Source organism: Legionella busanensis, assembly GCF_900461525.1.
GTDB lineage: Bacteria > Pseudomonadota > Gammaproteobacteria > Legionellales > Legionellaceae > Legionella_C > Legionella_C busanensis.
In genome coordinates, this window is record NZ_UGOD01000001.1 from 342,501 (window position 1) to 399,772 (window position 57,272).

Consider the following 57,272-nt stretch of genomic DNA (forward strand, 5'->3'; position numbering starts at 1 on the left):
GCAGGTACGAAAGTAGGTCTTAGTGATCCGGTGGTTCTGAATGGAAGGGCCATCGCTCAACGGATAAAAGGTACTCCGGGGATAACAGGCTGATACCGCCCAAGAGTTCATATCGACGGCGGTGTTTGGCACCTCGATGTCGGCTCATCACATCCTGGGGCTGAAGCAGGTCCCAAGGGTATGGCTGTTCGCCATTTAAAGTGGTACGCGAGCTGGGTTTAGAACGTCGTGAGACAGTTCGGTCCCTATCTGCCGTGGGCGTAGGAAAATTGAGAGGAGCTGCTCCTAGTACGAGAGGACCGGAGTGGACGAACCTCTGGTGTACCGGTTGTGACGCCAGTTGCATTGCCGGGTAGCTAAGTTCGGACGGGATAACCGCTGAAAGCATCTAAGCGGGAAGCCTCCCTCAAGATGAGTTTTCCCATGAAGCCCGTTGAAGACGACGACGTTGATAGGCAAGGTGTGGAAGTACGGTAACGTATGAAGCTAACTTGTACTAATTGGCTGATTGTCTTGACCATATAACCTGAAGTGCTGTAAACAAGCAACTGACGGCTTAGGTCACACATAAATGCTTGTGACTCGTTAATCTTTACCAGGCTGTTAATCAGCCTTACCGGTTTTCCTGGCGACCATAGCGGTTTGGAACCACCTGACTCCATCTCGAACTCAGTAGTGAAACAGACCAGCGCCAATGATAGTGTGGGGTTTCCCCATGTGAAAGTAGGTCATCGCCAGGGCTTTATTAGTTGTAATTATAGAGAAAAAAGTTATAATACTTCTCTATTAAAAAATATGCTGGCGTAGCTCAGTTGGTAGAGCAACTGACTTGTAATCAGTAGGTCCTGGGTTCGATTCCTAGTGCCAGCACCATATGAAAGTATAAGCGTGCTTTAGTTTATGCACGCTTTTTTTATGGCTTTTGTTTTAGTAGTAAATACTCCAAAGCAATTAAGATCATGAAAAAACTGTAGAATTTGAAAAGCAGTCAGTGATCAGACCACAACTGTCTTTTAGTTTAAGCTAGTCCTCACACTATTGTACTTGACATTAGTCTTTACGTGAAAGAAAATGGCGTTCATTTTGGAGGGGTTCCCGAGCGGTCAAAGGGATCAGACTGTAAATCTGACGGCTCAGCCTTCGAAGGTTCGAATCCTTCCCCCTCCACCAGTTATGAAGAAGTAATAGACAAGCGGGTGTAGTTCAATGGTAGAACTTCAGCCTTCCAAGCTGATAGCGTGGGTTCGATTCCCATCACCCGCTCCAAATTTGTTTGTCAAAACTTCAAACCCAGTCTGATGCTTGCAGGCCCACATAGCTCAGGCGGTAGAGCACTTCCTTGGTAAGGAAGAGGTCACTGGTTCGAGTCCAGTTGTGGGCACCATAATTATGAACTTTCTAAGGGGAGATTTTCCGATGGCGAAGGAAAAGTTTGAACGTAAGAAGCCACACGTGAATGTGGGAACGATTGGTCACGTAGACCATGGTAAGACGACGCTGACAGCAGCGATTACAACGATTATGGCAAAGAAGTTTGGTGGGACAGCAAAAGCCTATGATCAAATTGACGCGGCACCAGAAGAGCGTGAGCGTGGTATTACGATTTCTACTGCGCATGTTGAATATGAATCAGCAAGTCGCCACTATGCACACGTAGATTGTCCAGGGCATGCGGATTATGTAAAGAACATGATTACAGGTGCGGCTCAAATGGACGGTGCAATTTTGGTTGTTTCTGCAGCCGATGGTCCTATGCCACAAACACGCGAGCACATTTTATTATCACGTCAAGTTGGTGTACCTTACATTGTTGTTTTCTTAAACAAAGCAGACATGGTTGATGATGCTGAGTTATTAGAGCTTGTTGAGATGGAAGTTCGTGACTTATTAAGCAGCTATGAGTTTCCTGGTGATGATATTCCAATTGTTGTTGGTTCAGCGTTAAAAGCGCTTGAAGGTGATACCAGTGAGATTGGTGTTGCAGCGATTGAGAAGCTTGTTGATACAATGGATTCTTATATTCCTGAGCCTGTGCGTAACATTGATAAAAGTTTCTTGTTACCCATTGAAGATGTGTTTTCAATTTCAGGACGTGGCACAGTTGTTACCGGTCGAATTGAGAGCGGTATTGTTAAAGTGGGTGAAGAAGTTGAGATTGTTGGTATTCGAGATACCACCAAAACCACTTGTACAGGTGTTGAGATGTTCCGTAAATTACTTGACGAAGGTCGTGCAGGTGATAACGTGGGTATCTTATTACGTGGTACAAAACGTGATGAAGTTGAGCGTGGTCAGGTGTTAGCAAAACCAGGTACTATCAAGCCTCATACTAAGTTTGAAGCTGAAGTATATGTGCTTTCAAAAGATGAAGGTGGTCGTCATACACCATTTTTCAATGGCTACCGCCCACAGTTTTACTTCAGAACTACAGACGTAACAGGTTCTTGTGACCTGCCTGAAGGTGTGGAAATGGTTATGCCAGGTGATAACGTTCAATTGACTGTACATCTGCACTCTCCCATTGCAATGGATGAGGGATTACGCTTCGCAATTCGTGAAGGTGGTCGTACTGTCGGGGCCGGTGTCGTTGCAAAAATTATTGAGTAAGTATGCGGAATGTGAGATAGTAACGTCTCACATTCAATTGTGTTGTTAAGTTAGGCCAGTAGCTCAATTGGCAGAGCGGCGGTCTCCAAAACCGCAGGTTGGGGGTTCGATTCCCTCCTGGCCTGCCAAAAACCATAAAAGTATGAAAAATTCAGCAAATTCTAAAAGTAATTTTAAAGACATTGGTTTGTGGGCAGGAGTAGCAATAGTAACGATTGCTGCATTTCTGTGTACTTATTATTTTAACTTTTCAGCACCTATTAAGGCTATCGTCTGGATCGCCTGGTTTGTATTAGCTGCTCTTCTAGCCTATTTTACTACTATAGGGCATCAAGTTTTTGCTTTCGCTATGGAAGCCAAAGTTGAATTGCTAAAAGTAGTATGGCCTACACGCCAGGAAACTATCCAAACTACATCAATCGTTATGATTATGGTTGCTGTAACAGGTTTTATTCTTTGGGCAATTGATTCTGGTATGATGTGGGCAATTGCTAAAATAACTCATTTAGGTTGATAAACGTGGAAGAGCAGAAATCAAAACAGTGGTATGTAGTTCATGCCTATTCAGGTTACGAAAACTTTGTTATGCGTGAGATAAGAGCGCGTGCCGAGCAGCATGAAATGCAAGATAAAATAGGCGAAGTCGTTGTTCCTTCTGAAGAAGTAGTTGAAATGCGTGCTGGTCAAAAACGTAAAAGTACCCGCAAATTTTATCCTGGCTACGTACTAGTAAATATGATCATGGATGATAAGACATGGCATATGATTCGTAAAATTCCTCGTGTTTTAGGTTTTATTGGTGGGACAGGCCAAACACCAACACCTATATCTGATAAAGAAGCGCGTGCTATACTTCAACGTATTGAAGATGGTGTTACTAAACCTAGACCTAAGATTCTCTTTGAACCAGGCGAAGTTATACGTGTTAAAGAAGGCCCATTTGTTGACTTTAATGGTGTAGTTGAAGAAGTTAACTATGAAAAGAATAGGCTGCGAGTTGCAGTTCTTATTTTTGGCCGTTCAACGCCTGTAGAACTAGAATTTAGTCAAGTAGAAAAAACTTAATTTAATTTCTTAAATTTTTTAAACCTATTTAATTTTACTTAGCTAGCTTACTCAAAAGGTTGGTTAAATAATTTTTGAATAGGTTTAATATATTGTGATATAATACTGCATTTTGTAATCGGGGAGCTTAGGTACTTATTTTAGAGTTACTAAGCGTTAATTAACCCATCAATGGAGTCCTAAATGGCTAAAAAAGTAGAAGCATATATTAAATTGCAGATCCCTGCAGGTAAGGCAAATCCAAGTCCACCAGTTGGTCCCGCTTTAGGTCAGCGTGGTGTTAATATTATGGAATTTTGTAAAGCTTTTAATGCTGCAACTCAAAATTTAGAAGCTGGTTTGCCTACACCTGTTGTAATAACAGTCTATAATGATAGAAGTTTCACCTTTGTAACAAAAACTCCTCCAGCATCTGTTCTAATTAAGAAAGCTGCCGGTATTCAAAGTGGTAGTGGAAACCCAAATACTAAAAAAGTGGGTAAGATTACGCGTGCCCAAGCGGAAGAAATTGCCAAAACAAAAGAACCAGATCTTACAGCAGCGTCATTAGAGGCAGCAGTTCAATGTGTTATCGGAACTGCTAGGAGTATGGGTGTTGAAGTCGAAGGTGTGGAGTAATTTATTATGGCTAAATTAAGCAAAAAGCAGCAAAAAATACGCGAAAAAGTTAAGACAAATTACCTTTATCCTGCTCCTGAAGCGATTGATATTATTAAAGAATTTGCCAGTTCAAAGTTTGAAGAGAGCGTTGATATTAGCGTTAATCTAGGTGTTGATCCTCGTAAATCGGATCAAGTTGTACGTACTTCAACTAACTTGCCAAAAGGTACAGGCAAGAAAGTTAGAGTTGCCGTATTTGCCCAAGGTGATAATGCTAAAAAAGCAAAAGATGCTGGCGCTGATATAGTCGGCTTTGAAGATTTAGCTGATCAGATTAAAGCAGGTGAATTAGATTTCGATGTAGTTATTGCAACACCAGATGCTATGCGTATCGTTGGCCAATTAGGTCAAATTTTAGGGCCAAGAGGCTTGATGCCAAATCCTAAAGTCGGCACTGTAACGATGAACGTTGAAGCTGCGGTTACTGATGCAAAAGCTGGTCAGGTTCGTTATCGTACCGATAAAAATGGTATAATTCATTGTACAGTAGGTAAAGTTCATTTTTCAGCAGAAGATTTAATAGAAAATATTGCTGCCTTAATCGCTGACTTAAAGAAAGCAAAACCTGCTTCGTCAAAAGGCGTTTATCTTAAGAAAATTACACTTTCATCTACCATGGGGCCTGGGTTACCTATTGATCTTGCATCAATACCTGTGTAACATACAACGCCCTTAAATCCGCTTTCACGGCATAGACATGGTTCGATGCCGTCGAAGACCGCAGGTGCTAGTATTTAGCTTAATCTCCTGCGCAGACGGTGAACCGGCTTTGGTATTTACCTTAGACGGCCACCATAACTGTCAAATCATTTTTGATTTGAACAACTAAGGAGGTCATTAACGTGACGATAACTTTAGCTGCAAAAAAGGCCGTTGTTGAAGAGGTAACAGAAGTTGCTTCTAAAGCTGTATCGGCTGTAGTTGCTGATTATCGCGGTTTGACTGTGAATCAAATGACTCAATTACGAACGGAAGCTCGAAAGTCAGGTGTGTATTTACGTGTTGTTCGTAACACGCTTACTCGCCGTGCTTTCGAAAACACTCAGTTCTCTTGCCTAAGCGATAAATTGGTTGGTCCTTTATTTATAGCACTTTCGCTAGAGGCCCCAAGCGATGCGGCACGTTTGCTAAAAGAGTTCGTAAAGACATTTGAAAAGCTTGAAATCAAAGCATTATCTGTAGGTGGGAAAGTCTATGAACCAGCTCAACTTGAAGCGGTCGCTAGCTTACCTACACGTGATGAAGCATTAGCTAAGCTAATGTATGTGATGAAAGCACCAGTAGAGAAATTTGTTCGTACTCTTGCAGAACCTCATGCCAAGTTGGTGAGAACAATCGCTGCAATTAAAGATCAAAAAGAACAAACTGCATAATCTAATATAATTTATTAACTAGGAGCTAGAAATGGCTGTTTCAAAAAATGAGATTCTTGACACTATCTCAAACATGACTGTTATGGAAGTGGTAGAGCTTATCGAAGCAATGGAAGAGAAATTTAATGTTTCTGCAGCTGCTGCAGCTGTTGCTGTCGCTGGTCCTGCTGCTGCTTCTACTGCTGCTGCAGAAGAAAAAACTGAATTTAACGTAGTTATGACAAGCTTTGGTTCTAACAAAGTAGGCGTAATTAAAGTTATTCGTACTATTACAGGTCTTGGCTTAAAAGAAGCTAAAGATTTAGTTGAAGGTGCTCCATCTACTGTTAAAGAAGGGGTATCAAAAGACGAAGCTGCTGATATCAAAAAACAACTCGAAGAAGCTGGCGCTGCTGTCGAAGTTAAGTAATATTGTTATAATTTTTCAAACCCAGCCATGTTTACATGGCTGGGTTTATCTGTTTGATATTATCAATAATTTACAGAGGAATCACCATGGCCACTGCAAAAGCTACCCCTCAATACTATTCCCATGCTGAGCAAAAACGATTTCGCAAAAGCTTTGGTAGGCAGGCTGATAAAATGGCTATTCCCAACCTGCTTGATATTCAGCTGAAATCTTATGCGGATTTTTTAAAGGCTGATTCAAATTCAAATTTATACCAGAATACAGGTCTTCATGCAGCCTTTTTATCAGTTTTCCCTATACACAGCTTTTCAGGTAACGCAAAACTCGAGTACGTAAGTTATAAGTTAGGCGAACCTGCATTTGATGTTCGTGAATGTAAATTACGTGGTTTAACTTATTCAGCACCTTTACGAGTAAAAATTAGACTTGTTGTTTTAGATAAAGATGCTCCAGGTGAGCCAAAACCAATCAAAGATATACGTGAACAAGACGTATTTATGGGTGAAATTCCCTTAATGACTGATGTAGGTACGTTTGTAATTAATGGTACAGAGCGGGTAGTGGTTTCCCAGCTCCATCGATCTCCTGGTGTAATATTTGAGCATGATAGAGGTAAGACTCATTCATCAGGAAAATTATTATATTCAGCAAGGATTATTCCTTATCGTGGTTCATGGCTAGACTTTGAGTTTGATCCTAAAGATTGTGTTTTTGTAAGAATTGATCGCCGACGTAAGTTACCCGTTACTATTTTACTTCGTGCTTTAGGTTACGAAGTTGAAGAAATACTGACAGAATTTTTTGAAACAACAGTTTGTACATTAAAAAATGGTGAATTTCATATTAATTTAATTCCTTCACGTTTACGTGGAGAAATTGCTTCTTTTAACATTAATGTTCCTGATACAAATGAACTAATCGTAGAACAAGGTCGTCGGATTACAGCGCGCCATATTCGATTAATGGAAAAGAGTAGTATGCAAGATCTTGTTGTGCCACATGATTATTTAGTTGGTAAGATACTTGCAAAAAATATTATTAATACTGAGACAGGTGAAATGTTAGCGCAAGCTAATGATGAAGTAACTTCTGAGTTGCTTGATCAGTTAGCAGAACAAGGCATTTTAACCTTCGATATGATTTACACCAATGATTTAGATCATGGTTCTTATATTTCAGATACATTAAAAATTGATCCTACTACGAATCAATTAGAAGCGTTAGTTGAAATTTATCGTATGATGCGTCCTGGTGAGCCACCTACAAAAGAAGCAGCTGAAGCTCTCTTTAAGAATTTGTTCTTCGCTGAAGATCGCTATGATCTTTCTGCCGTAGGTCGTATGAAGTTTAATCGCCGTGTTGGTCGCAAAGACGATACAGGTCCAGGTACCCTTACTAAAGAAGATATCCTTGCTGTTATTAAGACACTTATTGATATTCGTAATGGTATTGGTATGGTGGATGATATTGATCACTTAGGTAATCGCCGAGTAAGAAGTGTAGGCGAGATGGCTGAAAATCAATTTAGAGTTGGATTGGTTCGTGTAGAACGTGCCGTTAAAGAACGCTTAAGTTTGGTAGAATCAGAAAACTTAATGCCACAGGATTTAATTAATGCTAAACCTGTTTCGGCTGCTATTAAAGAATTCTTTGGCTCAAGCCAACTTTCTCAATTTATGGATCAAGTAAATCCTCTTTCTGGGGTAACACATAAACGCCGTGTTTCAGCATTAGGCCCTGGTGGTTTAACGCGTGAGCGTGCAGGTTTTGAAGTGCGTGACGTACATACAACCCACTATGGTCGTGTATGTCCAATTGAAACCCCTGAAGGCCCGAATATCGGTTTGATTAATTCACTATCAGTTTATGCTCGTACTAATGATTATGGCTTTATTGAAACGCCATGTCGTAAAGTGGTTGACGGACGAGTTACTGACGAAATTGAGTATTTATCAGCGATTGAAGAAGTTGATCAGTATATTGCGCAATCAACAGTAGCTGTTGATGAAAAGGGTAATATTACTGCTGATTTAGTACCATGTAGACATCAGAATGAGTTTTCATTAACTACCCCTGATAAAATTAACTATATGGATGTTTCACCTAAGCAGATTGTATCCGTAGCTGCCTCATTAATTCCTTTCCTTGAGCATGATGACGCGAACCGAGCTTTGATGGGTTCAAATATGCAGCGCCAGGCTGTACCGACTTTACGCTCTGAAAAACCGCTAGTTGGGACGGGTATGGAACGCACAGTAGCTTCTGATTCTGGTGTCTCCGTAGTTGCTAAGCGGGGTGGTATTATTGATTTAGTAGATGCCTCAAGAATCGTTGTTCGTGTTAATGATGAAGAGACGAGTGCTGGCGAAACTGGCGTAGACATCTATAATTTAACTAAGTACTTCCGTTCCAATCAGGACACTTGTATTAATCAGCGTCCAATTGTAGCGAAAGGAGATAAGATACGTCGTGGTGATGTATTGGCTGATGGCCCTTGTACAGATATGGGCGAATTGGCCTTAGGTCAAAACCTGCTTGTAGCCTTTATGCCTTGGAATGGTTATAACTTTGAGGATTCCATATTAATTTCAGAAAGAATTGTTCAAGAGGAGCGGTTTACAACTATCCATATCGAAGAGCTAACTTGTATAGCACGTGATACCAAATTAGGTACCGAAGAAATTACCGCGGATATCCCTAATGTTGGTGAATCGGCCTTAGCTAGCCTTGATGAATCTGGTGTTGTTTATATTGGCGCAGAAGTTAATGCCGGTGATATTTTAGTTGGTAAAGTAACACCAAAAGGTGAAACCCAGCTTACGCCAGAAGAAAAACTACTTCGTGCTATTTTCGGTGAAAAAGCGTCTGATGTAAAAGATTCTTCTCTACGAGTTCCTTCTGGTATGAATGGTACAGTAATAGATGTACAGGTATTTACGCGCGATGGTCTCGAAAAAGACGAGCGGGCGAAAAGTATTGAAGAAGAACACTTAGCACGTGTGCGTAAGGACTTAATCGATGAGCGACGTATTCGTGAAGAAGATATCTATCATAGGGTGTTTAATTTATTGCTAAATAAATCTGCCACAGGTGGCCCAAGCAATATTAAAGCAGGCACTAAAATCTCGGAAGATTACCTAAACTCAATTACTAGAGAGAAATGGTTTGATATTCGAGTTGACGATGATGCAATAAGCCAACAACTAGAGCAACTTTCTAAGCAGCTTGAATTGTTGAGCAAAGAAATGGAAAAACGCTTTAATGATAGTCGTAAAAAAATAGTTCAAGGTGATGATTTAGCACCAGGCGTCTTAAAGATTGTTAAAGTTTACCTTGCTGTTAAACGTCGTATTCAGCCAGGTGATAAAATGGCAGGACGGCATGGAAATAAAGGGGTAATTTCAATTGTGGTCCCTGTTGAAGATATGCCTTATATGGAAGATGGTACAGCTGTAGATATTGTATTAAATCCACTTGGCGTACCTTCTCGGATGAATATTGGACAGGTTTTAGAGACTCACTTAGGTCTCGCAGCAAAAGGATTAGGTAATCGAATTGCTAACTTAATTGACGAGGAGCGTCCTCTTAAAGAGATACGCAACTTTTTAGATGAGATTTATAACCATGATGGAATGCAGCGAGTGAATTTAGACTCTTTAAATGAAAGTCAATTAAAATTGCTGGCTGATAATCTAAGAAATGGTGTACCGATGGCAACGCCGGTATTTGATGGTGCTTCAGAAGCTGAAATTAAATCGATGTTAGAACTTGCTGGCCTACCAGCTGATGGTAAAACAACATTAATTGATGGGCGAACTGGTCGTAAATTTGATAACCCAGTAACGGTTGGTTACATGTACATGCTAAAGCTCAACCACTTAGTTGATGACAAAATGCATGCTCGTTCTACTGGATCTTACAGCCTTGTCACCCAGCAACCATTAGGTGGAAAAGCACAATTTGGTGGTCAGCGGTTTGGGGAAATGGAAGTTTGGGCGCTTGAAGCATATGGTGCTGCTTATACGTTACAAGAAATGTTAACAGTTAAATCAGACGATGTCGGAGGACGAACTAAGATCTATAAAAATATAGTTGATGGTGATCATCGTATGGATCCTGGAATGCCCGAATCCTTCAATGTGTTATTAAAAGAGATTCGAGCTCTAGGTATTGATATTGAATTAGACCATGACTAATTACTCAGTGATGTATTCTGACAACTAATTTTTGGAGGCATAGATTTGGCTACTCTAAGCGGTAATCCCATGAGAAAAGCACCGGTAATGAGTGACTTACTAGGTATTCTTAAACAGCAAGGTCAAAGTGAAGAATTTGACGCAATTAAAATTGCACTGGCTTCGCCTGATTTAATACGTTCTTGGTCGTATGGTGAAGTAAAGAAACCAGAAACAATTAATTATCGGACTTTTAAACCAGAGCGAGATGGTTTATTTTGTGCAAAGACATTTGGACCTATTAAAGATTATGAGTGCTTATGTGGAAAATATAAGCGCTTAAAACACCGTGGTGTAATCTGTGAAAAATGTGGTGTTGAGCTTGCATTGGCAAAAGTACGACGTGAGCGTATGGGCCATATTGAATTAGCAAGCCCAGTAGCACATATATGGTTCTTAAAATCATTACCTTCTCGGATTGGTCTACTACTTGATATGACTTTAAGAGACATTGAGCGTGTTCTTTACTTTGAAGCGTTTGTTGTTGTTGATCCTGGCATGACAGAATTAGAACGTAGGCAATTGTTAAATGATGAAGCCTACTTAGAAGCCATGGAAGAGTACGGTGATGAATTTGACGCACGCATGGGTGCTGAAGCAATCCGTGAATTGCTTCGTCAAATTGATTTAGAAGAAGAAATTAAATCATTACGTGAAGAGCTACCATTAACTAATTCTGAAACTAAAGTTAAGAAAATTACTAAACGATTAAAGCTACTTGAGGCTTTTTATGAATCGGGTAATAAACCAGAGTGGATGATTATGGATGTCTTACCGGTTTTACCACCGGATTTACGTCCATTAGTACCGCTCGATGGTGGTCGTTTTGCAACATCTGACTTAAATGATTTATATCGTCGAGTTATTAACCGTAATAATCGTTTAAAACGCTTATTAGACCTTAATGCGCCTGATATCATTGTCCGCAATGAAAAACGTATGTTACAAGAATCTGTAGACGCTCTACTTGATAATGGTCGTCGTGGTCGTGCTATTACTGGTACCAATAAACGACCTTTAAAATCGTTAGCAGATATGATTAAAGGAAAGCAAGGTCGTTTCCGCCAAAATCTGTTAGGTAAGCGTGTTGATTATTCCGGTCGTTCAGTTATCGTTGTTGGACCTACTTTACGTCTACATCAATGCGGTTTGCCAAAGAAAATGGCTTTAGAGCTCTTTAAACCGTTTATTTTTAGTAAGCTCGAATTTAGAGGCTTAGCTACTACCATTAAAGCAGCTAAAAAAATGGTAGAAAGAGAAGAACCTGTTGTTTGGGATATTCTGGAAGACGTTATTCGAGAGCATCCAATCTTATTAAACCGGGCACCAACTTTACACCGCTTAGGTATTCAAGCGTTTGAGCCTGTACTAATTGAAGGAAAAGCTATTCAGCTGCATCCGCTAGTTTGTACAGCTTATAATGCTGACTTCGACGGTGACCAGATGGCTGTGCATATTCCACTTACTCTAGAAGCACAGCTAGAAGCTCGTTCTTTAATGATGTCGACTAACAATATATTATCACCAGCTAGCGGTGAGCCAATTATTGTACCTAGTCAGGACGTTGTTTTAGGTCTCTACTATTTAACTCGCGAGCGTGTTAATGCGAAAGGCGAAGGTAAATTCTTTGCTAGTGCGCAAGAAGCACAGAATTTCTATGAAGCTGGCCTCATTGATTTACATGCAAAAGTTAAAATTCGCATGCCTGTAGAAGTAGAAGAAGAAGGTGGCGATGAGGGTGAGGGCGAAGAAGGAAGTGGTGAACGTCGAGTTAAATATGAACTTATCGAAACAACTGTAGGCCGAGGCATTTTATCAGATATTTTGCCAAAAGGTATGTCATTTGATCAAATTAATCGTCCTATGACCAAAAAGGCAATATCAAAAGTAGTTGATAGTTGTTATCGCAAATTTGGCTTAAAAGAAACAGTTATTTTTGCTGACCAACTGATGTATATGGGCTTTAAATTTGCAACCCGAGCCGGGGCATCTATTGGTATTGAAGATATGGAAATACCAGAAGATAAAGCCAATATTATCGAGCAAGCAGATAATGAAGTACGTGAAATCGAGTCCCAATATCGCTCAGGTTTGGTAACAAACGGGGAGCGTTACAATAAAGTTATCGATATATGGTCGCGTACAAATGAAATGGTTGCCAAATCGATGATGACTCGCATTGCAACAGAAGAAGTAGTTGATGGTGAAGGGAAAACCATAAGACAAGCTTCATTTAATCCAATCTTTATGATGGCTGACTCAGGTGCGCGGGGTTCTGCAGCACAGATTCGACAGCTAGCAGGTATGCGTGGATTAATGGCTGCGCCCGACGGTTCAATCATTGAGACTCCTATTACTGCGAATTTCCGAGAAGGTCTAAATGTCTTCCAATACTTTATTTCGACCCACGGTGCTCGTAAAGGTCTAGCGGATACAGCATTAAAGACTGCGAACTCAGGTTACTTAACTCGGCGCTTAGTTGATGTGGCGCAAGACGTAGTAATTACTGAAGAAGATTGCGGTACAGATCAGGGCATCCTTATGCAGCCGCTAATTGAAGGCGGGGATATTGTTGAGCCTTTACATGAGCGCGTTCTAGGTCGTGTTGTTGCTAAAGATGTTTACATTCCAAATCAAAGTGAGCCTATTGTAACAGCCGGCACTCTTTTAGATGAAGAGTTAGTTGAAAAACTTGAACGTTACAGTGTTGATCAGGTACTTGTTCGCTCACCAATAGAATGTAAAACACGTTTTGGACTTTGTGCTAAATGCTATGGTCGTGATCTAGCTAGAGGACACTTAGTTAATACTGGTGAAGCAGTAGGTATTATTGCGGCACAGTCAATTGGGGAACCTGGTACTCAGTTAACCATGAGAACCTTCCACATTGGGGGAGCGGCCTCAAGAGCAACTGCAGCTAACAATATTCAAATTAAAAATAAAGGTGTTATTCGTTTACATAATATTAAAACTGTAACACATGCTAATGGTAATCTTGTTGCTGTATCTCGCTCAGGTGAAGTGTCTATCGTTGACGATTTTGGCCGAGAGAGAGAGCGCTACAAGCTGCCTTACGGAGCGGTATTGACTGTACAAGATAATACAGCTGTTGAAGCAGGCCAGATTATTGCAAGCTGGGATCCACATACCCACCCTGTTATCTCTGAAGTTAGTGGACGATTGAAATTTATTGACCTTATTGAAGGTATAACAATGAATCGTCAAACTGACGAAATTACAGGATTAAGCAACATCGTAGTAACGGATGCTAAACAACGAAGTGCCTTAGGCCGAGATATGCGTCCAATGGTGAAGTTAGTATCTGATGACGGTGAAGAAATTTTCTTGGCAGGTACGAATGTACCGGCTCAATATTATTTGCCAGTAGATGCAATCATTAACTTTGAGGATGGTAGTGAGGTAGGTGTAGGGGACGTTATTGCCCGTATACCACAAGAACGCTCTAAGACTCGTGATATCACAGGGGGCTTACCTCGAGTAGCTGACTTGTTTGAAGCACGTAAACCTAAAGATGCTGCTGTAATGGCTGAAATTTCAGGAATAGTGAATTTTGGTAAGGAAACAAAAGGTAAGCGTCGCCTAATTATTACTGAGTCAGAGAATAAATCACATGAAGAGCTCATACCTAAGTGGCGTCATATATCAGTATTTGAGGGTGAACATGTTGAGCGTGGTGAGATTATAGCTGAAGGCCCATTAAATCCACATGATATCTTACGACTATTGGGTGTAGGCGCATTAGCAAATTATATTGTTAATGAAGTGCAGGACGTATATCGGTTACAAGGTGTAAAAATTAATGATAAGCATATTGAAACGATCGTTCGACAAATGCTGCGTAAACGTGTAATTACCTACGCTGGTGACTCCAAATTCCTGGTTGGTGAACAGGTAGAAGAAAGTGTGATGTTGCAAGAAAATGATAAACTTGCAGAAGCAAACAAGGAGCTAGCAAGAGGAATACCAATATTGTTAGGTATTACAAAAGCTTCTTTAGCAACAGAATCCTTTATCTCTGCTGCATCCTTCCAAGAAACAACTCGCGTATTAACTGAAGCAGCAGTGAGTGGAAAGGTGGATGATTTACGTGGGTTAAAAGAAAATGTTATGGTTGGTCGTCTAATTCCGGCAGGAACTGGATATACCTATCATCAAAAACGAAAAGCAAAACGTGCAAAAGTGGCAGGAAATGAGCATAATACGCATACAGTGACTGCAAGTGACGTGGAACATGCACTTAGCGAAGCATTGAATGCTGATAATCATGATCATTAATTCGGATTAAACAATAGCAGATTTGCTTGACAAATCTGCTATCCCTATATAGAATCCGGCCTCCTTATGCATTCGAAATATGACCAAAAAAATTCGGAGTTAAGAATAAATGGCTACTATTAACCAGTTAGTAAGAAAGCCTCGGGTACAAGCAAAAAAGAAAAGTAATGTCCCTGCGCTAGAATCATGTCCCCAACGTCGTGGCGTATGCACACGTGTCTATACAACTACACCCAAAAAACCTAACTCAGCGATGCGTAAGGTAACTCGTGTTCGGCTCACAAATGGTTTTGAAGTAACTTCCTATATTGGTGGTGAGGGACACAATTTACAGGAGCACTCTGTAGTGCTAATACGAGGTGGACGTGTTAAAGACTTACCAGGTGTGCGCTATCATACTATTCGTGGAAGTCTAGATACCTCAGGTGTCAATGATCGTAAGCAAGGACGTTCTAAATACGGAACCAAAAAGCCCAAAGATAAGAAATAATTGATAGTAGGAATGTGAAATGCCTAGAAGAAGAGAAGTCCCTAAACGCGAAATTTTGCCTGATCCAAAATATCATAGTGAATTATTGGCGAAATTTATCAATGTATTAATGGTAAGCGGTAAAAAATCAACTGCTGAAAAAATTATATACGGTGCCTTAGCCCAATTAGCTGATCGAGTTAAAAAAGCGAAAAAGCATGATGAAGAAGGCGGTGAAAGTGGCAGTGCTACTGGTACAAACCTCGTCTTACGATATTTTGAGCAAGCACTTGATAATGTTAGGCCTACTGTTGAAGTTCGTTCACGACGAGTAGGTGGCGCAACTTATCAAGTTCCAGTTGAAGTTCGTACCGATCGTAGCATAGCTTTGGGTATGCGTTGGATTGTTCAAGCTGCTCGTTCACGTGGTGAAAAAGGAATGATGCTACGTTTAGCTGGCGAACTTATGGATGCTTATGAAAATAAAGGCTCTGCTGCTAAGAAACGTGAAGATACTCATAAAATGGCTAAAGCTAACCAAGCTTTTGCACATTTTAGATGGAACTAAGAGAGGTAATCCGTGTCTACTCCATTAGAACTTTACAGAAATATAGGAATTGCGGCTCACGTTGATGCTGGTAAAACCACCACAACTGAGCGCGTCTTATTTTATACAGGTATGTCCCATAAAATTGGTGAGGTTCATGATGGCGCTGCAACAATGGACTGGATGGTCCAGGAGCAGGAGCGCGGTATTACTATAACATCTGCGGCTACCACTTGCTATTGGCAAGGCATGGATAAGCAATATCCCAAACACCGTATTAATATTATTGATACCCCCGGGCACGTAGACTTTATGATTGAAGTAGAGCGCTCTCTACGTGTTCTTGATGGTGCAATTGTTGTATTTGATGCTGTATCAGGTGTGGAACCTCAATCAGAAACAGTATGGCGCCAAGCTGATAAATACGGTGTGCCCAGAATTGTATTTGTAAACAAGATGGATCGCATGGGGGCTAATTTCTTACGGGTAGTTAGCCAAATTAAACAACGCCTTGGCTCAAATCCAGTAGTTTTACAACTACCCATTGGTTCAGAAGACGCTTTTGTTGGTGTAATTGATTTGATTAAAATGAAAGCGATTCACTGGGATGAAGAAAGTAAAGGAATGTCGTTTGAATATAAAGATATTCCAGCAGAAATGTTATCTCAGTGCGAAGAGTATAGAGCTAAAATTATTGAAGCTGCAGCTGAAGCTACTGAAGAATTGATGGAAAAATATTTAGAAGGCGAAGAATTTAACGAAAAAGAAATAAAAGATGCTCTTCGTCAACTTACAGTGACTAATAAAATTGTACCTGTTTTTTGTGGTTCAGCTTTTAAAAATAAAGGTGTTCAAGCAGTGTTAGATGGCGTTGTTGACTATCTGCCATCACCAATCGATATCCCTGCAATTAAAGGTCATGATGAAGATGGTGATGAAGTAAATCGTAAAACTTCTTATGATGAACCATTTTCTGCACTTGCGTTTAAGATTGCAACAGATCCTTTTGTGGGTACACTAACTTATTTTCGTGCTTATTCAGGCGTGCTTAAAAGTGGTGATACCATTTATAATTCTGTAAAAGGTAAAAAAGAACGTATCGGCCGTATATTGCAAATGCATGCTAACTCACGTGAGGAAATCAAAGAAGTACGAGCAGGAGACATTGCAGCAGCAGTAGGACTAAAAACAGTAACGACCGGTGATACGCTGTGTGATATTGATAAACCCGTAATACTTGAACGCATGGATTTCCCGGATCCAGTAATTGCAGTGGCTGTAGAGCCAAAAACTAAAGCTGACCAAGAGAAAATGGGAATTGCCTTAGGTAAACTAGCCCAGGAAGATCCATCTTTCCGTGTTCATACCGATGAAGAGTCAGGTCAGACAATTATTGAAGGTATGGGCGAGCTTCATTTAGAAATTATTGTTGATCGCATGAAACGTGAATTTAACGTTGAAGCAAATGTTGGTAAACCACAAGTAGCTTATCGAGAAACAATTAAGCAGTCAGTCGAGCAAGAAGGCAAATTCGTACGTCAATCAGGTGGTCGTGGTCAGTATGGTCATGTTTGGCTTAAAATTGAGCCGCAAGAACAAGGTAAAGGGTATGAGTTCGTTAACGCTATTGTTGGTGGTGTAATACCAAAAGAATATATTCCAGCAGTAGATAAAGGTGTTCAGGAACAATTACAAAATGGTGTTATTGCTGGCTACCCTGTTGTTGATGTAAAAGTAACTCTATTTGATGGTTCATATCATGAAGTGGATTCAAGTGAAATGGCATTTAAAATTGCTGGTTCACAATGCTTCAAGCAAGGAGCTCTTAAAGCAAAACCAGTTCTTCTTGAACCAATAATGAGTGTTGAAGTTGTAACTCCTGAAGATTACATGGGCGATGTGATGGGCGACTTAAATCGCCGAAGGGGTATGGTACAAGGTATGGAAGATTCACCAGCTGGTAAGATAATTCGAGCAGAAGTTCCGTTAGCTGAAATGTTTGGCTATGCAACTGATGTCCGTTCTATAAGCCAGGGTCGTGGAACATTTTCTATGGAATTTGCACGATACGCTGAAGCGCCTTCGAATATTGCTGAAGCGATAATTAAGAAACAATAAGTTACGAGGTATTGAAATGGCGAAGGAAAAGTTTGAACGTAAGAAGCCACACGTGAATGTGGGAACGATTGGTCACGTAGACCATGGTAAGACGACGCTGACAGCAGCGATTACAACGATTATGGCAAAGAAGTTTGGTGGGACAGCAAAAGCCTATGATCAAATTGACGCGGCACCAGAAGAGCGTGAGCGTGGTATTACGATTTCTACTGCGCATGTTGAATATGAATCAGCAAATCGCCACTATGCACACGTAGATTGTCCAGGGCATGCGGATTATGTAAAGAACATGATTACAGGTGCGGCTCAAATGGACGGTGCAATTTTGGTTGTTTCTGCAGCCGATGGTCCTATGCCACAAACACGCGAGCACATTTTATTATCACGTCAAGTTGGTGTACCTTACATTGTTGTTTTCTTAAACAAAGCAGACATGGTTGATGATGCTGAGTTATTAGAGCTTGTTGAGATGGAAGTTCGTGACTTATTAAGCAGCTATGAGTTTCCTGGTGATGATATTCCAATTGTTGTTGGTTCAGCGTTAAAAGCGCTTGAAGGTGATACCAGTGAGATTGGTGTTGCAGCGATTGAGAAGCTTGTTGATACAATGGATTCTTATATTCCTGAGCCTGTGCGTAACATTGATAAAAGTTTCTTGTTACCCATTGAAGATGTGTTTTCAATTTCAGGACGTGGCACAGTTGTTACCGGTCGAATTGAGAGCGGTATTGTTAAAGTGGGTGAAGAAGTTGAGATTGTTGGTATTCGAGATACCACCAAAACCACTTGTACAGGTGTTGAGATGTTCCGTAAATTACTTGACGAAGGTCGTGCAGGTGATAACGTGGGTATCTTATTACGTGGTACAAAACGTGATGAAGTTGAGCGTGGTCAGGTGTTAGCAAAACCAGGTACTATCAAGCCTCATACTAAGTTTGAAGCTGAAGTATATGTGCTTTCAAAAGATGAAGGTGGTCGTCATACACCATTTTTCAATGGCTACCGCCCACAGTTTTACTTCAGAACTACAGACGTAACAGGTTCTTGTGACCTGCCTGAAGGTGTGGAAATGGTTATGCCAGGTGATAACGTTCAATTGACTGTACATCTGCACTCTCCCATTGCAATGGATGAGGGATTACGCTTCGCAATTCGTGAAGGTGGTCGTACTGTCGGGGCCGGTGTCGTTGCAAAAATTATTGAGTGAGTAAGATGAGTAACAATCAAAATATTAAAATTCGCTTAAAGTCATTTGATCATCGTTTAATCGATACATCGACTCGCGAAATTGTTGAAACAGCAAAGCGTACAGGGGCTCAAATTAGGGGCCCTATTCCCCTTCCTATTAAGAAGGAAAAATTCACTGTATTGATTTCGCCACATGTTAATAAAGATGCACGCGATCAATACGAATTACGAACCCACAAACGTCTAGTAGTAATCGTACATCCAACTGAGAAAACAGTGGATGCCTTAATGAAACTAGACCTAGCTGCCGGGGTCGATGTTCAGATAAGCCTAGATGATGAGTAATCATCATAAGGCAATGGATACTAAAGAGGTATTACTATGACGACATTAGGGTTAATTGGCAGAAAGGTAGGAATGACACGTATCTTTACAGATGCTGGTGTTTCTATACCTGTTTCTGTAATAGAGGTACTACCCAACCGGATTTCCCAGTTAAAAACTTTAGAAAATGATGGCTATACTGCTATTCAGCTAACTGCAGGTGAAAAAAAAGCTAGCCGAGTTAGCAAGCCCCTTGCCGGACATTTTGCAAAAGTACAAATTGAGGCAGGAGATGCGGTAGGTGAATTTATTGTACCATCTGTTGATGAATTTCAAGCAGGTCAAGTTATTAATGTTTCTGACATATTTACAAATGGCCAGTTTGTGGATGTGTGCGGAACATCAAAGGGTAAAGGTTTTGCTGGTACTGTAAAGCGTTACAATTTCCGTACCCAAGACGCTACACATGGTAATTCTAGATCACATAGAGTACCGGGATCTATTGGGCAAAATCAGACGCCTGGTAGAGTATTTAAAGGTAAAAAAATGGCTGGTCAAATGGGTAATGTCCGTTGTACCACACAAAATTTAGAATTAGTGCGTGTTGATGCAGAACGTAATTTGCTGCTCATTAAAGGTGCAATTCCTGGTTGTCCAGGTGCTAAAGTGCGCGTAACGCCAGCTGTTAAAAAGAAAGCAAGGGGAGAATAATGGAACTTATTACGAAAGATACCAATACTTCCTTAAAGGTGAACGAGCAAATTTTTGATTACAATTATAATGAAGGTTTAATCCATCAAGCAGTTGTAACTTTCATGAATAATGCCCGTAGTGGTAACAGCGCGCAGAAAACTCGTGCAGAGGTAAGAGGCGGTGGCAAAAAGCCTTGGAATCAAAAAGGAACAGGTAGAGCTCGTGCCGGAACTATTCGTAGTCCATTGTGGCGGAGCGGCGGAGTGACTTTTGCTTCTAAAAAAAGAGATTATAGCCAAAAATTAAATAAAAAAATGTACAAAAGGGCATTACGTAGTATAATCTCTGAACTTTATCGCAATGGTAATCTAATTGTTGTTGATGATTTCCAATGTAACTCACATAAAACTAAAGATTTTATTGCGAAAGTAAGTGAATTTGAACTCACTAATGCATTAATTGTAATGGATGAAATAGGTGAGCAAGAATATTTAGGTTCACGAAATTTAGCTGATTTTGATATTTGTGATGTTATATCTGTAGACCCTGTAAATTTACTACGATTTGAAAAGGTAGTTATGACTAGTGGCGCAGTTAAACGACTTGAGGAGTTATTACAATGAATGCTGAACGCATAATAATGGTTCTGCGTGAGCCCCACACTTCTGAAAAGTCTACAATAATGGCTGAAAAATTTAAGCAATTTACATTTAAAGTATTGCCTACAGCTACTAAGTCAGAGATAAAAAAAGCAGTGGAACAGATGTTTAACGTCAAAGTTAAAAGTGTGTCAGTCATAAATGTTTCTGGCAAGCAGAAACGCTTTAGACAATTACAAGGTAAAAGAAGTGATTGGAAAAAAGCTTATGTTTCTCTGCATGAAAATTATGATATTGACTTTAGCTTGGCAGAATAAGGCAGATTAAGATGGCTCTTTTAAAATCTAAACCCACCTCACCGGGTAAGCGTGGTGAGCTAAAGGTTGTACATCATAATATTCACAAAGGACAACCACATGCCGCTTTAGTTGAAAAATTAAATAAAACTGGCGGACGTAATAATTATGGTCGTATTACCGTTCGTCACATTGGCGGCGGAACTCGATCTAAATATAGAATTATTGATTTTAAACGTAATAAAGATGGTGTTGAAGCTAAAGTTGAACGCTTAGAATACGATCCTAATCGCTCAGCTCTTATTGCTCTTATTGTGTATAATGATGGGGAACGACGTTATATTATTGCTCCCTCTAATTTAGAAGTTGGAGCTGTTGTTGTAAGTGGTGAAGATGCCCCAATTAGTGTAGGTAATTGCCTTCCTCTTCGTAATATCCCTGTGGGTACTACTATTCATTGCGTAGAATTAAAACCTGGAAAAGGTGCACAGCTTTTACGTAGTGCAGGTTGTAGTGGGCAGATTGTTGCTAAAGAAGGTGTTTATGCCACATTGAAATTACGATCTGGTGAAATGCGCAAAGTGTTAACTTCATGTCGAGCAGTCATTGGTGAAGTTAGTAATAGCGAACATAGCTTACGTAGTCTTGGAAAAGCCGGTGCAAAACGTTGGCGTGGTATTAGACCGACTGTGCGCGGGGTAGCTATGAATCCAGTTGATCATCCTCATGGAGGGGGCGAGGGAAGGACTTCAGGCGGCCGTCATCCAGTAACACCTTGGGGTGTTCCTACTAAAGGGTACAAAACTAGGAGCAATAAGCGGACTGATCGCTTTATTGTAAGACGACGCAAAAAGAAATAATTAGTTAAGAGGATATTAAGGTGCCACGTTCCATAAGAAAAGGTCCATTTATAGATCGACACTTATTAAAGAAAATAGAATTGGCGAATCAGACAAAGTCTAAAAAACCGATTAAAACTTGGTCTAGACGTTCGACAATTATTCCTGAAATGATTGAACATACTATTGCTGTTCATAATGGTAAAGTACATGTTCCTGTCTATATTACTGATAATATGGTCGGTCACAAGTTAGGTGAGTTTGCTATGACTCGAACATTTAAAGGGCATTCTGGTGACAGAAAGGCTAAAGGTAAATAAGAGGTCATGATGGAAGTTACAGCTAAATTAAGTAATGCACCTCTATCTGCCCAAAAAGGTAGATTGATTGCGGATCTAATTCGTGGTCTAAGTGTTTCAAAGGCACTCGATGTATTGCGCTTCACTCCAAAAAAGGGTGCAAAGTATATGTTAAAATTATTAGAGTCAGCGATTGCTAATGCTGAAAATAATAATGGTGCTGATATTGACGAGCTAAAAGTTGGAACTGTCTGTGTGGATGAGGCTGCTACTTTTAAAAGAATTAGTCCACGTGCCAAAGGAAGAGCAAATCGCATTTGCAAACGCAATTGCCACATTTTAATTAAAGTATCTGACGGGGTATAGCATAATGGGACAGAAAGTAAACCCAATAGGTATTCGTTTAGGTATTACTAAAGACTGGAACTCTAAATGGTACGCCAGTAAAACGTTTGCCAAATTATTAAACGAAGATATTAACTTAAGAAAAGATCTCAAGAAAAAATTTATGGGCGCTGCCGTCAGCCGTATTCGAATTGAAAGACCAGCTAATAACGCCGTAATTACTATCTATAGTGCTAGACCTGGTGTACTAATTGGTAAAAAAGGTGGTGGTATTGAGGGTCTACGCAGTGAGATCGCAGCTAAGTTAAACGTACCTGTTCATTTGAATATTGAAGAAGTTCGAAAACCTGAACTAGATTCTGTTTTAGTTGCAGAGAGTATTGCTCAACAATTAGAACAGCGAGTGATGTTTAGAAGAGCAATGAAGAGGGCTGTAACTTCGGCTATGAAAGCTGGCGCGAAAGGAATTAAAATTTGCGTTAGTGGCCGTCTTGGCGGAGCTGAAATTGCTCGTAGCGAATGGTATCGTGAAGGACGAGTTCCCTTACATACTTTTCGAGCAGACGTTGATTATGGTACTGCAGAAGCAAAAACAACTTACGGTATTATTGGTGTTAAAGTATGGATCTTTAAAGGTGAAGTACTACCACAAAAAAATCGTAACGTTGAAAGCAGTAAATGAATGAGGATTGTTTATCATGTTACAGCCTAAACGTACTAAATATAGAAAACAAATGAAAGGTCGCAACCGCGGTCTAGCATTGAAAGGTAGTAAAGTCAGTTTTGGTGAATTTGGTTTAAAAGCTTTAGAACGTGGACGTTTAACTGCTCGCCAAATTGAAGCAGCTCGACGTGCCATGACTCGTCACATTAAACGTGGAGGAAAAATATGGATTCGTGTTTTTCCAGATAAACCAATTACGCAAAAACCACTTGAAGTTCGTCAAGGTAAAGGTAAAGGAAGCGTTGAATATTGGGTTGCTCAAATTCAACCAGGAAAGGTTTTGTTTGAAATGGAAGGTGTGACTAGAGAGTTGGCTATGGAAGCTTTTAATCTAGCGAAAGCAAAATTACCTTTCAAAGTTATCTTTGAAGAACGGAAGGTGATGTAATGAAAGACAATAGCGAATTAAGAAAGCTTTCTCAAGAGCAGTTAAATGAAGAGTTACTTGATTTAAGAAAGTTACAGTTTAAATTAAGAATGCAAAAAGCAAATGGTTTATTAGAAAAAACTCATCCTATTAAAGAGACGAGACGAGCCATTGCTAGAGTAAAAACAATTATGACGGAAAAGGTTGGAAAGACTTATGTCGAAAAATAGTGAATCTAGTGCCAGAACGCTGGTTGGAAAAATCGTTAGCGATAAGATGCAAAAAACTATTGTAGTCATGGTCGAGCGTACAGTAAAGCATCCTAAGTACGGCAAAATTATAAAGAAAAGAACTAAATTACATGCCCATGATGAAAATGAGATAGGCAAAATCGGCAATACTGTTAAGATTCGTGAATCTCGACCTCTCTCAAAGACAAAAAGTTGGGTTCTTGTTGAAGTTATTTCTTAATAGGTTGTAACGACTTTTAAAATCCAAAAAGGGCTGATATAATCAGCCACCTTTTTCTGGTCGTATTAAGAACTGGAGTTTATTATGATACAAATGCAGACGGTGCTTGATGTTGCTGATAACAGCGGCGCGCGCAAAGTGATGTGTATCAAAGTGCTAGGGGGATCTCATCGTCGCTATGCACGAGTAGGGGATGTCATTAAAGTTAGTATTAAAGATGCCATTCCTAGAAGTAAAGTAAAAAAGGGTGCAGTCATGAAGGCTGTAGTGGTTAGAACTAGCCAAGGCGTTCGCCGCGATGATGGTTCACTTATTCGCTTTGATGGAAACGCAGCTGTTCTTTTAAATAACCAAAACGAGCCTATTGGTACCCGTATATTTGGTCCAGTAACACGCGAATTAAGAGAGAAATTTATGAAAATTATCTCTTTAGCCGCAGAAGTATTGTAAAAGGATAAAATTATGAAGCGTATCCGTTCTGGCGATACAGTCATTGTTATCACTGGTAAGAGTAAAGGGCATATTGGCAAGGTAAACCGTGTATTTAGCGACTCAGTGGTTGTTGAAGGTGCCAATTTGATTAAGAAACATATTAAGCCTAATCCACAGGTCAATGATAAGGGTGGCATTCGCTCTATTGAAGCACCGCTGCATATTTCTAATGTCGCCTTATATAATCCTGCTTCTAAAAAAGCAGATAAAGTAGGTTTTAGAAACATAGAAAAAGATGGTAAAACATACAAAGTTAGATATTTCAAGTCTAACGATGAAGTAGTTGACTTAATCTAATTACGTAGGTGGCGGGAAATGGCAAGACTTAAAGAATATTATAATAGCGAAGTAGTTGAAATGATGATGAAGAAGTTCGGCTACAAAAGCGTAATGCAAGTCCCAAAAATTGTTAAAATAACATTGAATATGGGTGTTGGTGAAGCAGTAGGTGATAAAAAGGTTATGAATCATGCTGTTGAAGATATGACTTTAATTGCTGGTCAAAAACCAATTATTACTAAAGCTCGAAAATCATTAGCTGGTTTTAAAATTCGTGAAGGCTGGCCTATTGGCTGCAAAGTTACTTTACGAAAAAAACAAATGTATGAATTTTTAGATAGACTTATTAGTATCGCTTTACCACGCGTTCGTGATTTTCGTGGCCTCAGTCCAAAATCTTTTGATGGTACAGGTAACTATAGTATGGGTTTAAGCGAGCAGATCGTTTTTCCTGAAATTGATTTTGATAAAACTGACGGAATTAGAGGCTTAGATATTTGCATAACGACTAGTGCTAAAACGAACGAAGAAGCAAAAGCGTTATTAGAGGCATTTAATCTACCTTTAAAAGACAGAGACAAACATTAAAGAAGGGTATTACCGTGGCTAAAAAATCAATGCTCGAACGAGAAAAAAAGCGTGCAAAGCTGGTTGATAAATATTTTGAAAGACGAGTTGAATTAAAAAATTTAATCAAAACATCAAAAGATTTTGATACAATAATGGATGCACAAGAGCAGTTAGCAAAACTGCCTGTTAATTCTAATCCGGTCCGTCATAGCACTCGATGCCAACAATGTGGCCGGCCTCACGCCGTATATAAAAAGTTTGGGCTTTGCAGAATTTGCTTACGGCAACAATTAATGAATGGTAATGTTACTGGCGGTCGTAAATCTAGCTGGTAATATCAAGACTATTGGAGAAAAAGAGTGAGTATGCATGATCCTGTAGCTGATATGCTGACCCGAATTAGAAATGGACAGCAGGCGAAACACCAAAGCGTTACTCTTCATTCATCAAAATTGAAAGAAGAAATTGCTCGTGTATTAAAAGAGGAAGGTTACATAGTAGATTATAGTATTGAGTCTAGTAAGAATAATATTAAAAGTATTACTATCGATTTAAAATATTATCACGGTAGACCAGTAATAGAGCGGATTGAACGTGTAAGTCGTCCTGGCTTAAGAGTTTATAAACCTTTTAATGAGTTGTCAGCTATACCTGGATTTGGAATTGCTATTGTATCAACCTCTAAGGGTGTTATGACTCATGTGGCAGCTAAATCCCAGCGGGTTGGTGGCGAAGTACTTTGTGAAATAGCTTAAAGTTTGCGAGGAATGATATGTCAAGAGTAGCAAAGGCCCCAATTTCCCTACCTAATAATGTAGGGTTAACTGTAACTAAAGAATTAATGACCGTAAAAGGGCCAAAAGGGGAATTAACTCAAGCCTATAATAAGCTAGTTGATATCTCTACTGACGGTTCAAATGTAGTAACATTCAAGCCTGCTTCAAAAGATCCTAAAGGCTGGGCTCATGCTGGTACTGCTAGAGCGTTACTTAATAACATGGTTAAAGGTGTAACAGAAGGTTTCACTATAACTTTGGAATTAGTTGGTGTAGGTTATAGAGCACAAGCTAGTGGAAAAACTGTTAACTTAAGTTTAGGTTTTTCTCACCCTGTAGAATTTAAATTACCTGAAGGGGTAACTGCTGAAACGCCAAATAACACTACTATTAATTTACGTGGTATTGATAAGCAATTATTAGGTCAAGTAGCTGCTGAAATTCGAGCAATTAGAAAACCTGAACCTTATAAGGGTAAAGGTGTTAAATATGCTGGCGAATATATAGCTCGTAAAGAAGCTAAGAAGAAATAGGGTTTAAAAATGAATAAACGAACTTCTCGTGTTCGACGTGGTATGAAAGCTAAAGCAATACAGCGAAATTGCAATCGTCCGCGTCTTGTTGTTTATCGCAGTGCATGCAATATTTATTCTCAGATCGTCATTGGAAGTGAGAAAGGAGATGTTGTTTTAGTTTCTTGTTCAACACTTGATAATGAATTAAAAAATTCATTAAGTGGTACTAAAGTTGAGCAAGCCCAGCAAGTAGGTAAATTACTTGGGGAAAGAGCTAAAGCTAAAGAAATCCTTAATGTAGCTTTTGATCGTTCTGGCTATAGATATCACGGCCGAGTTAAAGCTTTGGCTGATGGTGCGCGTGCAGCTGGTTTGAATTTTTAAAGGAAAAGTAATGGCATTTGATGATTCTAAAGTAAACGAAGGCTACCAAGAGAAATTAGTTTCCGTTACTCGTACAGCTAAAGTTGTAAAGGGTGGTCGCGTTTTTGGCTTTGCTGTTTTAGTTGTAATTGGTGATGGCAAAGGTAAAGTCGGTTTTGGTCGTGGTAAAGCACGTGAGGTTCCAGTAGCAATTCAAAAGGCTATGGAACAAGCACGAAAGAACATGACTTATATTCCATTAGCCGGAAATACTATTCATCACGAAATTACTTGGAATTATGGTGCTTCAAAAGTATTTATGAAACCTGCTAGTGAAGGTACAGGTATTATTGCTGGCGGTGCTATGCGTGCTGTTTTAGAAGTTTTAGGCGTGCAAAATATTTTAGCTAAAAGTATTGGTTCAACTAATCCTAGTAATATTGTAAGGGCTACTATTGGTGCCTTAACTAATATTGGCACTCCTGACTATGTTGCAGCGAAACGCGGTAAGACAATTGAACAAATAACGGCAGATCAGCATGAGTAAAAATATTAAAATTACTTTAGTTAAAAGTATTATTGGTCGTAAGCCTAAGCATATTCAAATTGTTAAACAACTTGGCTTAGGTAAATTAAATAGTTCTGTTATTCATGCAGATAACCCTTGTATTCGTGGGTTAGTGAATGCAGTTGAGTATTTATTGAAAGTCGAGGAGTGTGCTTAAATGAACTTAAATTCACTTTCTCCTGATTATGGTTCACGTACAGCGAAACGTCGTGTAGGTCGTGGAATTGGATCAGGCTTAGGTAAAACTAGTGGCCGAGGTCATAAAGGCCAGAAAGCAAGAGCAGGTGGCTTTCATAAAATAAACTTTGAAGGCGGTCAAATGCCTATTCAACGTCGTCTACCTAAAATGGGCTTTAAATCCCGAAATAGTAAGCTTGTTGATGAAGTTACTTTATCTGAGCTTGCAAAGTTAGACGCTGATATAATTGACATTAATGCTTTAAGAGAGTTTGGTTTAATTAATAAACTTATTAAAGATGTCAAAGTTATTTTATCTGGCGAGATAACTAAACCTTTAAAGATTAAAGGTCTTCGTGCAACCAAGGGTGCACGTGCAGCAATCGAACAAGCAGGTGGAAGCGTAGAAGATTAATATGAATAGCAAAAAACAATTAACTAGCCAAACAAAAGGTGGATTAGCCGAATTAAAAGCTCGGCTTTTATTTGTAGTCCTTGGTATTCTTGTGTATCGATTAGGGGCACATATTCCTGTTCCAGGATTAGATCCACAAAAACTAGCTAACTTTTTTGGAGAACAGCAGAATACTATTTTTGGCTTATTTAATATGTTTTCGGGTGGTGCATTATCTCGAGTTACGGTTTTTGCTATTGGGATAATGCCTTATATTTCTGCCTCTATTATTATTCAACTTTTTTCTGTTGTATCACCTAAGCTTGAGCAATTGAAAAAAGAAGGGGAGTCCGGACGGCGAAAAATAAATCAATACACTCGTTATTTAACTTTAGTTTTATCTATTTTTCAGTCCTTAGGTATGGCACGTTGGTTAGCTGGACAAAATATTGCCTTACATGCTGATATTTTTTTCTATTTCACAGCTGTCGTTACATTAGCTACAGGTACTATGTTTTTGATGTGGCTTGGAGAACAAATTACTGAAAAGGGTGTAGGTAACGGTATTTCGTTAATTATTTTTTCTGGAATTGTTTCTAGTATGCCTAATGCGCTTGCTTCTATTTTTCAGCAAGTCCGTGAAGGGCAAATGCAAGCTCTTACCTTAATCTTAATTGGTTTAATCGTTGTAGTTGTTACAGGTTTTGTTGTCTTCATGGAAAGAGCCCAACGACGAATTCGGGTAAACTATGCTCAACGTACACACGGTAGAAAAGTTTACGCTGCTCAATCTAGCCATTTACCATTAAAGATAAATATGTCTGGCGTTATTCCACCGATTTTTGCTTCTAGCATTATTTTATTACCTGCTACTTTGGCACAATTTTTTGCTAAAGGTAAAGGTATGGACTGGCTTGCAGATATTGGTATGGCACTATCACCTGGCCAACCTCTTTATTTGATAGTTTATGCTATTGCTATTTTGTTTTTTGCTTTTTTCTATGCTGCTCTTGTTTTTAATCCAAAAGACACAGCAGATAATTTAAAGAAGTCTGGCGCTTATATTCCTGGTATTCGTCCTGGTGAGCAAACAACACGTTATATTGATTCAGTCATGACAAGGCTAACGTTAATCGGCGCTATTTATTTAGTTTTAGTATGCTTGTTACCACAAATTCTAATGTATACCTGGCACGTTCCCTTTTACTTTGGCGGGACTTCACTTTTAATCATTGTTGTCGTAATTATGGATTTTGTTGCGCAAGTGCAAGCCCATTTAATGACTCAACAATATGATTCTTTGATGAAAAAGGCCAATTTTAGAGGCACAAAGTTGCCTGGTCTTTTATAAATAAATTTTTTGGAGTTATCAATGAAAGTTAGAGCATCAGTCAAGCGCCTATGCCGAAATTGTAAAATTATTAAGCGAAATGGAATTATTCGTGTTATTTGTAAGGATGCAAGACATAAACAAAAGCAAGGTTAATTATTGCTTGATTTTGTATCAATAAAATAGTATTCTTCTGTCCCTTTCTGGCAGAGCAAAATAACGTACGGAGAGATTAATGGCTCGTATTGCAGGTGTAAATATACCAGATAATAAACATATTGTTATTGCATTAACGTCAATTTATGGTATTGGTAAAACAACTTCAAAAAAATTATGCCAAGCTGTGGGGGTTGATCCTGCCACTAAAGTTTCTCAAATTCCTGAGGAATTGCTTGAGGCATTTCGTGCTGAAATTGCAAAAATGACAATCGAAGGTGATTTACGCCGTGTTGTTACGATGAATATTAAGCGTCTAATGGACTTAGGTTGTTATAGAGGCTTACGTCACCGTCGAGGCCTGCCTTTACGCGGTCAACGAACTAAAACTAATGCGCGTACTCGTAAAGGTCGTCGCAAAGGCGTAAGTAAATAATTATTTTAGGAAATTGAGATGGCTACAGCTAAAGCAAAGCAACAAAAGACCAGAAAAAAAGTTAAACGTGTCGTTTCTGATGGTATTGTGCATGTACATGCATCTTTTAATAACACTATTGTTACTTTTACAGATCGGCAAGGCAACGCCTTGTGCTGGGCAACTTCTGGCGGATCTGGATTTCGCGGTTCTAGAAAAAGTACCCCTTACGCTGCTCAGGTTGCTACTGAACGCGCCTCTGCAGTTGCTAAAGAATTTGGTATGAAATCTGTGGCTGTATTTGTTCACGGACCTGGTCCTGGCCGCGAATCGACTATTCGTGAGTTAATATCTCAAGATTTCAAAATTGTTGAAATTACCGATGTTACAGGCATACCTCATAATGGTTGCAAGCCCCCTAAAAAACGTCGCGTTTAAAGATTCAGGAGTGATTAATGGCTAGATATCTTGGTCCCAAGTGTAAACAATCTCGTAGAGAGGGGATTGATCTTCTTACAAAAAGTGCAGTGCGAGATTTTAAATCTAAATGTAAAGCGGATAAATTACCAGGTCAACATGGTGGTACTAAACCACGTTTAAGTGATTATGGTCTTCAATTACGTGAAAAGCAGAAATTACGTCGTTATTATGGTGTTTTAGAAAAGCAATTTCGTAATTATTATAAAGCTGCTGCTCGTAAAAAAGGTTCTACTGGTGAGAACTTGATGGTTTTACTTGAAAGTCGTTTGGATAATATAGTATATCGTATGGGATTTGCCAGCACTCGAGCTGAAGCAAGACAACTTGTTAGTCATAAAGCCATTTTAGTTAATGATCAAGTAGTTAATATTCCATCTTATCTTGTTAAGCCTGGTGATGTTATTGCTATTCGTCAACGAGCTAAAGAGCAAGGTCGTATTAAAGCAGCTATTGCTTTATCTGAGCAAAGAGCACCCTGCGATTGGTTAACAGTCGATTCTAATTCGTTAAAAGGTACATTTGCTTCTGCTCCTAGTATCAATGACTTGTCGTCTGATTTTAACGTCAATTTAGTTGTAGAACTTTACTCTAAGTAAGATCTGGAGACATTGTCTAATGTATGAAATTAATGAAATGTTGACACCCACTGTACTTAAGGTACAGGCGAACACTAAACATCATTCTCGTATTGTACTTGAACCTTTAGAGCGTGGATATGGTCATACTTTAGGAAATGCACTACGAAGAATTCTTCTTTCATCTATGCCAGGTTGGGCAATTACTGAAGTGGCAATCGATGGTGTCTTGCATGAGTATAGTACAATAGAAGGCGTTCGTGAGGATGTTGTTGACATACTCTTAAATTTAAAACAAGTTGCAATCAAAATTGCCGCTGGACGTGAGGCAACACTCACTTTAAATAAAGTTGGTCCTTGTGTTGTTACAGCTGGTGATATTGAATTGTCAGCTGATCAAGAAATTGTTAACCCTGATCATGTAATTGCCACTTTAAATGAAAATGGCAAACTTAATATGACAATGAAAGTAGAGCGAGGAATTGGTTTTCACGCAACTGATTATGCTACTTCTATTTTTGAAGAAGAAACTACTCAGAAATCTGTTGGCAAGCTTAAACTTGATAATAGCTTTTCACCTGTGGTTAAAGTTGCTTACTTTGTTGATAGTGCGCGTGTCGAGAATCGAACTGATTTAGATAAATTAACTATTGATTTATTTACTAATGGTACTTTAGATCCTGAAGAAGCTATTAGAATTTCTGCCTCAATTCTTCAGCGACAGCTTCATGCTTTTGTTGATATGCAATTTGAAGAATCTCGTACTGATAACAAAGAACGTAATGATTTTGACCCAATTTTGTTAAGACCAGTTGATGATTTAGAACTTACAGTTCGTTCAGCTAACTGTCTAAAAGCTGAAAATATTTATTATATTGGTGATTTGGTACAGAAAACTGAAAATGAATTGTTAAAGACGCCTAATTTAGGTAAGAAGTCACTTACAGAAATTAAAGACGTGCTTGCTTCTCGCTCATTGTCTTTAGGAATGAAACTTGAAAATTGGCCTCCAGCTAATCTAGGCGATTAATATTAGGAGTTTAAGATGCGTCACCGTAATGCCGGCCGAAATTTTAGCCGAACTAGTAGCCATCGTAAAGCGATGTTTTCGAATATGTGCTGCTCTTTAATTGAACATGAATTAATTAAAACGACACTTCCCAAAGCAAAAGAATTACGTCGCTATTTAGAGCCCTTAATTACTGTTAGCAAAAAAGATTCAGTTGCTTCTAGAAGACATGTTTTTGATAAGTTACGCTCTAAAAGCGCTGTAGGTAAATTATTTACTATCCTCGGTCCTCGTTTTTCTGAAAGACCAGGTGGCTATTTGCGTATTTTAAAATGTGGTTTCCGCCCCGGCGATAATGCGCCTATGGCTGTAGTTGAACTTGTTGATCGTCCTGTACAAACAGAGGATGATGCTGACGAGTAACTCTTTTCTCTTTAAAAGCCCACAATATGTGGGCTTTTTTTCTTAACTTTGTATCTATTTAAGATTTTCTTCTAATTTAAAATTGCCCTTTCAAATTTTGCTTTAATTGTTACTCGTACTTTTCTTTATTAAAAAATAATTATACGATCTGCTTTTCTATTTGTCTTTTTTACTAGAAGTGAAGTTGTCATGTCAGCAAGCTTTAGATGGGCCTTAATTGATATTGAAACTACAGGCTTACACATTACGCATGATAAGATTACTGAAATAGCAGTAATTATTCTGACTGAGAAAGGTGTAGAAGCAACCTGGCATAGTTTAATTAATCCTGAGTGCTCTATCCCTGAGCAAATTATTAAATTAACGGGAATAGATAATAATTTAGTTCAAAATGCACCAACTTTTACATTAATTGCGGAAGAACTTATATTACTTTTGCAAGGTTGTATTCTAGTAGCACATAATGCTCGCTTTGATTATAGTTTTTTAAAAAATGCTTTTAAAGAATGTAACATCACTTTTCAAATTCCTGTTTTATGTTCAATAAAATTATTAAAAAATTTCTATCCTGCTTTTAAGAGTTATAAACTAAGTGCGATAGCACAAGCCTTTTGTTTTGCTAAAGAGGTAATTCATAGAGCGCAAGATGATGTTAATTTATTACGGAAAGTAATTGAGCATTTGTTTCAAGAGTTTTCTTTAATAGAAGTATTGAGAAAAGCAAAAAAAATTTATCAGCAATCCAGTATCCCTTCAACGTTAGTAACTGATTGTAGCACCTTTCCAGATACACCCGGTGTGTATATATTTTACGGAAATGAGAAAACTTTACCCTTATATATAGGTAAAAGTATTTCACTTAGACAAAGAATTTTATCTCACTTTCAAGCTGATCATGCGCACGCAAAAGAGTTTGTTTTATCACAACAAGTGAAATATATCGAAGTTATTCCTACAGCAGGTGAGTTAAGTGCTTTACTTTTGGAGTCAGCGTTAATTAAGGAGAGGATGCCATTGTATAATCGTCGTTTAAGAAAGAAAAAAAGCTTAGTTACAATAAAAGCAACTGAAATGGATGGTTACATAACGTTGACGGCTTTGCGAACCACAATTGATGATGAATTTGAAAGGGTACCAAATAATTTATTTGGTGCTTTTAGAAGTATAAATGCAGCAAAAAAAATAATGTTGTACTGGGTTAAGGAATTTGGGCTTTGCGCTAAGCTATGTAACCTTGAACTAACCAAGCATGCTTGTTTTTCTTATCAGTTAAAAAAATGTCAAGGTGCGTGTATAAAAGCAGAACCATCTGAAGTTTATAATCATCGTGTTAAAGAAGCATTAGGACAATATAAACGCGAAACTTGGCCTTATAAGGGCAGTATTGCTATTAAAGAGCAAGATGAAGGTAATAAATTAACGCAATATTTAGTTTTTGATCAATGGCATTATCTGGGCTCAGTAGATACGGAAGCAGAACTAGCAAATTTAAAAATAAGTAAGAAACATCTAATAGACACTTTTGATGATTACAAAATACTTGTAGCTTTTCTTAAAAGTAAACGCGATCAATTAAACATTTTAGAATTAAGTGATACTTAAAATTTGCTTGAGGTCCCCGTCATTAATAATTTGGTTAAATGGTTTATTAATAAATTTACAATTGGATGATAATTCAAGAAAACGTCTTTGTAGCTCTAAATTTTTTATCGGATTAATGACAATAATTTCTTTTTTTGCTATATCAGACTTTGATAATATTGCTTTAATATGAACATCAGATTCAGGAAGAGAGTAACTAATAAAAACTATCTTTTTCGCAAGCCTTATCTCAGAGCCGGCTTCATTTAACATCTGGCTAATAATAGGATGCATAAGATTTTTATTGTAAGAGGGGGGAATGATTAAACTTTTCAATTCATTTCCATCTAGTGAACAGAAATTTGTATTTGTTTCCTCTAGTAAATCCGTTGTACGAGGGCTACTCGCGAATTCATGCTCTTTTTCCCATGCTCTTAATATTAATTGATTACAACAATTACAGTATTTCCAATTTAAACTTCCATGCAATTTAATATATTTTATTCGTAAAGGGTAACTCGCCGAGGTTGATAAAATAGGCTTTTGTGGGTCTACCCACCAATCAGAAGGATGTATGCTTTCAAAATTATAATTTCCTAAGGGGTAGCAATAATCTAAATAACAATTAAGTGGATATAAAACAGGAAATGCATCTTCAGCTAAGGTATCGTAGTTAACAGTTATAATAGAGATATTTTGCTGAAACATATAAATCTGCTTCCAAAATTCTTTTAAAACGATACTTTTTTTGCGCGCACTCGCTCCAATGATATAATATATTAACTTAATTAAACTTTCCTTTAAGTAAACAATATATTCTAAGGTATATAGTCCACTTAAACTTTCACTTCGCATAATAAAATATTCAATAAAGCCAAAAATTTGTTCTAAAGTCGGAAAGCAATCTTTATCTAAATCGCAAATGAAGTAAGTTTTAATAAAGTCGGTGACAATTTTATAGAGGTTAGATTTTTCATAATGATTATTTCTAAAATTGAACAATAAAGGAATAATATTTTTTTGTAATGGCGCTCCATCAGCAATAGATGCTCCTGCACCTAAAAAAAATACTGTATCGCGTATCGTAGGATACTCGTGATAAACATTACGGTTAAAAGAATTTTTTTTATCAACAATAGAATAAAATTGATGAGAAATATTAAGAGCCTGTTTATATAAGTCAGAGAGTGATTTGCCTTCTTTATTATGCCAGACTACCCAGCCATTGATTGGACGAGCATCACCTATGCTAAGTAAGTACTGAATAGCAGCAAAGCTCGGATTTAAATAGGCAGTCCCTACTAACAAACCTTTAGATGTCACCTTGGCTTCGAATCTATAATTTTTATTATTTCTAGCTAAATAATCGAAGAATAAAGTTTCATGTAAATGGATTAACTTTTTTTTCAGTAATAATTGGTAAATAGAGAACGCTTCTGATTTTTTCGCCCGCATAAGAACAATCATTATTTAAATTATATGATTTAGTTTAACAAACTTTATAAGTTAATTCTGCTTAAAAGATGTTTAACAGTATTGCTAATACTTGCCTCATATGGTTAAGGATTGTGCTAACGATTTAAGTTTTGATTAAGCTAATAATCACCTATAAATCTAGTGAGTTTTAGTAGCGCAGAATAATTTTTGCATAAGCTCATAAGGTAGTAGGTCGTGCCAATATTTAATTCGGCATGGGAAATTTAAAGCTATAAAGTTACCCAGCAGCCGACCTAAACCCTCTAATAAATATATTCTTGATTAAGCAAACCTAAAATATTGCCTGAAGTTTGATAATGACACTCTATTAAACTTCAGTTAATTTAAAATGGAATATCATCATCTAATTCTGCAAAAGCATCTTCTGCTGGATTTTTACGATTAGTTGATGCCGATGATTGATACGAAGGTTGCTGATGTTGAGGAGGCGCTGATTGTGTATCATCAAACCCAGCTGAGCCACCTACCTTGCTATCAAGCATTTGTACATCTGTAGCAACAATTTCAGTTGTATAACGGTCTTGTCCTTGTTGATCTTGCCATTTGCGAGTACGAAGACTACCTTCAATATATAATTTAGAACCTTTACGCACATATTCGCCGGCAATTTCTCCTAAACGATTAAAGCAAACAACACGATGCCACTCAGTTCGCTCCTGCTTATCGCCAGTTTGTTTATCCTTCCAAGTTTCACTGGTAGCTATTGATAGGGTAGCAACAGCATTGCCATTAGGCATGTACCTAACTTCGGGATCACTCCCAACGTTACCTATTAAGATAACTTTATTAATTCCACGAGCCATTAGTTTCTCCTGCTTGCGAGATAGTTAGAGCAAATATTATAGCTAATGTAAGCTGATTTTCGAAGGTTTATAAATAATAATCTACCCCCTAAAATTTGCATGATAAATAAATGAATAAGCTATTTAAAGTATACTCATTTATTGATAATGAGTTAGTATTTTTTCAGCACTACCGGCCTTATAGACTGTTTTATTCGCCTTTAGGTAAACGGTATTTTCTTCATTTGCAATAGTCACATTAATAATACCGGGTAAAGATTGTAATGTATTAATTAATTTTTCTTCCCCATGTTTATCCATGTTAGGTTTAGTGAGAATGATATTAATTTGCTGCGCATGAATCGTCATTGGCAAAGCAATAATAAACCATATTAATCCTAATAATGCATTTGTAATAAAAATAGCGTGAATACCTAGGTACTGGTATAAAACACCAGCGCTAAAACCGCCAATAAAAATCCCCAAAAACTGACAACTGGAATAGACCCCCATAGCAGTTCCTTTATTATTTACACTTGCTTGTTTAGATATTAATGAAGGTAAGCTTGCTTCAAGAATATTAAAAGCAGTGAAATAAAAGAGCATAACAAAGCAAAAAAAGATCCACTCGTTATGTAAAAATATAAGGACAAACTGAGTAGCTGCAGTGGCTATTACAGCAGATAAAAAAATAGGTTTCATAAATTGCTTTTTTTCAGCAAGAAAAATAAGCGGTACCATTAATACAAAAGAGAGAAGCATTAATGGTAGATAAAAGTGCCACTGGTGGGTTAACTGGCCTAGTTTCAACTGTTGTTGTAATAATAAAGGAATAGCAAAGAATGTAGCTGTTAAAATAAAATGTTGTAGAAAAATACCAAGATCTAAACGTTGCAAGTCTCTATTAATAAGTGTCGTTTTTAACAGTGATACTTTCGCTCCACTATCTGTATGAAAACTTTGTTTTTGCGGATTAGGAATGACACCATAAAGCATGGCTAAACCTAGAAGCGCTAATAAAGTGGTTAGATAAAAAATACCGGCTAAGCCATAATAGTGGGCAATTGCAGGACTAAGTACCATTGCTAGACTAAAAGAAATACCGATAGTCATCCCGATAACAGCCATTGCTCGGGTTCGCTCTTCATCAACAGTTAAATCAGCTAGTAAGGCAATTAACACACTGCCGATAGCGCCCATACCCTGTAAAATGCGGGCAATAATCATTCCATAGATAGAATGGGTTAAAGCGCCTACCAAACTACCAATAGCAAATAAAATTAAACCAATGGCTATCATTTTTTTTCTGCCATAGTAATCGGATAAAATGCCGAAAGGCATTTGTAATAAACCTTGGCTTAAGCCATAACTGCCTAAAGCAATACCAATTAAAGTAGGGGTAGCATGATTCAATTGACTAGCAAGGACTGTAAACACAGGGATTAGCATAAACAGGCCTAGCATGCGAAACGAGAAAATAGCTGCAATTGGAAAAGCGCTTTTTGACCAAGAATATTTCATGTAAATCTAAATGACTATGTTGAACATGAAATAGTACAAAGTTGAGCTGTTATGTACAAGTTGTTTTTCCGTTAAAATAGTCAAACATGTTTTTTTAGAAGGACTTCCACTGCTTGGGCTGTTAGTGGCTCACTTAATAAGAAGCCTTGAACTTCATCGCAATAACGTTCTTTAAGAAAGTTAATTTGTCTCTGATTTTCAACGCCTTCGGCTACAACTTTAAAGTTTAGGCTTTGAGCCATAGCAATAATGGCTTGAATAATAACCTCATCGCTTCGTGATTTACTAATATTTTTTATAAATGACTGATCTATTTTTAAACGATCAAATTGTATTCTTTTTAAATAATTTAAGCTTGAGTTTCCGGTGCCAAAATCATCAAGAACAATTTTAACACCCAGATTTTTTAATTCTTGCAGCGTACTTTGTACTTCAGGATTGACAATAATAACGTTTTCTATGATTTCAAGTTCTAAATATTGCGGTTCAATTTTGTATTTTTGTAAGATTGCTTCTAAACGCTTAGCAAAATTTCGTTGCCTTAGTTGTTGGGAGCCAATATTTATAGCCACTCTGATTCGAGGTAACCCTTGTGACTGCCAAATACTCATTTGTTGACAGACTTCATTAATGATTAAATCGCCAAGAGGAATAATTAACCCTGATTCTTCAGCTAGAGGAATAAATTCATTCGGTGATAATAGCCCTTTTTTTGGATGTTGCCAGCGAACAAGTGCCTCCACAGCTAATAAATCTTGATTCTGCACATTAAATTGTGGTTGATAAAGCATGAAAAATTCATGATTTTTAATAGCTGTTCTAAGTTCTGCTTCCTTTTGTAATTGTTTACTTAAATAGGGGTTAGCTCTGCGGGTATAAAATTTAAATTGATTTCCTCCCTTTTGCTTTGCTTGATACATAGCAACATCGGCATTTTTAAGCAAGGTATTAGCTGTTTTACCATGATAAGGATAAATACTAATACCGATACTGGGAGGCATAATTATTTCTTGATTACCAACTGATAAGGGTTTATTTAATGCAGTTATAATTTTTTGCGCAACATTAGCTGCTCCTTTTCCTTGTTCTAAGCCTGTTAAAATAATGACGAATTCATCACCGCCAAGGCGAGCTAATGTATCTTGAGAGCGTATAAGAGGAGCTATTCGTTTCGCAACTGCTTTTAATAATTTATCGCCTAAGTGATGCCCCCAACTGTCATTAACTAATTTGAATCGATCTAAGTCTATAAACAACACAGCGCAGTGACTTTCTTGCTGTGCACAAAATCTTATAGTATTAATAAGTTTTTCGTGAATAAGTGTTCTATTAGGCAATCCGGTTAATGGATCATGTGTTGCTTGGAATTGTAGTTTTTTCTCTAAGGAGGCTTTTTCAGTAATATCTCTAAAACTATAAATTCGCCCTACTATACTTGTATCAATGCAATGTGGTTGAGAATAATATTCGAAAGCTTTATTGTTTTTTCCTTCAATTATTTGCAAGTTACTTTCACTTATATTCTCTGCTAAGCAATTTACTTGGTTAGCAAAATCTTCTGGGTAGAGCAGTTGTTCTAAAATTGATTGTAAAATTAACGCAAAATTTCTGGCTTGTAAGAGTGGTCTAGAGAGATTCCACATATGAACGAATTGCTGATTATAATCTACTATCTTTCCAGTAAGATCAGTTACTAGAATGCCGTCAGTACTAGAATCTATTGTTGCTCTTAATAAGGATACTGATTGATTAAGAGATTGAGTACGCTCTGCGACAATTTGGCGTAAGGATTCTGTATGCAAGTTAGCTTCTTTAGTCAACAGCCATTTTCTAGTAAGTGCACTAGCAAGCTGTCGAACAGCAACTGTATCAAATGGCTTTTTTAAAATTAACAGGTTATCTGATAAACCTAACTGTTGTACTGTATCTTCCCAAGAATAATCTGAGTAAGCAGTACAAATAACTACTTGAACATTAGGATCTATTTCCCAAATATGTTTAATGGTTTCTAATCCGTCCCAGCCTGGTGGCATACGGATATCAACAAAAGCCAAGGCAAATGGCTTGCCTTCTTTAATTGCTAATTTTATCTTTTCTACCCCTTCTTGGCCTTGTTCTGCTGTTTCTATTTCGAATAAGGGTATGGGATTTTGTTGTATGTTATTTGTAGAAGTATTCCCAAATAATTCTTTATCTAATTCAAGCAACTTTGTTTTATTAATTGAAGTGGCTAGTACCTTGATAAAATCTTGATGAATTGCTGGATTATCATCAATAATAATTATTCGAAATTCAATTGATTGCTTACTCATTGCTGCACCTTTTTATAAGAAAATTTTTCATAAAGCAGTGCTAGAAAAGGATTAAAATAATAGTTTTTTTGGAATCTTAAGCCTACATATTTTTTTATTTTACAATCAGTTAGAGGGTTTCTTTGTCGTTTTTTAACATCCATTTATACGGCCCTCCTTCCTATATAATTATTTGCATAAAACATCCTGTTTAATATTAAACACCTATGAGCTTAATTATATCAATCATTTGTCTAAATATAGCACGAATACAGGATAAAAGTTGTAGTAATAGGGCTAACTCATGGTAGGAATACTTTGGCAAAATGGTGAAAATAACTTAACATTTGACAGTTACCAATATTGACGTTAGCTTTAGCCCTTTATTTAGATTTGGACGATAATATGAGTCTCATTTTTAATAACAAAGTAGCATTAATTACAGGCGGTGCTCGTGGTATTGGCCGTGCCACCGCATTAAAGTTAGCTAAAGCAGGTAGCAATATTGCTATTGTTTACTACAATAGCTCTGATGAAGCGCATCAATTAGTAGACGAAATCCAAGCACTTGGCCGCGAAGCAATTGCCATACAAGCAAATGTGGCAGATCAGCAATCAATTAAAGAGATGTTTATAGAGTTTCGCAAGTCATTTAATGAACTTCATTTTTTAATTAGCAACGCGGCTAGCGGTGTGCTTAAATCGGCTTTAAAAATGTCAACAAAGCATTGGCGATGGTGTCTAGAAACAAATGCATTGGCTTTAAATCATTTGGTACAAGAAGGAAAAGATTTAATGCCTAAGGGTAGTGCTGTAATTGCTCTGTCTAGTTTGGGGGCGCATCGTGCAATTCCTAATTATGCTTTTATTGGTGCATCAAAAGCAGCATTAGAAGCCTTAGTTCGTTCTCTTAGCCTTGAGTTGGCACCGTTTGATATTCGTGTTAATACTGTTTCTGCTGGTGTAGTTGATACTGACGCATTAAAATATTTTCCTAATCGTGAGCAATTACTTGATGAATCACAATCTCGTTCACTGGCTTCTCGGCCTTTAACCCCGGAAGATGTAGCTAATACTATCTATCTATTATGCTTACCTGAAGCTCAAATGATTAATGCCCACACCTTAGTGGTTGATGCTGGCTATAGCCAAGTGGGGTAGTTGTTTTACTCGATAATAATGAAGATTAAAAATAGCCAATAATCCTTCTATAGAACGCATAGCTCGGTATTAAAACTTTGTGATATACTCCTTAAATTTACAATTTAGCAGAATTCGAGGATATAAAATGAATGTAGAAAGCGTTTACCCAAAGGTAAGGGAAATTATCGCTGATGTTCTGGTTATTGATGAAGATGAAATAAAATTGGACAGTAGACTTATTACCGATTTAGGTGCTGAATCAATTGACTTCCTGGATTTAGTTTTTCAATTAGAAAAAGAATTTGGTATTAAAATTCCCCGCGGGCAATTAGAAAAAAATGCGCGTGGTGCACTTGCTGAAGATGAGTTTGAAAAAGGTGGTGTGTTAACTGAAGAGGGGATGCAAGCATTAAAGGATTATTTAACCGAAGTTCCAGAAGCATACTTTAAACCGAATTTAAAAGTAAATGAAATTCCAATGCTTTTTACAGTTGAAACGTTTTGTAAACTCGTCATTAATGCTGTAAATACTAATAAGTCTTGCGAAACTGTTGCCTGATGCGCTTTTTATTTGTTGATCAAATTCTAGAGCTCATTCCAGGCGCATTAATTCGGGGTATTAAACATATTACACCTGATGATAGTTACATTCATAAGAATGAAGAGGGGCAATATTATTTTGCCTCTTCTTTAATCGGTGAAACTTTAGGGCAGCTTGCGGCGTGGAATGTTATGTATACTAATAATTTCACTAAGCGCCCTGTAGCAGGCATTGTTGCTTCGGCGCATTTGTACCGACAGGCTTATATTGGTGAGACGCTTTTATTAGAATCAACAATTGATTCCTTAGATGAGCAGGCTGTCCAATATCATAGTGTTGCACGTATTGGTAATGAAGTAGTCTTTACAGTGGATGGCGCTTTAGGGCCTTTATTACCTATGGAAAATTTTATTAGTCAGGAAGAGATTCGTTGCCAGTTTAATGAAATTTATCGTCCGGGTGAGTGGTCGCGCTATCAAGAATTATTTGCAATAGATGGAGATGCTATTGCTCATTTAGGAGCGTTAAATCCTTTTAAAATATCTTTTGATAAAATCATTGAATATAAACCAGGCGAGTCAATGACAGCTGTCAAACGGATTAGCCGTAGTGCTCCTTATTTTCCAGATCATTTCCCTAATAAACCTGTTTTACCGATGACAATATTATTAGAATGTAAGTTACATTTAGCGCATTTATTTTTACAAAAAGCAGCCTTAATTGATCGTTATCAGGTTGCAGAATTACGTAAGATTAAAATGAGTGAGTTTGTTTATCCAGGCGATGTATTGTATTGTTATGTGTCTTTTGTACAGCAGAATGAACAGCAGTTGATCTTGAGATTTCGTAGTGAAGTTAATAGTAAAAGAGTATGTATTTTAGATGTCGTTATGACTGCAAAGGGTATTTAAATGAATAAACGAAGGGTTGCAGTAACTGGTTTAGGTGTTGTTTCACCTTTGGGGCATAATATCGATTCTACATGGCAAAATTTATTAGCAGGTCAATCAGGTATTGCGCCCATACAGCAATTTGACGCATCAGCTTTTCCTACTTATATTGCCGCTGAGGTAAAGCCTTTTCAACCTACTTATCAGAAAAGTAAACATAATCGTTTTGCCATGCATTTCACGCATTTTGCACTCGAGGCAGCAGAGCAAGCCTTTCTTGATGCAGGTATTAAACCTAACATGGCTGATGCTGAACGTTGGGGTGTTGTCACTGGTAGTGGCATGATGACAGCGGAATTTAATTATTTACATCGATTTCAACAGACGTGTGCTTTAGATGGTGACGTTGATTGGAAATTATTACAACAACAGGCAGATGAATTTTATCAATTAACAGATTTTGGTAAGACAACATCAAATTCAGGATTATCGCTACTTATTCAGCAATTTAATATTCGTGGTTATGCAGGCTCTGTGCATACGGCCTGTGCCTCGGGTGGGCAGGCTTTAGGGTTAGCAATGCAGGTAATCCAACGTGGCGAAGCGGATTTTATATTAGCTGGCGGTTTTGATTCTATGATTAATCCACTAGGCCTGTCTAGCTTCTGTCTATTAGGCGCTTTATCTACTTATAATACTACACCGGCTTCAGCAAGTCGGCCTTTTGATAAGACGCGTAATGGTTTTGTGTTAGGAGAGGGCGCTGCTTTCTTAATTTTAGAGGAATGGGGAAAAGCAAAAGCACGTGGTGCAAAAATATATGCTGAGTTGGCTGGTGAAGGTAATTCGCTTAGCTCTTATCGTATTACTGATTCGCATCCCAATGGTGATGGCGCTATTCAAGCAATAGAGCGGGCCTTATATGATGCAGGAGTAGATGCAGCCGAAGTTGACTATATTAATGCCCATGGTACCTCTACTAAAATGAATGACTTAAGTGAAACAAATGCTATTAAAGCTGTGTTTGGTGAACATGCCTATGGATTACCTGTAAGTTCGACTAAAAGTCAAACTGGCCATTTGATCGCTGCCGCCGGGGCTTTAGAAGCAGTTTTATCGGTCTTATCTATAAAACATCAACAAATTCTGCCCACTTGCAATTTAACAACACCTGATCCTGAATGTGATTTAGATTATGTCACTGATGGACCTCGCGAGAAATCGTTAGGTGTTGTACTATCTAATTCATTTGGGTTTGGCGGCTCAAATAGCTGTTTGCTGTTTAAGCACCCTGAATTGAGAGGATGACTTAAATGAGCAATGAATGTAACAATCGTGTTTTTATTACAGGTTTAAGTGCTTTAACTGCTTGCGGTGATACGGCTGAATCAACATGGGATGCTGTTTTAGCAGGACAGAGTGGATTAGACCAAATTAATTACTGGGATATTTCTTCTTGGCCTAGCTCAATAGGCGGTGAATTAAAAAATTTTAATCCCGCTCGCATGTTACCTGATCGAAAGTTAATTAAAGTTATTTCACGTCAGGATGTGATGGGAATTCATGCAGCAATTAAGGCAGTTGAAGATAGTCAATTCTTAACATATAGAGAAAATTTACCAAACCAAGATATTTTTAACGAAAATACAGCGATTTATGTTGGCTCACCTGGTAATAAATATTTTCAACAATATGATTTCTTACCGCTTTTAGCTAAAACGAATGGCAATATGTCTGAGTTTGCCAAACATTTATTTGATGAAGTACACCCTATGTGGTTACTGCGTATTTTACCTAATAATGTTCTAGCTTATACAGGTATTACTTATAATTTTAAAGGCCCTAATCACAATATAACAAATCATGCTGTCGGTGGAACCCAAGCTATCCTTGAAGCGTTTCATGCTATTAAAAGTGGACAAGCTGAACGAGCTATTGTTGTTGCATATGATATGGGTGTTGAACCACAAGCGCTATTTTATTATGACAAGTTAGGTGTTATTAGTAAAAAGCATTTAAAACCTTTTGATAAAGAGCATGATGGTACACTGCTTGCTGAAGGCGCTGCTGCTATTGTTTTGGAAAGCCAAGCAAGTGTACAGGCGCGTGATGCATTTTGTTATGCTGAAGTATTAGGTGGTATGGCTGCAACAGAGGGCGCTGGTTTGTTTTCTTTAACTAATGACGGTAGTCCCTTAGCTGATTTACTTGTTAAAACGTTAGAATCTTTAAACCTTGCCCCAGCAGAGATTGATTTGATTGTTGCGCATGGTAATGGCAATACAAAATCAGATGATACTGAAGCGCAAGCGATTAAATCTGTGTTTGATAAATACGAAGTGCCGGTTACCGCTTTTAAATGGGCCATGGGACATACGTTATGTGCTTCAGGCTTAATTGATGCTGTTTTAACAACTTATTCACTAAAAAATCGTTGCATACCAGGCATCGCTAATTTTTCTGAGCTGGCAGCAAATTGTAGCAGTTTAAATATAAGTAAAGAGCATCGTTTATTACAAGAGCAAAGCCCAATTGCTGTTATGATAAATCGCGGTTTTGCAAGTATGAATGCTTGTTTGGTTATTAAAGCGCATGGATAACTGGGCTGAAAAAATTTCTAAGTTACCCGTTACTTTAATAGGGCGTCTAATTTATAAATTTCTGCCTTATCGGCGTTCTGTAATCCTTAATAATATTAATCAGGTATTTGGCGATCAATTAAACGAGTCTCAAAAAAAACATTTAACCAAAGCTTTTTACTCTCATCTGGCTATTTCTATTAAAGAAACAATTTTATTGCGGTTTATGCGAGAGAAGACGCTTAAGGAACGTGTGGAAGTACGTGGTCATGAGCGTATGTTAGATATTGTTGCTAAAGGGCGCGGTGTTCTTGTATTAACAGGACATTTTGGTAATTGGGAGTTTGCACCACTTGGGGGTATTTTAAATTTTAAGCAATTCCAAGGACAATTTCATTTTATAAGACGTACATTAGGTAATAAAACAATAGAGCGTATCCTCTTTCGTCGTTATTATAAAGCAGGCTTAAATGTTATTCCAAAGAAAAACTCTTTGCAACAAGTATGCGACGCTTTAGATCAAAATCACGCCGTCATTTTTGTTTTAGATCAGCACGCATCTTTAAAAAACAGAGATGGAATTGCAGTAGAATTTTTTGGCAAGAAAGCAGGAACTTATCGCAGTTTAGCAAGCTTTGCTCGTCATACTGGCGTTCCTGTAGTTCCAGCAGCCGGTTATCGTTTACCTAATGGGCGACACGTACTTGAATTTCATGAGCCAATTTTGTGGCAAGAATACGCTAATACTCAAGAAGCAATCTACCATAATACTCTACGATATAATCAAGCGTTAGAACGCATTATTTTAGAGCATCCAGCGCAATGGATGTGGTTACATAAGCGCTGGAAGTTAAAAGATACGTAATTTTATTTAATACGTCCATGTAAGCAGCTTTAGTAGATTGAACTACTAGTTTGTATCTTTTGATCAACAGTTTTTTTAGGATTTCCTTTGGGGGCTTTGAGGTCTAGATCTTGCTATATTGGCATTAGGCCCATTATTAATTTGAACATCTGCAACTGCCTTATTAAAAAATTGCGGCGCATAAGTGTTATTATTGCCTGAATAGATAGCGACGGTATTAGTCTCACCTTGATCTTTAAAAGGTCTCACATCATCTTCAGCATCTTTGGGATTTGATACTGCTGGTTGAATGTTTAATTCTTTCTGGATCATTGATTCTCTAATAATATGCAGAGGAGGCTTTAAATTAAAAATTAACTCGATAACTGTTTTTAAAATAGTTTGTTGACGCAATTCGCCTTTTTCATAGCAAATAACATCATAGCCAACTGTATCACGTAATGGATCACCATGTTCAATATAATTACGTAAGGTACGAATAGCCTCATAATCTTCATTTAAATAGCTGCAAAATTGAGCCTCTGAAAAATGTTTAATTCTATCTAAATGCTGTAAGAGGTGCCCCGCGTTATATTCAATGGCATCATTAAGCTGGCGATTGAGCTCTAGTTGGTGAGCAAGTTGCTTACGTCCCTTCAAAGTATGATAACGATCCCAATCTTTAAGTGTTTGATAGGGATGCCCTTTAATTAAATAGCCTTCTTCTAATAGAAATTCTTCAATATTTTCTAGTGCCTCAATGGCTAAGGAGATACGTTTAAGTGGATTTAACAGGTGCTCTGTTATAGGATCTTGCTTAAATAATTTAGCTAACTCTCTTAGGGTAGGGAAAAATATAAATCGACTTTCCTTTTCTAATTCCCGCTTTTTTGCTTCTGCTTCTAATGCTTGGCGTTTGAGGTTTCTTTCTTTTTCTGTTGTCTGAACTGCATCGGTTTTAGGAAAGATAGCTGTAAGCTTTTTATAGCGCTCTTTATTGTCTGAACGCGGCGGTAGATAACGAAAGATTTCTCCTTGTATTTTTTTATTGGGAATGGGTGCTATGCCCGCAAAAATATTACGGCATTCATCAATAATTTCTTTTGGCGCCATTTTCTCAATAAGCGCATCTATAAATAGTTTCTCGTCCACTTCTGACACACGCCGCGTTACTGCTTGTGCCTCTTCTGGCTCATCATTTGCGTGAGAACTTATTTTACTTGTATAACGTTGTAGAATTTGCAACCATCTCTTTTGGGAGTCATGCTCATACTTACCAATTTGACTTTCACGCATTTTAAGAAGCTGTGGGATTTTTTTCCAAAACTCACTAAATTCATCACCAACAATTCTTTCTAAACGTGATATATCAGACAGTAATAAATCAATTTTATATTTGTTATCTCGCTCATCGGGATGACAGAGACCATCTCTTACTGTAACAAACGCTCCCCAATCGATAGTATCGTCTAAATCGGTAATTTCCCTAGAAAGTTTTTTACCCGTACACAGTTCGCCTATAGCTTGTAAACGGCGTAGGGCTGCATGTTGGCCAGATTTCTTAGATAAATCAAAGCGCTGTTGATAGGACTTATTATTTTCTGATAAGGGATTAATTAGAAAAGTTTGCTCGTAAGTTAACTGATTTTTTTCATATAACTTAGATTCTTCATGCTCAGAATAATTAAACAAATTAAGTAAATTATAAAGCGTTAGAGTATCTCCGATATGGCTCGTGAAAGCTTTAATTGCAATTAAAGATATAGGTGGTATAGGTATATCTTGTAATCGGTTTTGGCTATTTAAAATCAGTTCGAAAAAATCATGTAGAATTGGCAGATCCATACTAACTATAGAAGGAACAGCATCTTCAACAACTTCTTCTAAATCTCGACATTCATCATAAAGTCTTAAAAAAACATCAGGAAAGCTTTGCTGCAGATTGCTTAACTGTAACTGCATAGGTAATAAAATATAGCGCTCGTTATTTTTAATTCGTACTAAACCACCTAGCTGTTCAAAGGTATGCCAAGTGAAGGGGGCAGGGCCAAAAAGCTTTTTATACCGTTCACGGAATTCACCTGATAAATTACGGATAGTTATCGAAATTCGCTCTAAATTGTTTCTTGCTTGCTCCAAGGTCACATCTGAAATAACTTTTATTTCGAATTCATCTGCATTAAAGGTTACAAGAATTCGTTTACCTGCAGCTAGATCATAATAATGTGAAATATGATTAATAGTTTGTAGAATAAACTCTAGCCTTTGTAAGTCATATTGAGCATTATCTCGATCTCTTTGAAAGCTCTCTTTTGAAGGTAGGTCATTAAATAATTTGTCAATTCGATCGCGTTGCTGCTTGTAAGTTAATTCAAGATTACTTAGTATTTTTTGTTTAATATTGTAACGATGAGCATCAAGTAAGGTATAATTTCCAGCTAACTGTTGATTAACATCTACTCCAGCATCTTTTAACAGATTAAATAAACCAATACTGGGATTTTCTACAGCGTAAAAGATTGGACTTTTACCCAACTTGTCTTTTTTATTAAGATGTATTTGAATCCTATCTTTATAATTTAAAAGTGTTGCAATTAATTGCAGGCGAGTGTTGTCATCATTTTTACACTTCTGGCAAAGAATTAATAAAGCTTTAGTGTAGTTCTTCTTACTTACATATTTAAAAAAACGATCAAATGATTTGGTTGTTGTTATTTTTTTTAGATCAGACAGTAAATTTTGATGGGCTTGTTGGGTTGGCATTCATTTAACTCCAGAAAACTCTGTTAAACTTGATAGTTAGTACTTAATAGTCCAAACAAATAAATAATAATTAAACAAATTTAATTTATTTGAAACAACAAAGTTGCTTTTATATCATTTTGATTATTTTTTGTCTACATGAAGTTGTAAATTCAAGCGATATTTGTTCAAATTGTCTATTTTATACGCAAAAAAAGTTAAGTAATCCTACAAGGATTTAATGACAAATTATATAGAAACCTAGAGTAAATGCGGCATTTTCAAAATTTGTAATAACTAGAATAATTATTTTTCCCAAAAATGACGCGAAAAAAGAATAAGCAAGGAAAATATTTCCAATCGTCCCGCTATCATAGCAAAAATGAGCACCCATTTGCTTGGTAAATTTAAAGCAGCAAAATTAGAGCTAATTGTACCGATGCCTGCTCCAGCATTGGCTAAGCTTGCGATAACAGCCGAAAAAGCCGTTATAAAGTCATTATTGAAAGCCATTAGAAGGAGTACTAAAGTCCAAAATAAGGCGATAAAGACAGAAATAAAACTCCACATGGACTGTAAAACAGATTCTGATAAGGCATGCTTACCAAACTTAATATTAAAAACGGCGTTGGGATGGATTAATCGAGCCATTTCCCGCTTACTTTGTTTAAATAACAGTAAAGCACGAATAACTTTAATGCCGCCACTTGTAGAAGCAGCACATCCCCCAACTAAGGCAAGTAATATAATGAGTAAAGGTACAAAGGTTGGCCAATAACCAAAAGGTTGGGACAGAAAGCCTGTTGTGGTCGCAAGTGAGATAATATTAAATAAGCTTTTAATTAGGGTATGGTGACTTGCATTAAAAAAACCATACAACACTAAACTAAAGGTGACAATTAAGGTTGCTATTAGCAAAAAAGCTAGATAAGAACGAAATTCTTCATCTTGCCAATAATGAGAGAGGGTTCTTTTTCTAAAAGCGGTGAAGTGGAGCGCAAAATTAGTACCTCCTAATAACATAAAAAAGCAGGCAACTAACTCAATACCTTCATTATGGTAGTAAGCAAAACTAGCATCATGCATAGAAAAGCCGCCTGTAGAGACCGTAGCAAAACTCTCACCTAAGGCATCAAACCAATCCATACCTGCTGCCCAATAACATAACATACAAAGCAAAGTTAACAGTACATAAATGGACCATAAAGCTTTAGCCGTTTGGGCAATGCGGGGCGTAAGTTTACTGTCTTTAAGGGGACCTGGTGTTTCGGCTTTATAAAGTTGCATACCGCCAACACCTAGCATAGGTAAAATCGCTACGGCCAAAACCACAATTCCCATTCCTCCTAAAAATTGTAATTGTTGTCTATAAAATAAAAGTGCATTGGGTAAGCCATCTAAATGCGTAATAATACTGGCGCCTGTGGTTGTAAAGCCTGATACAGATTCAAAAACGGCATCTGTAATATGATGCCCATTAAGCGCAATGACAAAAGGAAGTGAGGCAAAAAAGCATAATACAAACCAAAATAATACGACAATTAAAAAGCCATCACGTATTTTTAATTCATGATTCTCATGTCTAAATAACAAAGCAAAAAAGGCTCCGATACTAAACGTGCAAGTAAAGGCTGCAATAAAGGGAAACCAGAAATGCTCATGGAAAATAAAATTAAATACTAAAGGCGTTAGCATACTGATGCTAAACATCATTAAAAGCAAACCTAGTAAACGCAAGATGGTTTTAATCTGCATGATAAAATTTGATACAGTAAAATATTAATTGTGGCTGCTACATTATAGTGACTTATTTTTAATAAAAAAGTTAATTAATTAATTCATAAAGGTTAATGTCACCTGAAATAACGTTTCCAATTGACGTATATATCGTCTTTTAAGTAAAAGTAAAATGATGTGATCATTTGACTCAACTATTAATTCAGGGGATGCTAAAATAGGCTTGTTATCACGAATAATGGCTGCAATAATACAGCTTGGTGGTACCTCAATTTCATCTAATCTTCGGCCTACCACATGTGATGTATAATGATCACCATGGGTAATCAGTTCGATTGCTTCAGCTTCCCCGTTTTGTAGTCTATGTACCTTAACCATATGACCACCACGTAATTTTGCTAATATACAGCCTATTGTAATGAGCTGCGGTGAAATGGCTTGATCAATAGCACTGTCTTTAATTAATTCTACATAAGCATGACGATTTACAAGTGCCATGGATTGCCGCACACCCAAACGCTTAGCTTGTAAGCAAGACATAATATTGGCTTCATCATCATCAGTCACTGCACAAAAAACATCAGTAAATTCGATATTTTCGTTAATTAGTAAATCACAGTCAGCAATATCACCTTGTAAAACTGTTCCTCTATTTAATTGCGAAGCTAAATCCATTGTACGATCGATATTATGATCAATAACCTTAATACGGTAACTTGACTCTAATGTTTGCGCAAGCTGCGAACCTATATGACCACCGCCTGCTATGATGATACGTCGATTAGGAGGCGCATAGCATCCTAAAACAATCATGATATGTTGAATAGCTTGAGGCGGCGCAATAAATAAAATTAAATCATCTATTTGTAATTTTGTGTCCAAACTATGATCAATAGCAGTATTGTTACGAAAAATGGTGATAATACGAAAATCAATGTGAGTAAGCTTTTGCTGCAGGGTGGAAAGCTTTTGATCTACCATCGCACTGTCTGCGGCAAGCTTAATCGTTACCATTAATAATAAACCCTCTCCAAACTCAAAAACTTGAGTAGCGCCTGGGTAGTCAATAAGATTCTGAATATGCTCGGTAATCAATTTCTCAGGACTAATACATACATCAACTGGTACATGATCTTTATGGAAAAGCTCAGGATAATTATAATAATGCTGGGAGCGAATACGCGCTATTTTCATGGGCGTGCGAAATAAACTATAGGCTATTTGACAGCCTATCATATTAATTTCATCACTATTGGTTACAGCAATTAGCATATCTGCTTGTTCTATGCCTGCTTCTATGAGAACACTTGGATGAGAGCCAGAACCATGCACTGTTTGAATATCTAAACGATGACCTAAATCACGTAGTTTACTTTCATCTAGATCAATTAGGGTAATATCGTTTTCTTCCCGAGCAAGATTACGTGCTAGAGTGCCGCCCACTTGGCCGGCTCCAAGAATTACAATTCGCATAATCTTCCCTCGTAAACAAAGGTTGCGGGCCCTGTTAAAAAAGCAGAGGTTGATAAGCCTGACCAGTCGACACGTAGCTTTCCTCCTAGAAGAACAACGTCAATTGGACTTTTTAAATGGTGAAATAATTGGGCTGCTATGGCTGCTGCAAGTGCGCCACTGCCACAAGCTTGCGTTTCACCACAACCTCTTTCATAAACACGCAACGCAATTTGATGTTCATTTATAATTTTCATAAACCCGGCGTTTGTTTGTTCTGGAAAAAGGGGATGCTCACTAATTTCTTTACCTAACTCTATAACTGGCGTATGAATTAAATCATCAACAACTGTAATAGCATGTGGATTTCCTACGCTTAAAGCATGTACCTGATGACTTTTGCCATTTTTTAAGGGTAGCGAATAAAGAGGCATCTGCTTTAAAATTTTCAATGGAATACGGTTGGGTTCAAAAATAGGCTGGCCGACATCAACTGTTACAGTATTATCAGGGTTTATTTGTAAAGACATATTCGTTGTTTTGGTAGCAATGCGAATTTGGGTTTTTGCTGTTAACCCATAATATTTTACAAAGCGTGCTAAACAACGAGCGCCATTGCCACATTGGCCAACTTCCTGTCCATCGGCATTAAAGATTCGATAGAAGAAATCAATGTTATCATCTTGGCTGGCTTCAACTATTAAGCACTGATCAAAACCAATGCCCGTATGACGATTGGCTAAGCTAGGTATGTTTAATTGGCTTAAATCAATTTTTTGTCTTACAGCATCAATAACAATAAAATCATTACCTAAGCCATGCATTTTAGTAAAGTGAAGAGGCATAATATTTTCAATCAAAATGACTAGGATACAGGTTTTTGTTGATTAGGAGGAGGGGGAAGGTATAAAGGTCCCTTTTGGCCACAAGCAGAAAGATTAATGGTGGTGAGTAAAATAAATAATACTGTGATAAATTTCATGATAATAAAGAATAAGTAATTTGGTAGTGATTATAAGAAAAGGAGTAATAAATCGCTATTGGATTTTATAAGGGTTATTAATTTGAGTTTGATTATCTTTTGGGAGATGGAGACGAACTTTCTAAATAGTCTTCATCAACTCCTTCAGCCCCAATAGTTTCAGGACTAATTAAAAAATTCTCTATATCTTCGCTGGTGAGTGCGTCACATTCTTTACTGGTTGCTGGTCGATAAGAGCAAGGATTAATGATAATTGTTTTTGTCTTATAGTTTGTTTCTGTGTCACTGATCTTTTCTTCCCAATCAAGTTCAAAGTTTAAAACTTCAGGAATAAGAGATTCAGAGTCTTCACTATAAATGGGTGTAACTTTTACCGTAATACTCTGGATACAATTTGAATTTTCTCTTTTTTTAGTTAATTTCTCAATAATGGGTTTCTCAACTAAATTTAGAGTGTTGTAATTTGCGGCAGCGGTGATTGGCATTAAATGAGCTGCTGTATGTTGTCCACCAAGACAGAGGCCTCTTAAATGTCCCCAATGGTATTTACTCCCTTTTACCAGCACCACAGTTTCTACTCCATGTGCTTCAAACACTTCACGGCAAGATGCTCCTGTTAGTTGCTTTTGGCCAATTCGGCGCTTATTGCCTTTTGCCTTTTTAATAGTTTCTAAGGTTATTTCAAATTCTGAAGGTTCCAGCCGGTTAGAAACTAGTTGTGGTTTGTCTTCACGAAGCTCTTTTTTCTTGACATTTGGGATGATAACTCTACCTTTTTGATGATCATTTTTGATGGGCGTCTCTTTTCCAAAAAACTTTACTCTGCTAACTTTTCTTGTTTTACTTTCTACTTTTACTTCACCGATTTTACGCAGCTTATTAGTTCCCTGAGGTGTATACATTGTTTCTACGCTACGATAACCCTTAAAAGGAGAAGCTTCACCAGTATACTGCGTGACCTGAATTCCACGTTTTTCTAACTCTTGAATTAACTTAGCGTCGGTGGCTCCTTCTATCGTAGCCACAATTTTTTGATTAGAAGCGACTATTTCTTTTTTTATCTTTTTTTCAGAGCGTAGTGGGGCTGGTGCCTTTTCCTCTTGGCCACGTTGCCTTTTTTTCGCTTCTCTAGCTGGATTCTTCTTCTGTAAAGCAGCAGTAACCTCTGTAGAATCCGCTTTGAATTCGCAACTTAATAAATAAATTATAAATTGAGAAGTTACCTTTCTTTGCTCTTGCCCAGGCCTCACGGGCGCTTTTTGATATTCCTGATAAAGATTTTCCCATTGTTTATCACTTAATGCCTCATCACGCCACGTAAAAGTTTCTAAAGCCGGTATACGTTCAATGCAAAGATTTTTAAAATTTTCAGCAGCTTGTGATAGCATTTAATAATTCCTGTACCAACTTTATTAAATTGATCAATTACAATAATATCTAATTATAAATGATTTCTATTGTTAAAAAAAGGTGCAGTTTGATTTTATTTAATCCAAAAAGACTAAGTGATTGTGTTTTAAAGATATTTTGAATAATTATTAATTAACCTATCTTCTATAGAACCTATATGCAGCAGTAAGTAATAATACTATGCAGATGATTTAATCACTCAGATAGCTTAAACTACGTCATAAATTGGATTCATATTTAAAACATAATTAAGATATGTTTAATAATTTAATGTGGAGTTTAAGTGAGTAATTTTAATTCTGAAGATATTAAACGCTCTCAAGGCTGTGTAATTTGGATGCATGGCCTTGGTGCCGATGGTTCTGATATGGCAGGTTTAGCCGCTGAATATCCTATTGTTGAATTAGCTTTAGAACATCTTTGTTTAGATGCCCCTATTCGACCTGTTACGTTAAATGCTGGCATGCCTATGCGTGCTTGGTATGATATTGTTGGCTTAAATTTAACTGATAGAGAAGATAGAGCAGGCATTTTACATTCTTTTAATTATATTAAAGAAGTGATTGAGCAACAGATAAGTGTTGGTTATGAGCCTTCGCAAATTGTCCTTGCTGGCTTTTCCCAAGGTGGGGCAATGGCCTTATACAGTGCTCTTCATTGTGATTTTCCCTTAGCAGGCGTTATTGCTTTATCTGCTTATTTGCCGCTTGCACTTGAATCTAAACCTATCTTAGCTAAAAATACCCCCATTTTTTTAGCGTCGGGGCTATATGATCCAATTGTCTTACCTGATTGGTCAAAGCATACGAAAGACTGGTTGATAGCGAATGAGTTTAATAATATTACTTGGCGACAGTATCCTATGGAGCATGCCATTTGTCCGACAGAAATTACTGATATTGCCAGTTGGTTATCGACGCAATTTAAGGGAGCTTAACTGGTTATGACAAGTGTTAAAAAATTGCGGGTTGTACCTTTTTCGTGTGAGCAAATGTTTAACTTAGTTAATGATGTTGAGCGTTATCATGAATTTCTTCCTTATTGTTCTGCAAGTAACGTGAATTATCGGGATGAGGATGAAATTCAAGCAACCTTAGTTATTACTGCAGCTGGTATAAGTAAATCATTTACGACTAGAAACCTCCAACAGCTCAATAAGATGATTGAAATTCGTTTAGTTGACGGTCCGTTTAAACATCTGGAAGGTTTTTGGCGCTTTGATGAAGTACCAGGAGGGGGTTGTCAAATTGGTTTTGATTTAGAATTTGAATTTGCAGGTAGAATGTTTGCGTTTCTATTAGGATCTGTATTTGAGCAGGTCACTGATAAAATGGTTGATGCCTTTTGTGAACGCGCTGAGTTTATTTATGGTCGAAGTTGAAGTCATTTATATTGACTATGAGCAAGTAATTACTCATTTACATTGTACGTTACCTGAAGGGGCAACTGTAGAAGATGCACTTAATGAGTCTGGAATAGTTACTCTTTTTCCAGACGTACAAGAATTAGCTATTGGTATTTTTTCAAAACGTGTAGATCGCACAACAGCTTTAAAAACAGGCGATCGAATTGAAATTTATCGCCCATTAATTAATGATCCTAAAGAGAAACGGCGCTTACGCGCTAAGAAAATTTAATAGTAATATTACTATTTAAGGCATATGGTCAATTCGAGTTAACCTATCGTGCCTAAAATACAATACAATATTACGAATCTCTCTTATACTATTACCACGTTGCCAAGTGTAAGCATAGTCCCAACGATCATTATTAAAAGTAGGGCTTAAAAGGCTGGTACCCATTAAAATAGCTACATCTTCTTTACTCATGCCAACGTGTAAGCGTGCAATTTTATCTTGAGGTAATAAGTTACCTTGTTGAACGACACGTCTGGCAAAGTCATAAGACATACATTGTGTTAATGTTAATACTAAAGCAATCAGTAAGATACGTGGTGTAAATCTCATTTTTTTGCCCACAATTAAAAATTTCGCCATAATATCATGCTATCTTTAGAAATAACACCAGCTTTAGGCATCATTACTGTTTTAGGAGTTTTTGTGGAAGAAAGTCAGCAATTGAAAGACGCCGGTTTAAAAATTACTATACCGAGATTGAAAGTATTACAGATTTTAGAGCAATCTACCGATCATCATCTAAGCGCTGAAGCTGTTTATAAAAAGCTCTTAGATATGGGAGAAGATGTAGGCTTAGCAACTGTGTATCGGGTTTTAACTCAATTTGAAGCAGCTGGTTTAGTTTCGCGTCATAATTTTGAGGGCGGTTATTCAGTTTTTGAATTATCTCAAGGTGAACATCATGATCATCTTGTTTGTGTTAAATGTGGTAAGGTTGAAGAGTTTATTGATGAGGTTATTGAGCAAAGGCAACAATTAATTGCTGAGAAAGCTCAATTTAAGATGACAGATCATGCTTTAAATATTTATGGCCTATGTCCTGATTGTCAATAATCCCTTAAAGTTTATATTCTATTATATAAATAACCTATTTTGTTTAATTGTTTGCACAAGGTTGTATGTTAGGTATGAAAATGAGTTAAAAATATTGCTGACGAGTATCTACTTTGGTTTAACTTAGGTAAATTAGAGGCAACAGGAATAACTTTACTTTTAATGTATAAATTCCTTCTTTTGCCAGAGAAAAAGTATATTATAGTTTGAAATATATTGCTTAAAATAATAAATGAATAAGCCATCCATATCTGAACTAGCAGCGCCTTATCAAGCTCATCCCGTTTTTTCTTTTAGCTTAGGTAATATTTTAATTGATAATAAAATTTTGCCTAATGCCTCAGTCAATCTTCTTGTTAAAAA

The 57,272-nt window shown here is 37.5% G+C and carries 64 protein-coding genes, 5 tRNA genes and 2 rRNA genes (2 of these 71 cut by a window edge); 60 read left to right on the forward strand and 11 right to left on the reverse strand.

Features of this window, described 5'->3' with window-relative positions:
• The 49 genes from DYH30_RS01560 to DYH30_RS01800 all read left to right on the forward strand — a co-directional run.
• A 23S ribosomal RNA gene (locus tag DYH30_RS01560) occupies positions 1-521 on the forward strand; it begins 2,382 nt to the left of the window's first position.
• 103 nt (positions 522-624) lie between these two features.
• A 5S ribosomal RNA gene (gene rrf / locus DYH30_RS01565) occupies positions 625-740 on the forward strand.
• 57 nt (positions 741-797) lie between these two features.
• A tRNA-Thr gene (locus DYH30_RS01570) sits at positions 798-873 on the forward strand.
• A gap of 212 nt (positions 874-1,085) precedes the next feature.
• Positions 1,086-1,170: transfer RNA gene (locus DYH30_RS01575), tRNA-Tyr, on the forward strand.
• A gap of 22 nt (positions 1,171-1,192) precedes the next feature.
• Positions 1,193-1,266, forward strand: a tRNA-Gly gene (locus tag DYH30_RS01580).
• 42 nt (positions 1,267-1,308) lie between these two features.
• Positions 1,309-1,384, forward strand: a tRNA-Thr gene (locus DYH30_RS01585).
• Positions 1,385-1,416: 32 nt separating this feature from the next.
• Entirely contained in the window at positions 1,417-2,607 is a 1,191-nt protein-coding gene (gene tuf, locus DYH30_RS01590) for an elongation factor Tu (protein ID WP_160116135.1), read from the forward strand.
• Positions 2,608-2,659: 52 nt separating this feature from the next.
• Positions 2,660-2,735: transfer RNA gene (locus tag DYH30_RS01595), tRNA-Trp, on the forward strand.
• 14 nt (positions 2,736-2,749) lie between these two features.
• The gene (gene secE, locus DYH30_RS01600) at positions 2,750-3,121 is read left to right on the forward strand and encodes a preprotein translocase subunit SecE (protein WP_115329888.1); all 372 of its coding nucleotides are present in this window, start codon (positions 2,750-2,752) and stop codon (positions 3,119-3,121) included.
• 5 nt (positions 3,122-3,126) lie between these two features.
• Positions 3,127-3,672 (forward strand): transcription termination/antitermination protein NusG, encoded by a 546-nt coding sequence (gene nusG, locus DYH30_RS01605; RefSeq protein ID WP_165482196.1) that lies wholly within the window; start codon positions 3,127-3,129, stop codon positions 3,670-3,672.
• 183 nt (positions 3,673-3,855) lie between these two features.
• Positions 3,856-4,290, forward strand: coding sequence for a 50S ribosomal protein L11 (gene rplK, locus DYH30_RS01610; RefSeq protein ID WP_115329892.1), 435 nt, complete (start codon positions 3,856-3,858; stop codon positions 4,288-4,290).
• A 6-nt stretch (positions 4,291-4,296) separates the two neighbouring features.
• Positions 4,297-4,992: a 50S ribosomal protein L1 gene (gene rplA, locus DYH30_RS01615; protein ID WP_115329894.1), complete on the forward strand. Its 696-nt coding sequence runs from the start codon at positions 4,297-4,299 to the stop codon at positions 4,990-4,992.
• A 182-nt stretch (positions 4,993-5,174) separates the two neighbouring features.
• Positions 5,175-5,705, forward strand: coding sequence for a 50S ribosomal protein L10 (gene rplJ, locus DYH30_RS01620; RefSeq protein WP_115329896.1), 531 nt, complete (start codon positions 5,175-5,177; stop codon positions 5,703-5,705).
• A 31-nt stretch (positions 5,706-5,736) separates the two neighbouring features.
• Positions 5,737-6,114, forward strand: a complete 378-nt coding sequence (gene rplL / locus DYH30_RS01625; RefSeq protein WP_115329898.1) for a 50S ribosomal protein L7/L12 — start codon at positions 5,737-5,739, stop codon at positions 6,112-6,114.
• A gap of 86 nt (positions 6,115-6,200) precedes the next feature.
• Complete coding sequence (gene rpoB, locus DYH30_RS01630; protein ID WP_115329900.1) at positions 6,201-10,310, forward strand: DNA-directed RNA polymerase subunit beta; 4,110 nt, start codon at positions 6,201-6,203, stop codon at positions 10,308-10,310.
• Positions 10,311-10,397: 87 nt separating this feature from the next.
• Entirely contained in the window at positions 10,398-14,645 is a 4,248-nt protein-coding gene (gene rpoC / locus DYH30_RS01635; protein ID WP_165482197.1) for a DNA-directed RNA polymerase subunit beta', read from the forward strand.
• 109 nt (positions 14,646-14,754) lie between these two features.
• Entirely contained in the window at positions 14,755-15,135 is a 381-nt protein-coding gene (gene rpsL / locus DYH30_RS01640) for a 30S ribosomal protein S12 (protein ID WP_115329904.1), read from the forward strand.
• A 19-nt stretch (positions 15,136-15,154) separates the two neighbouring features.
• Positions 15,155-15,682, forward strand: coding sequence for a 30S ribosomal protein S7 (rpsG, locus tag DYH30_RS01645; protein WP_115329906.1), 528 nt, complete (start codon positions 15,155-15,157; stop codon positions 15,680-15,682).
• A 12-nt stretch (positions 15,683-15,694) separates the two neighbouring features.
• Positions 15,695-17,779, forward strand: coding sequence for an elongation factor G (gene fusA / locus DYH30_RS01650; protein WP_115329908.1), 2,085 nt, complete (start codon positions 15,695-15,697; stop codon positions 17,777-17,779).
• A 16-nt stretch (positions 17,780-17,795) separates the two neighbouring features.
• The gene (gene tuf / locus DYH30_RS01655; protein ID WP_115329910.1) at positions 17,796-18,986 is read left to right on the forward strand and encodes an elongation factor Tu; all 1,191 of its coding nucleotides are present in this window, start codon (positions 17,796-17,798) and stop codon (positions 18,984-18,986) included.
• A 5-nt stretch (positions 18,987-18,991) separates the two neighbouring features.
• Positions 18,992-19,312, forward strand: a complete 321-nt coding sequence (gene rpsJ / locus DYH30_RS01660; RefSeq protein WP_115329912.1) for a 30S ribosomal protein S10 — start codon at positions 18,992-18,994, stop codon at positions 19,310-19,312.
• A 36-nt stretch (positions 19,313-19,348) separates the two neighbouring features.
• Positions 19,349-20,002, forward strand: a complete 654-nt coding sequence (gene rplC, locus DYH30_RS01665) for a 50S ribosomal protein L3 (protein WP_115329914.1) — start codon at positions 19,349-19,351, stop codon at positions 20,000-20,002.
• Positions 20,002-20,607 (forward strand): 50S ribosomal protein L4, encoded by a 606-nt coding sequence (gene rplD, locus DYH30_RS01670; RefSeq protein ID WP_115329916.1) that lies wholly within the window; start codon positions 20,002-20,004, stop codon positions 20,605-20,607. Before rplC ends, rplD begins: the two co-directional genes overlap by 1 nt.
• On the forward strand, positions 20,604-20,900 hold the full coding sequence (gene rplW, locus DYH30_RS01675) for a 50S ribosomal protein L23 (RefSeq protein WP_115329918.1): 297 nt from the start codon (positions 20,604-20,606) through the stop codon (positions 20,898-20,900). The genes rplD and rplW overlap by 4 nt, the downstream gene beginning before the upstream one ends.
• Positions 20,901-20,911: 11 nt before the next feature.
• A complete protein-coding gene (gene rplB, locus DYH30_RS01680) occupies positions 20,912-21,739 on the forward strand; it encodes a 50S ribosomal protein L2 (RefSeq protein WP_115329921.1) in 828 nt (275 codons plus the stop codon).
• Between the two features lie 20 nt (positions 21,740-21,759).
• On the forward strand, positions 21,760-22,038 hold the full coding sequence (gene rpsS, locus DYH30_RS01685) for a 30S ribosomal protein S19 (protein ID WP_115329923.1): 279 nt from the start codon (positions 21,760-21,762) through the stop codon (positions 22,036-22,038).
• A 9-nt stretch (positions 22,039-22,047) separates the two neighbouring features.
• Entirely contained in the window at positions 22,048-22,383 is a 336-nt protein-coding gene (gene rplV / locus DYH30_RS01690) for a 50S ribosomal protein L22 (RefSeq protein WP_115329925.1), read from the forward strand.
• A 4-nt stretch (positions 22,384-22,387) separates the two neighbouring features.
• Positions 22,388-23,044, forward strand: coding sequence for a 30S ribosomal protein S3 (rpsC, locus tag DYH30_RS01695; RefSeq protein WP_115329927.1), 657 nt, complete (start codon positions 22,388-22,390; stop codon positions 23,042-23,044).
• Positions 23,045-23,060: 16 nt separating this feature from the next.
• A complete protein-coding gene (gene rplP / locus DYH30_RS01700; RefSeq protein ID WP_115329929.1) occupies positions 23,061-23,474 on the forward strand; it encodes a 50S ribosomal protein L16 in 414 nt (137 codons plus the stop codon).
• Entirely contained in the window at positions 23,474-23,683 is a 210-nt protein-coding gene (gene rpmC, locus DYH30_RS01705) for a 50S ribosomal protein L29 (protein WP_115329931.1), read from the forward strand. Before rplP ends, rpmC begins: the two co-directional genes overlap by 1 nt.
• Entirely contained in the window at positions 23,670-23,924 is a 255-nt protein-coding gene (gene rpsQ / locus DYH30_RS01710; protein WP_115329933.1) for a 30S ribosomal protein S17, read from the forward strand. The genes rpmC and rpsQ overlap by 14 nt, the downstream gene beginning before the upstream one ends.
• 84 nt (positions 23,925-24,008) lie before the next feature.
• Entirely contained in the window at positions 24,009-24,374 is a 366-nt protein-coding gene (gene rplN, locus DYH30_RS01715) for a 50S ribosomal protein L14 (protein ID WP_115329935.1), read from the forward strand.
• Positions 24,375-24,386: 12 nt separating this feature from the next.
• Positions 24,387-24,713, forward strand: coding sequence for a 50S ribosomal protein L24 (gene rplX, locus DYH30_RS01720; RefSeq protein ID WP_115329937.1), 327 nt, complete (start codon positions 24,387-24,389; stop codon positions 24,711-24,713).
• A gap of 18 nt (positions 24,714-24,731) precedes the next feature.
• Entirely contained in the window at positions 24,732-25,283 is a 552-nt protein-coding gene (gene rplE, locus DYH30_RS01725) for a 50S ribosomal protein L5 (RefSeq protein WP_115329939.1), read from the forward strand.
• A gap of 14 nt (positions 25,284-25,297) precedes the next feature.
• Positions 25,298-25,600 carry a 30S ribosomal protein S14 gene (gene rpsN, locus DYH30_RS01730; RefSeq protein ID WP_115329941.1) on the forward strand — a complete coding sequence of 101 codons (303 nt, stop codon included), beginning with the start codon at positions 25,298-25,300 and terminating at the stop codon, positions 25,598-25,600.
• A gap of 30 nt (positions 25,601-25,630) precedes the next feature.
• Entirely contained in the window at positions 25,631-26,020 is a 390-nt protein-coding gene (rpsH, locus tag DYH30_RS01735; RefSeq protein WP_207385804.1) for a 30S ribosomal protein S8, read from the forward strand.
• Positions 26,021-26,037: 17 nt separating this feature from the next.
• Positions 26,038-26,574: a 50S ribosomal protein L6 gene (gene rplF, locus DYH30_RS01740; protein ID WP_115329945.1), complete on the forward strand. Its 537-nt coding sequence runs from the start codon at positions 26,038-26,040 to the stop codon at positions 26,572-26,574.
• 9 nt (positions 26,575-26,583) lie between these two features.
• A complete protein-coding gene (rplR, locus tag DYH30_RS01745; RefSeq protein WP_115329947.1) occupies positions 26,584-26,940 on the forward strand; it encodes a 50S ribosomal protein L18 in 357 nt (118 codons plus the stop codon).
• 10 nt (positions 26,941-26,950) lie between these two features.
• Positions 26,951-27,466, forward strand: coding sequence for a 30S ribosomal protein S5 (gene rpsE, locus DYH30_RS01750; protein WP_115329949.1), 516 nt, complete (start codon positions 26,951-26,953; stop codon positions 27,464-27,466).
• Positions 27,459-27,644 (forward strand): 50S ribosomal protein L30, encoded by a 186-nt coding sequence (rpmD, locus tag DYH30_RS01755; protein ID WP_115329951.1) that lies wholly within the window; start codon positions 27,459-27,461, stop codon positions 27,642-27,644. The genes rpsE and rpmD overlap by 8 nt, the downstream gene beginning before the upstream one ends.
• Positions 27,645-28,079 carry a 50S ribosomal protein L15 gene (rplO, locus tag DYH30_RS01760; protein WP_115329953.1) on the forward strand — a complete coding sequence of 145 codons (435 nt, stop codon included), beginning with the start codon at positions 27,645-27,647 and terminating at the stop codon, positions 28,077-28,079.
• A 1-nt stretch (position 28,080) separates the two neighbouring features.
• Positions 28,081-29,409 carry a preprotein translocase subunit SecY gene (secY, locus tag DYH30_RS01765; RefSeq protein ID WP_165482187.1) on the forward strand — a complete coding sequence of 443 codons (1,329 nt, stop codon included), beginning with the start codon at positions 28,081-28,083 and terminating at the stop codon, positions 29,407-29,409.
• 21 nt (positions 29,410-29,430) lie between these two features.
• Complete coding sequence (gene rpmJ, locus DYH30_RS01770; protein WP_115329957.1) at positions 29,431-29,544, forward strand: 50S ribosomal protein L36; 114 nt, start codon at positions 29,431-29,433, stop codon at positions 29,542-29,544.
• A gap of 79 nt (positions 29,545-29,623) precedes the next feature.
• Positions 29,624-29,980 (forward strand): 30S ribosomal protein S13, encoded by a 357-nt coding sequence (gene rpsM, locus DYH30_RS01775; protein ID WP_115329959.1) that lies wholly within the window; start codon positions 29,624-29,626, stop codon positions 29,978-29,980.
• An 18-nt stretch (positions 29,981-29,998) separates the two neighbouring features.
• On the forward strand, positions 29,999-30,397 hold the full coding sequence (rpsK, locus tag DYH30_RS01780) for a 30S ribosomal protein S11 (protein ID WP_115329961.1): 399 nt from the start codon (positions 29,999-30,001) through the stop codon (positions 30,395-30,397).
• A gap of 17 nt (positions 30,398-30,414) precedes the next feature.
• Entirely contained in the window at positions 30,415-31,035 is a 621-nt protein-coding gene (gene rpsD, locus DYH30_RS01785) for a 30S ribosomal protein S4 (RefSeq protein ID WP_115329963.1), read from the forward strand.
• A gap of 19 nt (positions 31,036-31,054) precedes the next feature.
• A complete protein-coding gene (locus DYH30_RS01790) occupies positions 31,055-32,044 on the forward strand; it encodes a DNA-directed RNA polymerase subunit alpha (RefSeq protein WP_115329965.1) in 990 nt (329 codons plus the stop codon).
• A 15-nt stretch (positions 32,045-32,059) separates the two neighbouring features.
• Positions 32,060-32,446, forward strand: coding sequence for a 50S ribosomal protein L17 (rplQ, locus tag DYH30_RS01795; protein ID WP_115329967.1), 387 nt, complete (start codon positions 32,060-32,062; stop codon positions 32,444-32,446).
• A 189-nt stretch (positions 32,447-32,635) separates the two neighbouring features.
• Positions 32,636-34,048 carry a 3'-5' exonuclease family protein gene (locus DYH30_RS01800; protein ID WP_115329969.1) on the forward strand — a complete coding sequence of 471 codons (1,413 nt, stop codon included), beginning with the start codon at positions 32,636-32,638 and terminating at the stop codon, positions 34,046-34,048.
• On the opposite strand, the gene DYH30_RS01805 is transcribed toward DYH30_RS01800, so the two are convergent.
• The 4 genes from DYH30_RS01805 to DYH30_RS01820 form a co-directional block, all read right to left on the reverse strand.
• The gene (locus DYH30_RS01805) at positions 34,034-35,482 is read right to left on the reverse strand and encodes an SIR2 family protein (protein WP_160116136.1); all 1,449 of its coding nucleotides are present in this window, start codon (positions 35,480-35,482) and stop codon (positions 34,034-34,036) included. The two genes, DYH30_RS01800 and DYH30_RS01805, sit on opposite strands and share 15 nt — an antisense overlap.
• Before the next feature lie 365 nt (positions 35,483-35,847).
• Positions 35,848-36,327: a single-stranded DNA-binding protein gene (gene ssb, locus DYH30_RS01810; RefSeq protein ID WP_115329973.1), complete on the reverse strand. Its 480-nt coding sequence runs from the start codon at positions 36,325-36,327 to the stop codon at positions 35,848-35,850.
• Between the two features lie 138 nt (positions 36,328-36,465).
• On the reverse strand, positions 36,466-37,827 hold the full coding sequence (locus DYH30_RS01815; protein ID WP_115329975.1) for an MFS transporter: 1,362 nt from the start codon (positions 37,825-37,827) through the stop codon (positions 36,466-36,468).
• Positions 37,828-37,907: 80 nt separating this feature from the next.
• Positions 37,908-40,139: an EAL domain-containing protein gene (locus DYH30_RS01820; RefSeq protein WP_115329977.1), complete on the reverse strand. Its 2,232-nt coding sequence runs from the start codon at positions 40,137-40,139 to the stop codon at positions 37,908-37,910.
• 384 nt (positions 40,140-40,523) lie between these two features.
• Here DYH30_RS01820 and fabL point away from each other — a divergent pair, with 384 nt between their 5' ends.
• The 6 genes from fabL to DYH30_RS01850 all read left to right on the forward strand — a co-directional run bounded on the left by fabL (position 40,524) and on the right by DYH30_RS01850 (position 46,136).
• A complete protein-coding gene (gene fabL / locus DYH30_RS01825; protein ID WP_115332465.1) occupies positions 40,524-41,279 on the forward strand; it encodes an enoyl-[acyl-carrier-protein] reductase FabL in 756 nt (251 codons plus the stop codon).
• A gap of 127 nt (positions 41,280-41,406) precedes the next feature.
• Entirely contained in the window at positions 41,407-41,820 is a 414-nt protein-coding gene (locus tag DYH30_RS01830) for an acyl carrier protein (RefSeq protein WP_115329979.1), read from the forward strand.
• On the forward strand, positions 41,820-42,713 hold the full coding sequence (locus DYH30_RS01835; protein WP_115329981.1) for an ApeI family dehydratase: 894 nt from the start codon (positions 41,820-41,822) through the stop codon (positions 42,711-42,713). Before DYH30_RS01830 ends, DYH30_RS01835 begins: the two co-directional genes overlap by 1 nt.
• Positions 42,714-44,000: a beta-ketoacyl-[acyl-carrier-protein] synthase family protein gene (locus tag DYH30_RS01840; protein WP_115329983.1), complete on the forward strand. Its 1,287-nt coding sequence runs from the start codon at positions 42,714-42,716 to the stop codon at positions 43,998-44,000.
• Between the two features lie 5 nt (positions 44,001-44,005).
• Positions 44,006-45,292, forward strand: a complete 1,287-nt coding sequence (locus DYH30_RS01845) for a beta-ketoacyl-[acyl-carrier-protein] synthase family protein (RefSeq protein ID WP_115329985.1) — start codon at positions 44,006-44,008, stop codon at positions 45,290-45,292.
• Positions 45,261-46,136, forward strand: a complete 876-nt coding sequence (locus DYH30_RS01850) for a lysophospholipid acyltransferase family protein (RefSeq protein ID WP_423202845.1) — start codon at positions 45,261-45,263, stop codon at positions 46,134-46,136. Before DYH30_RS01845 ends, DYH30_RS01850 begins: the two co-directional genes overlap by 32 nt.
• A 75-nt stretch (positions 46,137-46,211) precedes the next feature.
• Here DYH30_RS01850 and DYH30_RS01855 read toward each other — a convergent pair whose 3' ends face one another.
• The 6 genes from DYH30_RS01855 to DYH30_RS01880 all read right to left on the reverse strand — a co-directional run bounded on the left by DYH30_RS01855 (position 46,212) and on the right by DYH30_RS01880 (position 54,416).
• Positions 46,212-48,878 (reverse strand): ankyrin repeat domain-containing protein, encoded by a 2,667-nt coding sequence (locus DYH30_RS01855; protein WP_115329987.1) that lies wholly within the window; start codon positions 48,876-48,878, stop codon positions 46,212-46,214.
• 285 nt (positions 48,879-49,163) lie between these two features.
• Positions 49,164-50,570, reverse strand: coding sequence for a TrkH family potassium uptake protein (locus DYH30_RS01860; protein ID WP_242604774.1), 1,407 nt, complete (start codon positions 50,568-50,570; stop codon positions 49,164-49,166).
• 120 nt (positions 50,571-50,690) lie between these two features.
• Complete coding sequence (trkA, locus tag DYH30_RS01865) at positions 50,691-52,067, reverse strand: Trk system potassium transporter TrkA (protein WP_115329991.1); 1,377 nt, start codon at positions 52,065-52,067, stop codon at positions 50,691-50,693.
• Complete coding sequence (dapF, locus tag DYH30_RS01870; RefSeq protein ID WP_115329993.1) at positions 52,055-52,891, reverse strand: diaminopimelate epimerase; 837 nt, start codon at positions 52,889-52,891, stop codon at positions 52,055-52,057. The genes trkA and dapF overlap by 13 nt, the downstream gene beginning before the upstream one ends.
• Before the next feature lie 20 nt (positions 52,892-52,911).
• On the reverse strand, positions 52,912-53,028 hold the full coding sequence (gene lptM, locus DYH30_RS01875) for an LPS translocon maturation chaperone LptM (RefSeq protein ID WP_165482185.1): 117 nt from the start codon (positions 53,026-53,028) through the stop codon (positions 52,912-52,914).
• Between the two features lie 92 nt (positions 53,029-53,120).
• Positions 53,121-54,416 carry a DNA/RNA non-specific endonuclease gene (locus DYH30_RS01880; protein ID WP_115329997.1) on the reverse strand — a complete coding sequence of 432 codons (1,296 nt, stop codon included), beginning with the start codon at positions 54,414-54,416 and terminating at the stop codon, positions 53,121-53,123.
• Positions 54,417-54,721: 305 nt separating this feature from the next.
• Here DYH30_RS01880 and DYH30_RS01885 point away from each other — a divergent pair, with 305 nt between their 5' ends.
• Genes DYH30_RS01885 through DYH30_RS01895 form a run of 3 tightly spaced genes read left to right on the forward strand, consistent with a single transcriptional unit; the run spans position 54,722 to position 56,075 of the window.
• Positions 54,722-55,375, forward strand: coding sequence for an alpha/beta hydrolase (locus DYH30_RS01885; RefSeq protein WP_115329999.1), 654 nt, complete (start codon positions 54,722-54,724; stop codon positions 55,373-55,375).
• A gap of 6 nt (positions 55,376-55,381) precedes the next feature.
• On the forward strand, positions 55,382-55,819 hold the full coding sequence (locus tag DYH30_RS01890) for a type II toxin-antitoxin system RatA family toxin (protein WP_115330001.1): 438 nt from the start codon (positions 55,382-55,384) through the stop codon (positions 55,817-55,819).
• Positions 55,806-56,075, forward strand: coding sequence for an RnfH family protein (locus tag DYH30_RS01895; protein ID WP_115330004.1), 270 nt, complete (start codon positions 55,806-55,808; stop codon positions 56,073-56,075). Before DYH30_RS01890 ends, DYH30_RS01895 begins: the two co-directional genes overlap by 14 nt.
• A gap of 15 nt (positions 56,076-56,090) precedes the next feature.
• Here the strand turns inward: DYH30_RS01895 and DYH30_RS01900 are convergent, their stop codons facing one another.
• The gene (locus DYH30_RS01900; RefSeq protein WP_115330006.1) at positions 56,091-56,435 is read right to left on the reverse strand and encodes an outer membrane protein assembly factor BamE; all 345 of its coding nucleotides are present in this window, start codon (positions 56,433-56,435) and stop codon (positions 56,091-56,093) included.
• 63 nt (positions 56,436-56,498) lie between these two features.
• Here DYH30_RS01900 and fur point away from each other — a divergent pair, with 63 nt between their 5' ends.
• Positions 56,499-56,909: a ferric iron uptake transcriptional regulator gene (gene fur, locus DYH30_RS01905; RefSeq protein ID WP_115330008.1), complete on the forward strand. Its 411-nt coding sequence runs from the start codon at positions 56,499-56,501 to the stop codon at positions 56,907-56,909.
• 232 nt (positions 56,910-57,141) lie between these two features.
• Positions 57,142-57,272, forward strand: partial view of a helicase HerA-like domain-containing protein gene (locus DYH30_RS01910; RefSeq protein ID WP_115330009.1) — the 5' portion only. Its footprint extends 1,378 nt past the window's final position; the window shows 131 of its 1,509 coding nt (coding positions 1-131); it begins with the start codon at positions 57,142-57,144; its stop codon lies off the right edge, out of view.

Bases quoted from the DNA above. Each gene is read 5' to 3' on its own strand.
- rpsE (WP_115329949.1), top strand. From the start codon at position 26,951: ATGGCATTTGATGATTCTAAAGTAAACGAAGGCTACCAAGAGAAATTA.
- DYH30_RS01820 (WP_115329977.1), bottom strand. From the start codon at position 40,139: ATGAGTAAGCAATCAATTGAATTTCGAATAATTATTATTGATGATAAT.
- DYH30_RS01835 (WP_115329981.1), top strand. From the start codon at position 41,820: ATGCGCTTTTTATTTGTTGATCAAATTCTAGAGCTCATTCCAGGCGCA.
- secY (WP_165482187.1), top strand. From the start codon at position 28,081: ATGAATAGCAAAAAACAATTAACTAGCCAAACAAAAGGTGGATTAGCC.
- DYH30_RS01890 (WP_115330001.1), top strand. From the start codon at position 55,382: ATGACAAGTGTTAAAAAATTGCGGGTTGTACCTTTTTCGTGTGAGCAA.
- DYH30_RS01845 (WP_115329985.1), top strand. From the start codon at position 44,006: ATGAGCAATGAATGTAACAATCGTGTTTTTATTACAGGTTTAAGTGCT.
- trkA (WP_115329991.1), bottom strand. From the start codon at position 52,067: ATGCGAATTGTAATTCTTGGAGCCGGCCAAGTGGGCGGCACTCTAGCA.
- rplV (WP_115329925.1), top strand. From the start codon at position 22,048: ATGGAAGTTACAGCTAAATTAAGTAATGCACCTCTATCTGCCCAAAAA.
- DYH30_RS01900 (WP_115330006.1), bottom strand. From the start codon at position 56,435: ATGGCGAAATTTTTAATTGTGGGCAAAAAAATGAGATTTACACCACGT.
- rpsG (WP_115329906.1), top strand. From the start codon at position 15,155: ATGCCTAGAAGAAGAGAAGTCCCTAAACGCGAAATTTTGCCTGATCCA.
- rplA (WP_115329894.1), top strand. From the start codon at position 4,297: ATGGCTAAATTAAGCAAAAAGCAGCAAAAAATACGCGAAAAAGTTAAG.
- DYH30_RS01850 (WP_423202845.1), top strand. From the start codon at position 45,261: ATGCTTGTTTGGTTATTAAAGCGCATGGATAACTGGGCTGAAAAAATT.
- lptM (WP_165482185.1), bottom strand. From the start codon at position 53,028: ATGAAATTTATCACAGTATTATTTATTTTACTCACCACCATTAATCTT.
- rplP (WP_115329929.1), top strand. From the start codon at position 23,061: ATGTTACAGCCTAAACGTACTAAATATAGAAAACAAATGAAAGGTCGC.
- rplB (WP_115329921.1), top strand. From the start codon at position 20,912: ATGGCTCTTTTAAAATCTAAACCCACCTCACCGGGTAAGCGTGGTGAG.
- rplL (WP_115329898.1), top strand. From the start codon at position 5,737: ATGGCTGTTTCAAAAAATGAGATTCTTGACACTATCTCAAACATGACT.
- rplK (WP_115329892.1), top strand. From the start codon at position 3,856: ATGGCTAAAAAAGTAGAAGCATATATTAAATTGCAGATCCCTGCAGGT.
- ssb (WP_115329973.1), bottom strand. From the start codon at position 36,327: ATGGCTCGTGGAATTAATAAAGTTATCTTAATAGGTAACGTTGGGAGT.
- DYH30_RS01860 (WP_242604774.1), bottom strand. From the start codon at position 50,570: ATGATGTTTAGCATCAGTATGCTAACGCCTTTAGTATTTAATTTTATT.
- DYH30_RS01880 (WP_115329997.1), bottom strand. From the start codon at position 54,416: ATGCTATCACAAGCTGCTGAAAATTTTAAAAATCTTTGCATTGAACGT.
- tuf (WP_160116135.1), top strand. From the start codon at position 1,417: ATGGCGAAGGAAAAGTTTGAACGTAAGAAGCCACACGTGAATGTGGGA.
- DYH30_RS01815 (WP_115329975.1), bottom strand. From the start codon at position 37,827: ATGAAATATTCTTGGTCAAAAAGCGCTTTTCCAATTGCAGCTATTTTC.
- tuf (WP_115329910.1), top strand. From the start codon at position 17,796: ATGGCGAAGGAAAAGTTTGAACGTAAGAAGCCACACGTGAATGTGGGA.
- rplO (WP_115329953.1), top strand. From the start codon at position 27,645: ATGAACTTAAATTCACTTTCTCCTGATTATGGTTCACGTACAGCGAAA.
- rplX (WP_115329937.1), top strand. From the start codon at position 24,387: ATGAAGCGTATCCGTTCTGGCGATACAGTCATTGTTATCACTGGTAAG.
- rpmD (WP_115329951.1), top strand. From the start codon at position 27,459: ATGAGTAAAAATATTAAAATTACTTTAGTTAAAAGTATTATTGGTCGT.
- DYH30_RS01830 (WP_115329979.1), top strand. From the start codon at position 41,407: ATGAATGTAGAAAGCGTTTACCCAAAGGTAAGGGAAATTATCGCTGAT.
- rpmC (WP_115329931.1), top strand. From the start codon at position 23,474: ATGAAAGACAATAGCGAATTAAGAAAGCTTTCTCAAGAGCAGTTAAAT.
- rpsL (WP_115329904.1), top strand. From the start codon at position 14,755: ATGGCTACTATTAACCAGTTAGTAAGAAAGCCTCGGGTACAAGCAAAA.
- rplF (WP_115329945.1), top strand. From the start codon at position 26,038: ATGTCAAGAGTAGCAAAGGCCCCAATTTCCCTACCTAATAATGTAGGG.
- DYH30_RS01855 (WP_115329987.1), bottom strand. From the start codon at position 48,878: ATGCCAACCCAACAAGCCCATCAAAATTTACTGTCTGATCTAAAAAAA.
- rpsQ (WP_115329933.1), top strand. From the start codon at position 23,670: ATGTCGAAAAATAGTGAATCTAGTGCCAGAACGCTGGTTGGAAAAATC.
- rpsH (WP_207385804.1), top strand. From the start codon at position 25,631: ATGCATGATCCTGTAGCTGATATGCTGACCCGAATTAGAAATGGACAG.
- rpsK (WP_115329961.1), top strand. From the start codon at position 29,999: ATGGCTACAGCTAAAGCAAAGCAACAAAAGACCAGAAAAAAAGTTAAA.
- rpoB (WP_115329900.1), top strand. From the start codon at position 6,201: ATGGCCACTGCAAAAGCTACCCCTCAATACTATTCCCATGCTGAGCAA.
- rplQ (WP_115329967.1), top strand. From the start codon at position 32,060: ATGCGTCACCGTAATGCCGGCCGAAATTTTAGCCGAACTAGTAGCCAT.
- secE (WP_115329888.1), top strand. From the start codon at position 2,750: ATGAAAAATTCAGCAAATTCTAAAAGTAATTTTAAAGACATTGGTTTG.
- rplD (WP_115329916.1), top strand. From the start codon at position 20,002: ATGGAACTTATTACGAAAGATACCAATACTTCCTTAAAGGTGAACGAG.
- rpoC (WP_165482197.1), top strand. From the start codon at position 10,398: ATGAGTGACTTACTAGGTATTCTTAAACAGCAAGGTCAAAGTGAAGAA.
- rplR (WP_115329947.1), top strand. From the start codon at position 26,584: ATGAATAAACGAACTTCTCGTGTTCGACGTGGTATGAAAGCTAAAGCA.
- rpsM (WP_115329959.1), top strand. From the start codon at position 29,624: ATGGCTCGTATTGCAGGTGTAAATATACCAGATAATAAACATATTGTT.
- rpsC (WP_115329927.1), top strand. From the start codon at position 22,388: ATGGGACAGAAAGTAAACCCAATAGGTATTCGTTTAGGTATTACTAAA.
- rplC (WP_115329914.1), top strand. From the start codon at position 19,349: ATGACGACATTAGGGTTAATTGGCAGAAAGGTAGGAATGACACGTATC.
- dapF (WP_115329993.1), bottom strand. From the start codon at position 52,891: ATGCCTCTTCACTTTACTAAAATGCATGGCTTAGGTAATGATTTTATT.
- rpsD (WP_115329963.1), top strand. From the start codon at position 30,415: ATGGCTAGATATCTTGGTCCCAAGTGTAAACAATCTCGTAGAGAGGGG.
- DYH30_RS01840 (WP_115329983.1), top strand. From the start codon at position 42,714: ATGAATAAACGAAGGGTTGCAGTAACTGGTTTAGGTGTTGTTTCACCT.
- rplN (WP_115329935.1), top strand. From the start codon at position 24,009: ATGATACAAATGCAGACGGTGCTTGATGTTGCTGATAACAGCGGCGCG.
- DYH30_RS01895 (WP_115330004.1), top strand. From the start codon at position 55,806: ATGGTCGAAGTTGAAGTCATTTATATTGACTATGAGCAAGTAATTACT.
- rpsJ (WP_115329912.1), top strand. From the start codon at position 18,992: ATGAGTAACAATCAAAATATTAAAATTCGCTTAAAGTCATTTGATCAT.
- fabL (WP_115332465.1), top strand. From the start codon at position 40,524: ATGAGTCTCATTTTTAATAACAAAGTAGCATTAATTACAGGCGGTGCT.
- DYH30_RS01805 (WP_160116136.1), bottom strand. From the start codon at position 35,482: ATGCGGGCGAAAAAATCAGAAGCGTTCTCTATTTACCAATTATTACTG.
- rplW (WP_115329918.1), top strand. From the start codon at position 20,604: ATGAATGCTGAACGCATAATAATGGTTCTGCGTGAGCCCCACACTTCT.
- rpmJ (WP_115329957.1), top strand. From the start codon at position 29,431: ATGAAAGTTAGAGCATCAGTCAAGCGCCTATGCCGAAATTGTAAAATT.
- rplE (WP_115329939.1), top strand. From the start codon at position 24,732: ATGGCAAGACTTAAAGAATATTATAATAGCGAAGTAGTTGAAATGATG.
- DYH30_RS01800 (WP_115329969.1), top strand. From the start codon at position 32,636: ATGTCAGCAAGCTTTAGATGGGCCTTAATTGATATTGAAACTACAGGC.
- DYH30_RS01790 (WP_115329965.1), top strand. From the start codon at position 31,055: ATGTATGAAATTAATGAAATGTTGACACCCACTGTACTTAAGGTACAG.